Raw genomic sequence first — 54,885 nt, 5'->3', positions numbered from 1 at the left:
TCGCAGCCTCGATGTTGTCGGCACGATCACCCCGGATGCGGTTCTTGTAAGCGGTTGCCAGATTCATCATCGATGTCGCCCACTCCACCGGCATCGCCTCGCGCGTCCTCACCTCCAACACCTGCTGATAGGCAGCAATGCCCAACTCCAGATTCAGCCAGCGGCGACCCAACGGAAACTGCTGAATCAGATTACCAAACTCACCCACTACGGCCGCCATCATCCGCTGTTGCCCAACACTGCTAGCCAGCAATCGAGAGGCAACTTGCGGTAGGGTGGTCAACAGGGATTCATTCAATTGATCCTGATGCTGCTTTAAGAAGGCGTAAACTTGCTGAGCATTTCCCTGACTCTCCACGATGAGTTGAAACACTTGCAGCAAAAATTGTTCAGAGTTTCCTGCTAAATTAACACTTGTTAATTCCCTTGGTGGCTCTGCCACAACCCTATTTTGATGTTGAGCGATCCAATCGGTTGCTATCTGCCGAGTCTTTTGTAATCGCTGTGCTGCCGTTGCTTTTCCTCGACGCTCTAATTGCGCTATTTCTGATGCCATGACCTCTAGCAATCCAGCATCAACCCACTGAGACTGCTGTTGTAAAAGGGTTGCTTCCTCTCCGGGTTCACACCACATTAGTTGCTCAATCAACGTCTCATACGCCTGAATTCGCTGCTCATCCATGCGGGTTTTCCCAAAGACTTTCGTTTACTTCTACATCCTCTATTCATCCCTTTTCGGTGCTTATTATTGGCAGTCAGGCAACTTTATACATTGCCGTTCCAGAGGAAGGGTCTAACGTCGATTAACATCAACCCAACTATTCCACCACTGGTTTATAGTTTGGGAGGGTGAGGGCGATCAACCCGCAAAGTTAGCGCATCAAATAATTTCTGCTGAGTATCCGCCGTCATCCAACGGTGATAGGTTTTCTCATGGACTGCTACAGAATGACCCATCTGTTTTGCTGCCAACTCACTGGGCAAACCAAATTCCAGGGTTCTGACTGCCCAACGGTGCCGGATATCTAACGCTGTAAAAGGAAGCTTCAGACGGTCTTTGAAATAATGCGTTACTCGTTGTCCATAGTCTTTGTGTTCTTTTCCAGTCACGTTAGGAAGCTGTTTGTCTCTCAGGTTCCACTGATCGACCCATTCTGGATAGTAAGCCCACACCTGGCGAAATCCAGTCTTTCCTTCCAACACCAAAGCAAAATACTTATCTTGCTCTAACTCAGTAGTGTCTAAGAAAAATGCCTCATGGTTTCTTAGACCAAACGCAACAATCATGCCATACACCCATTTCCAACCCGGATTTTTAATCTGGTAAAAATGCTCGGTCAATTGCTCGTCGGTCGGCAACGTGCGTGGGTCTACCTGGGTCGCAGAATAACTGCCCTGAAGTGCTTTGAAATCTGTGGTTAAGCCTGCCAGGTCAGCCAGCTTAGATAATGCCAGGGTAAACCGTCTGCGGGTTCTGGTATTCGCTTCCGTGCTTTCTATCGCTGTTTTAAGCAAGTCGAGGGTTAACGGTTTGCTGCAATCTAAGAGTTTAAAAACATTGTGATAATCCGTTTTCCAGGTCACAGGAGCAACTGTCGAACGAAATTCTGACTCAAACTTAGAAACCCAATCTCCCACGGTTTGCGGAATTTGCCCACGCGCAATCAGGTAAGGTTCCCAAGAAAATTCACCACAATCTAGCAGTGCTCCTACCTTTCGGGCTTCTGCTTCTGCCAACGATACCCCACGCGGATGAGCCCCAATGCCCAACGCGATCCGCTGCTGAAATGGCTTTACCTTGTCTGAACCGGGTTTAGGGGGCAAGGTTGCCGATAGGTAAAGTTTTTCACCGATTTGTTGAATGGCAACGCCAACCCGATGAGCTTTAAGCCTGCCATTGGCTTGAGCAATTTTCCCTGCTATTTCCACTTGCTTAAATCTTGCTTAGAAATATGGGGTAAATTATTCCGTATTGGTCTTCTTTATTCTAGATACACAAAGATTAACATAATTAAAAGCCTCGGAAAACCAGTATTTCCAAGGCTTTTAGATAGGTCTAAAGAAAGGCGCCACCCAGATTCGAACTGGGGAGTGGAGGTTTTGCAGACCTCATTACTATCTTTGAAACCCTTGCTGCAAAAGAATTCCAAAAGAGCACCTAACATCTGTAACCCAAACTGTAACCATTCAATCGATGCTTTTGCAGAGCTACTCAAACCGATCGCTGTAAGACCTGAACCACGGGAGCAGCAATAGCATCATTTGGATCTATGCCGTTCGCGTCAGTCAGAATAATACATTGCCCTTCCCCTAAATACAGATCCGATGCCAATGTCATATAAGCAACCTCAACTGCTCCAGAGGTAAAAACGGCAGACGCCAACGACGAGCCAAACATAAACTGGTAAGTACAATTATTCTGCTGATAGGCAGACATTGAAGCAAAAAAATTACCCGATAACAGTGTTTTACGAAGGTAGAGTGTTAACGTGCGAGAGCCTTCCGTGGAGCTTGTCGTAAACAAGCATGATGCGGATAACAGTTTCCATTGCACCCCAACAGGAACCGTCCAGTAAATAGCATTACTGGTATCAGGAAAATGAGTGAAGGAATCACTAAACTCATCAAGCGTTACCACTTGAGCAGTTGACCAACCTCCACCCCCAGCAGAAATACCAGAGACTAGAAGATTGCCATCGGCATCAATTGCCAGCGTCCGAGCATTGCCAACCTGATCCTTCCCTGCTACCAATACTGGATTAACCGATGCTACTGCATTCTCCTCTACTGCACCCTGGATTGAAAAAAGCCGGACCAACTGACCATAGATCAACCGGAGATATTCGTTATCAGTAGACGCCATACTCAAGCATCCTTCTTAGTCGTTGTAGTCGTTGCTTTTGCCACAGGTTTCTTCTCTTCAACCGGCTTTGGTTGCTCCTGCAAAACTACTTTGCCATTCACTACCTCAGCCGCGCAACGCTGCCCATCCATCCAGCAAAACAAACCCTCATCATCCGATCGCAACTTATCGCCATTTGGACAGACCAACGTCCCAGCCTTTTGATAAAACTCAGTCGAAAACTTATCAGCCATATATCCTCCCGGTTAGCTAATAGCTAATAGCTAATAGCTGTTAGCTATTGCACTACATCAGTTGTGTGAACTTCGATCAGCCGCAGTTGTTGTTCAGCGTTAATCGCTGGATCAACATCTAAATCACCTGTCGTTTCATGGGAAAGCCAGGTAAAATCATCCAACCGTTGAAAGTCATCATCGTTACTGTGTCTTACTTCGGCTTCCATCCCGATCGCACGCGCGATCGCCGCCTGACCCACAATGAAGGACGAGCGCGTTAATGTTGACCCCGTGCCCAATGTTTCATTCTGTACTCCCTCAGTCCCAGCAGTGCCCATACTATGAGCATTCGTTGCAAAGAAATGAAAGCCACCGATCGAACCTGCATAACCTGATACTCTGCCCATTTCACGATTTGAGGCGACCGATAACATACTCGTCAATTCCTCAACTTGAGCCTGAGTCAAGTATTGATTCTTAGCGCTGAGTGAGTTCTTTAGTTGAGCCAATCCAATATCGTGAATGACCCAAATATAATGCCCATCATCTAGCGGCGGAATTTGCAAGCCAGACGTGTAAGCATAAGCGTTATTGACGAAGTTCTCTGTAATTGTTCCATCATCATTTGCACCCACATTTCCAGGCATTGTTGTTACGCTTTGCCTATCGTTATAAATAACGCGAGTTGTAGCAAATGCTCTACTTCTAATTGACACATCCTCATACACCTCATAATCGTGCCCTAAAACTTTCGTGACCGCAGCTTCTAGCGAAAACATTGAATAGGCGGAAACAAACTCAGGAATCGAAACCGGGACACTTGTAGCTGGAGCGCCAGAACCTAAGCCTCGCTCACCTAGCATGATCGATACTGCGTTCGCACTCAGATTCTGTCGATTACTTGATAGCCTTGTCCCTGGCGTCAGGGTGCGATCAGCAACAGATGTAGGCTCAGTCAACCAGCGCAGCCGCGAAACCTGGACCGTATCACCAGGACCTTTACCCAACTCCAACTCATAGAATGGAAACTGCCACCAAACATAACGCCCTTTATGGGTTTCCCTCACTACTATGGATAAATAATCCAGTAGGTACGGGGTAATATCTGCTTTTAGCGTTGGTGCATCCGACGCCAACCGCCGCCCCCCACCCATCAACAGACCATGCTGCTTAGCATGGATTTCCATATCCCGCCGCAACTGGTCACGCTGAGTCGAAAACAAATGCCTCGCCTCACTCAGATCCCGCTGAATGATTTGTTTCCCCGTGCGTTTATTCACCCAGATCGCAGAGGGTGCAGAATCAATCACACTGATAAAATCAGCTGCCAATCCCTCGGAGCGATCGCGCCCTGCTGACAAATTAGTATTAACATTCAACACCCGAAACACCTGATTCAAGCTATCTCGCTGTTGAGTCACTGCCTGTAATTGTTCCTGGGTTTGTTGCAACTGCGATCGCACATCAGCCGTAGCATCCTGCACCGCCGCAGAAACCGCTGCCGTTATCGCTTGCTGCAACTGCTCAGACGTCAGCCGTAGTTCATGCGGGTGCTCTCCCCCATCTCCTCTATCTTCCCCATCTCCCCCATCTCCCTCACCCTGGTTTACTGAATCCTGCGATTCTCCTGCACCGTGCGATCGCACCTGTAACAGCACGTCAGATTCAGAAATCGCATCCTTGACCACAATCGGTTTACCCATATCAAGTACCTCACTTGTTAACAGACAACACTCTAGCCGCCTTCACTGCTGGCACCGTCACCAACGAAATTTCATAAGCATCCCTTACTCCATGCCGTTCTAAATAAGGTTGAGCAGAAACTGACCGAGGACAACCCCAGCTAGGGTAAATATCTTTGCCACAGTCACAACCCGGACATTTAATTTGAGAATAAACAAAAGTAATTGAAACTTCCCGTTGTCGATCGGCACTAAGTTCAACCAATACCGGATGGTCAGGCGCTACAGCGATCGCCACCTTTACGATCTGATATCCTTCTTCAGCAATTGACGCCTTCTCATCCTTGCTCAACCCTTTAGGTGGTTTGGCAGACTCAACTAAAGCCTCAACAATTCGCCCCCAGTTCCCATCAACCGACCAGAAGCTATGATCCTTCATTGCCACCCGATCATTGATGTGCTGAGCAATCAATGGCAACTCCTTAGCCGGAATCCGCATTCCTGAACGGTTCGGTAAATTGTCAGTCGCGATCGCCTCAATAATGATCGTGTCCATTCCCAACCCTCCAAAGACTGTCAGTATCCTCGACCCCCGGTTCATTCACCTCTTCATCAATCATTTGCTGCCAGGGATTAACGCTAATTTTTGGGAACTTCAGCCGATACTTCCAGGGTAAAGGAACCTGTTTCAAGGCAAGCTCTGTATCAATCAATTGCCGTAAACCAGTGCTAAGCAATTGCCGCACTACCCCAACAAACACCACAAACGACAACGCCGGTTGATAGGCAATCTCTCTGGCATACCGCACATCAACCCCCAGTAAATAGAGCGGTACTCGCGATCGCATAGCAATACGCAATCGCCGCAGATTGTGATTTGCAATCAGTTGATTAATTGGGTAGCCCCCCGGTGGACCTTGCGGCTTCTTTACATCCCCACCTTGTAACAAATAGATATCAGGGATGATGCCAGCCCGACGACGCATCTCATGATCTTCCTTATAGTGACGCTTATACGCCTCATCTGCACCCGGAGGCATCAGGTGTATATTGGGCTGGATGGCACTTGAGCGGCTCCCTTCACCCAAGTCGGTATCCCCATCTTTTAACTTCGTCCAATCATTCATCGACTCGTAAAACAGCGATCGCCCATGTAAATAGCGTCTGTTATAGCTCCACTGAATCAGGCTAACTGGGTTGATAATTGCCTTCTCTCGATGACTGCCTATAAACACTTGCTCATAACGCCATAGCCCCCCAGTCTCATCTGGCACCGCATGAACCTGCCAACTCGGAAGCAACCGAAAGCCAGTAATCATCATTGCTTTAGTATCAATATCCAATAGCCCAAAGGCATCCCCCCAAGCCATCATCCGCCAGATGATCTGCCAATAGTCCAACAACCCCATACACCGATCAAGAACAGCCCTAGCGATCGCCACCGTTTCAGCTTGTGGATTATGCTCATCTTCCACCACTGCAAACCCCAACTCATCCCCCGTACCACTAGACAGCACATAGGCGCAAATCACCTCAAGCGCCGTTGCCACTTCAGGGCAATGATTCACCAGGTCGATTAACACTTTTGCCGTCTTAGGCGATCGCGTTGGATATTCTTGTTCCTCATCATCACAATAGCCGCCGCCTGAACTCCACATCTGACTTGAGAAAAACGTAGGACGCGGAAGCGTTCGCGGAGCATTACTCTTAGCTTCTACCGCTCGTTTCAATCCCTGACGATGACGTTTCTTTTTAGCCATAGCTACCGCGAGGAGCATATTTACGCAGCGGTCGAAGTACCGTCTCTAACCATTGATCCGGACGAACATAGTTCCAGCTTTCCACCGGATCAGTAGCATTCGACGGATTTAACAAGTAGCTGTCTAGTTGCCCATAATAACGCCGCGCCGCCCAATCTACAACCATTCCAGCGATCGCCTTAATAGCGTTAACCGGCTGTGTATCCTGTGTAAAATCAAACCCTGCCAGATAAGTCACCTTCGCTTCAGTCGCCAAGCCAAACAGATTCAATTGCCCTATGTCATAGTCAATCGAAAAACTGTTAGCCCCCACCTCAAACCAATCCGAGAGAGCCACCCGTCCCCATTCATCCCGATGCCGTCGAATCGCCACAGTCGGAACCGGCGAACTGGCAACGGGAACACTACTCAAATACCCCACCCGAAACAACGGATTGATTGTGATGATCTCGGTATGCTCCTGCAAATCTAGGGGTCGATTCGCGCCCCAAGAGCTTTCACAAATTGCTTGCGCCACATGCAGATAGCCCAGCAAATCGTCACCACTAAAAGCCACGCCAGGAAAGAATTTAAGCTTATCTTCTGGAAAAAGAATGCTCATAATTTACCCACAAAATCCCACATTTATAGCAATGAAATAGCAATGGAATTGTTAATTAAAACAGGGTGCAGAGGTGGAACCCCTGTCCGGTGGCACAGCCCCCGCGCCCCTGTCCTAACCAGCCCTTCGGCTGCTATATATTTTGCAAAGACATTAAAATGCTGAACCATATACCAGTCCACCTAAATAGCAAGCCATGACAATCGCATCCCCATGATTAGTCGAGCGTCCCAAACGCTTCTTAATTTCATCCTTGCTCTCTAACAAAATGCCCTGCAATGTCAACGACCAGCGTGGAGCTGATAGATCCCCTAACACCTTAGAACCAGGAGGCAAAGCCAAGGTAGGAGTGTAAGCCGGGTCGAGCATCTCGCGCAGCTTCCACCATGCTTCAGCTCGTTTGTTGGCAAAACTAAATTGCCCCGTCCGATCCCGCACCATTGACGAAGCAGACGAAATAAACGCGATCGGCTCATGCCCCTGTAGCTTCAGCATGTCAAACGTAGAAGCACCAACCCCAATCACATCTACAAAAATTCGGCTATTACCCCGGCGGTGTTGCAAAACCTTTTCAGCCCCCACATTGCCATCGGGTATATCCCGACCAGGGTAAGCCCAAACAAACACGTAGGAACTGTGGCGAGTTGCAATCGCCATCTCATCAGCCCCACCCCGAGCAGGATCAGCTGCGATCGCATCTTGTAAATGCGGACAACTGACCCCCTCATCAAAGCAATGAAACTCATTCCCATTCGCTAGCTTCCAGCGTTCCTGTGCTAGCTCTACCCACTTGGTAGGAATCACCTGATAAGGATCATCCTGCATCGACGAACTAAAATCAGTTAATGCCTGTAACTCCGGTGGCAGATTTGCCAGCAAACGATCATAGCCCGTCGCCATCAGCAGTGGGTTATCTGATGTGCTGCTAAGGATAAAGCAACGGCTCACAGGCTCAATCAGCTTATCCCCCACATGCACTGGTTCAGGTCTACTCACCTCATCGTTGCCAATGTAATACCGCACCTCTCCCGACCGAGCAGGGTTAGGGTGTTTCGAATCAAGCCAAGGTGCAAGGTAATTAATGATCCATCTTTGTTCTGAGGATGTTGGCGGGTTAAAGCTACATACAGTACGGCAACGCAGCCCTATTTCTGCTGTCCGATTCCACGTCTTGATGTATTCATACTGTGATTGTAAAAATTGGTTAACCTCATCAAATGCTTTCAAATCATGGGCTTGCCCTTGATACTGATACTTGCTACCCTCATCCTTGCAGCCACCCATCTGGATATACCGCCCATTCACCCGTGTCTCATTCCCCGGCACCCGACCTACAATCTCAGCAAAGCGTACCTTAATGGCGGCCAGGTCAGTCTTACGACGACGAAGAATCAGCGATCGCCTATGAGCCGTCAGACTTAACCCTAAGATCAGGTCAGTTTTCCCGCCGCCAGGACTACCCCCATAAAACAACTCATCAGCCAGACAGTAATAAGCTAACGATTGCGCCCCAGGCTGAGGAGTCCAATTGATAATAGCTGTCTCCGTATCAAACAGTTCATCAATCTGCTGTAGCTTACGGTCAATCCGTGATTGCAACCCCATATTGTTTAGCCCGATGTCTCAAGATATAGGCTACCCCCCTGCAATCGTTGCTTCCAAATATAGCAATTCTCAATGGCGTGAAGTACAAGGTGTTGTGTGAGAGCCTCGCTCCGCGAGGCTCTCACACAACACCCGCAATCTATCCAGGCGTAAAGCGCTATAAATATGCAACAGTAGGTATCGCCCCTAGCAATGGTTCAACATCAAATATATCTATTCCTTAAGTTTCAACTTTCTAGCCAACGACTCTTGCACAATCAAAATCTCATGCAGCTTTTCCACCGCTTCCACCACTGCCAAAATTGCATCTGGATCAGCAGGATTTGCTTCATTTGCAGCCCGACCCAAAAAGCCCAACGCCTGAGCCAACACCACCGGAATTTCTTCTTGCCATTGCTGCAACTTAATCGCAACCATCCGCTTATACTCCTGCTGCAAAACCTCATCCCACTCTAGCCGCGATCGCCAAACTTCAATTGCTCTAACCGATACACCAAACTGACGAGCAACCAGTTTATCCCTACGCATTAACGCCTCTGTCAGTGCAGTAGAAGCTCGAATAACATTAAACCTACGAGGCATCCTTATTAGACCGCTGCAACAATAAAATTTCCAATCGAGACAACCGATCGCCTAATCCATCTACCTCAGATTGCAATCGCCCCATCAAGTTTAGCCCCTGCTCCAGATTCCCCCGGATATGGGCAAACTCACGCTCCTTAGCATATTGTGACCGAGCATAGGATCGATACCAACCCAAGAGAGAAGCGAAAGCCGTAGCGATCGCAATCGACAAACCAACATCAAAACCAAACATAGTTACATTCCTCCTCATCTCAATATGACTTAGCCATCAGTCACACGAAACCAGGAATTTAGCGATATATAGGAGTGATGCTCTATCAAAAAACGATGAATTAGTTAGTGGTGACCCATTAAGCCAGGGAGAAATAAGCAATATTTCGAAAAAATACTTACAGCAAATCTCTTGCCCAACGTTCAAAAAATTCTGAGCGAGATAGTTCAATGCCCTTCATCACACAATATTCAGATACCTTACGATCCAGCAGCGCCGCGCCCGTCTTCGTTAGCAACAACAACACCTGTTCAGACTTAATCTCCTCATACATTTCCCCTTTGCCACGCCGCGATCGCCTACCCTTCCTGCCCATGTAGCTTGTTCAAAAACTTTGCCTTCATTGTAGGACTGTAACGACAAAGCCCCCCATGCCCACGGTGGATGATTCGGACAAATCCCTTACTCGCTAACCAACGACAGTAAATCAACACAGTAGAATGACTCTTAAACCCAATCTCCTCTTGCAATGTAAACGAATCAATTTCCTCACTGTCGCGGATAATTGCAAGTAATCGATTCATCGTAGCAACCTGAGGATGATCATGATAACGTTGTCGTCCATTCAACTCATTAGATAAAAGAGCAAACTCTAAAACCTGCTCATTAATCGTTGCCATCGTAATACATCCAAAAGTACCATTCCCTCGTTGGTCAAACTGTCACAATTAGTCCAAAATTAGTCCAAAAGAGTTTGTAACACAGACGCTTCCTTAACACCCAAACAACCCCGGATAGCTTCTATTCGGGGTATTTTTCATCAATAGAGCAGTTGCCAAAACCACCTTCAAACCCCTGTAGATGCGTTGCATCATCCCGCAACTCATCCAACAAATCTGGAGTGTTTTGTAGTACGAAAAGCTAGATACACTATCCAGAGAGGTGTCACCAGATTGTGTTCCCTATTGTCACCATTGCCATGATCAACTTGTCACCACCTCACCGATAAAATTGTCACCGACTTGGCACCAGATAGTTATCACCTGTCGCCAGACTGTCACCACTTTAGCGCTTTATAGCTGTTGGCTGTTGGCTATTTTCTATTCCCTGCATTGCTGATTCGAGGGATGAATTTGAATGAGAAACCTTTGGTTTCGTTCAAATTCATCCCCCTATTAAGCAATGCCTGTTTCCCTAATTGCCCCTACTCCTATTTCCTAATCCCATGCCCAATCCAAGAATTACCGTTAGAGTCCCAGAAGACCTCTACGCTCAGTTGCCCACCAACGAACGAGAGCGATCGCAGCTCTTGTTAAACCTACTGCGATCGCACTACAACCCCACTCGACCCGAAGACGAAATCGCCCAGATCAAAGCAAGGCTAAACTTTGTAGAAAAAATCTTGCATCAGCAGATGAGCAACGAACTTAGACAATAACCGCTTCGCCTCACGACGCTTCGATAGCGGCAACGACAACAGCACCACATTCACTTGGCGCTGCAATTCCACCTGCAAATCTACATTTAGCCCACTGTCCAACTGATGAGCATATTCCACAATGCAATGCTCATACTGTGCTGGCAATCGCATCATTTTTGTGGGCGATCGCCAACTACTCTTTCTTCCACCATTCCGACCACGGGGCTGATTGATCGGCATCATAGATTGTGATTCAGAAACAACCGTCTCTATTTTAATTCTGATTCAAAATCTAGAGCCAACACCCACAAACCTATCCATAGCCCAGGGCGTGTTTTAAGACTCGCTAAGAGGGTTATTTTTTCGTGTGCTTCGCGCACGAAAAAATAACTTTCAAAACAGACCCTAGTCTATTCATCGTCCTTTGCCTTAGCCGAGTCTAAATCAACCTTGCCATCTAACCACGCCTGCACCAACGCACAAACCACCTCACTCATGTTCGAATCGTAATCGACACAAGCTTTCTTAAACTGCCGCTTCAGGGCTTCAGGGATAACGATCTTCATAGTTTCCATGCCTCCTATTCTGTCAGGGGAATATTAACTTATTTACGTTTTCCCATTTTCACTTATTCCCATATGGGAACGAATCGGATATGCTTGCAGGAAATGGGGAAATTCCCAGAAGACTTCTCAGAAACGTCTTACTTCCGCATCATTTCCCAATCCAACAGGAGGTCTATGAAACGCTCAACCCAAGAATTAGCGAAACTTCTAGGCGTTACCCCCCGAATGGTCAACCTCTACCGCGCCAAAGCCGAACACGTCGAAGGGCGATCGCTCGGCTCTAAGTACGGACGCACTACCTATTTCGATGAAGAAGATCAAGAAGCCATTCGCAAAGTTCAACTGATCGGGGTTACAGCATCAGACGTGCGATCGCAAGAAAAGCAGGCTCAGTCACAAACCCACTTCAGCCAAGTCAACAACCAGGCAGAAGACGGCATCCTTACCGGAATGGATGCCATTGTTGCCAGTGGCGACCAAAATGCCATCGCCATCGGTCAAGCGCTCGGTCAGCGTTGGAATCAATTGCTATGGACATCTGCCATTCAAACCATGCAGAGCGGCATGATGCAAATGCAACAGCAATTTGAAGAACTGCACACCAGCGTCTCTCTGGAATTGTCCCAGCCTCAGCTACCCGGCAATTCACTAGATACGCCAGCATTACCCAATTCTGACAAGTGACGTTCTCGACCTATTGCTAATTGTTTGGAAAAGCACGCTATACGGTCTTTTTCAAACAATTAACAACAAATTTGAAGCACCACCATTCTGACACCCAAAAACCAGAGGGGATGACTCGCAATCCTCCCCCTCTGGTAGCCCTATCAAACTATCAGGACTAACTATGAACATACGCTATAAACCCAAACTCTTACTCAATCTATTGGGCTGGATCACAATCAATGCCATCGTTGCAAATTTAGCGATCGCCCCCCTCAATGCCACCACCCTACAAGACCTATTCGGCATCGACACCCGCAACAGCGGATTCACAAATCGCACCCCATCCCACCGCCCACCCATCCACCCATCCAGCCGTTCCACGGCATCATTCAGACCCAATAGTGATGGCTCACGCCCAGGCATTCGACAACTCACCCCCATCACTCGTCGAGGATTGCGATATGCGATCGCCCTCAGTGGAGGGGTTGATGCCAACGGCTACTACACAAATCCCTTTACCCCAGAAGAGTTTTGGGGTGTGAGCTTACCCGATGGCACCTACAGCGCCAAGATGCTTTGGGAAGGGCAACAGGTCAGCCCCATTACTCGACGGCTGGCAGATGGCACCGTCTACTTTGACTTACCACCCAATACAGTCAAAGCCTATACAGCCAATGGTTTTATGTTTTGGAATCTTTCTGACGCAAACTCGATGATCTTCGAGGTTCAGGGTGGCTTGGTTCGTCGTCAACGTTATAGCTTCGAGAGAGATGCATCATGAATCCAGTAACGCAAATGGTGACGTATCTACTCGAATTCTTAGACCATCAAGGCAAACGCCGATCCGTCATCCTATGTCCATCCGCAGAAGATGTCGCAAACGGCATCATCATGTCAGGCATCGAAGACAGCCGCATGATGAAAGGTCAATTGCTCAACGGTAAACCTATCGTTGTTCTAATCGATCGGATTCTCAAAATTGAGCGCTACAAAGTTACCGGAAACTGGGGCGGCAACGGCAATCGCACCGTCGAAATGACAGGCGAAAAACTTGCAGAATATACAACAAACTGTGGCGGAGATGCCGATCGCATCTCCAAAGTAAAAGACAGTGACGGCAATGTTGTGTTTGACAAATACGACAAAAGCGATCGCTCAGACAACAAGAGCAGTTAAGCCAATAATCTCCCCAGTGGTAGGGCATGTTAGATGCTAGCCATAACGCACTACGGGTATTTTATTTTCATGCCAGTCCCCAACACCCTTTACCCCGGTTAAACACTGGGGTTTTCTGCTTTCAATACAGTGATTCCCGTGATTCCCGTCGATGATTCGGTGGGATGCGCGAACTACCGCAGCCTTGATGTAGGCAGGAAAGCGATCGCCGCGCCCCACACCCAAGCTAATGTCTCCCTCCCCACCCCCCTAACCCCCCGAGTGGGGGAAGCTGCTAGCGCCTAGCCCACCCTCCCATCTAGCGGTAAGAAACATAGCTTACTGCCCGTGTTCACGTCCACCACCGCGCCGCAGGTACGCCCCGCTTCAGAGGCGGAAGCCACGCGGCGCTGAGGTGGGCAGCTCACACGGGCAAGCCTAAAGGCTCAATGACACTCTGCGGCTGTTCCAGCGCAATCCGAACCAAACAAGAGCATACGCGCACCCGCCACATGCCGCACCCACACAGGGTATCACAGCGCGCCCCATGTCAAGCGCCAAGCCTATCACCAACCACAAACCCTCTAATTAGAGCGCTTGACACGGTGCCCCCACGCGCTGTGAGTCAAGCGGCAGGCGGCGGCGTGGCGGTTGCGCGTGGGCAGCAAAGCGCCCCGCTGCCTGTGAGACAAAACCAATTGCTTACCAGATCACATCGTTGCACTCATGGCGGCTCCCCATACCTCTCGGCTTCGGCAACTCCATCAACCGCGCTACAGTCTTAGACGTTGCCCTCAGCTTCAGCGCCACATTCCCACTTTTCAAAGACTTCACCCCTTCCACCGTATAAGTCTGCAAGAGCCAACCCATCAGCGCCGGTGGCACTGGAGTCTTTAACGCCACCGTCCAAACCCCAGCCCCAATTGGCTGCACCCATACCGTCTGTTGCTTCAGTCCATACATTGGTCAAGCTTCTGTAAACTAATCTAATTATAGCTTAGCAATCATCTAAATAAGCTATAATTAGATTAGTTGAATTCAAGCTTTTCTATGACACATAGCCGCATTATTCCCGCTCAAGATGGCTACTCTTTGTTATCAATTAATCCCAGACTAGCTATTGTTTACCGTGCCTTTAAGCGTCCTGGTAAGAATGGACGCAAAGACAAAATTCAATGTGCCTACTTTGGCTTCGATTCGGAAACTGACGCTAAAGCTTTTATGGATTGGCTAAAGCAAAAACATCCCAAATGTTTTGCTCAACTGCGCCCGTCCAAGCGCCTTGCTATGGCGTTTGAAATCAAGGTTCGAGACTTCGACGGATTGCTCACCCTGGTTCTCAAATGTGCCGAGGTGAACCATGCAGCCTGAAAAGCGAGAAGAAGAAAACAGCATCATTTTGCTAATGCTCCAGCCACCCCAAAACGATCCTCTGCTAGAGATATCCAAAATCGTTTGTCGCAAACTTAGACGCAAGTACTACAAGGCTTAAATCAAACCCCTGCTGGAGTTTAGCCGCAACAGCAGGGGATACCACCAAACACGATGGAGATGATGGAGATTTAATCATGACACCTTTTGAAGCCACACAGCTACAACAAGACCTTGCCAACCACAAGGACGCGATCGCCCAAGACTTGCATATAGACGGCATCACCGACGCCGCCACAGGCGATCGCCCCCAGAACACAGACAACGTTTATCTAGATGGCTACTTTGCAGAACTACGCCGCCGTGTTGAACAGGGTGAACATCTAGAAATCCGCTGGTTATCTCGTGCTTATCTAGCTGGAGCCTACGACGCACCAAACGATTGTCACTGCGAATTCTAATCCAACGAACGGTTAGCTGTTAGCTAATAGCTAACAGCTAACAGCTATTAGCTAATTTCTAACCCCTTCACCCCTATGCAACCCATCAGCACCCTCAAACTCAACCCACCCACCCACCCAGGAGAATGGAGCATCGATCAAATCATCGCCGCTCTATCTCGCCCTTTACCTAAATCTGTACTCGATACTAAGCGGCGCGGTAATAGCTACATCCCATACATTCCCTGGTATGAAGCAAACCGTATCCTCGACAAATATGCCCCTGGCTGGACATGGGAAATCCACAACATCATCACCACCAGCGATCGCCTCTTTCTGGTAGGACGACTCACCATCCCCACCAGCAACGGCAACCTCTACCGCGAAGCCACCGGCACCGAACTACTCAAAGAACCCAAAGAAATTTGGATCGGTGAAAAACCCAACCGCCAGCCACTCAGAGACGAATTCGATCGCCCCATCGTTGAACCCAAAGAACTTGCTTACGGCGACCCATCCAGCAACGCTGAATCAATGGCATTCCGTCGCGCCGCCGCCAAGTTTGGCTTAGGACTCCATCTCTACAACAAAGATTAGCTATCATGCTATGTGTAGCTTTACGCTCAGGCATGAATAGCGCAGAAAAAGCCAAAGCAATCGTTAGCGGTATCGTCTCAGAAGCTCAGATTATGTGGGGAGAAGATTGGGTCAAAAACCTAGTCCGAAGATACTGTGAGATTGAATCTCAAGAATCCGGCGAGGAAGTAAAGCCAGTCCAGCGCCGTAGCCAACTCGTCAGAGTGTTTGAAACTGGCTCAGTCACACTGGAGACTTTAATTAGATTAGCCGAGTGTGTCGGAATGAACCTTGTAGGCGAAATCCAACGCAAAGAAGTAAGAAGATTTTCATGACCTAAGCAAACGAAACCAACAGCCCCATCGCCCGAACCGAGGCAATTTATACCAGCACTCAGCACCGTTGCCCCACCCAATGGGGCTTTTTTATTGTCCAGACAAGCGCGCCGCAATGATCATCATCAGCCCCGCAATCTCTCTATGCGTCATTCCCTGCACCCTCACCTCCAACGGCAGCGATGATCCTACCGATCGCCCATACAGATAAGCTACAAACTCTTCCGGCAACTGACCCCGCATCTTCGCGATCTTCTCCAAGTTTTCCAAGTCAGGCATATTCCGCCCATTTTCCCAACTTTGAATCGTAGACTGAGCCACCCCCAACAACTTTGCTAATTCTCGCTGAGGGCGATCGCCCCGCAACTCAACCACTGCTACAGCTAACCGCTGCAAAACCTGTTCATCCACACATTGACCGATTTATCGTTCACCTCTTCACCAAGATTTACAAAAAACTAGGAATCACACAATCAAATAATCGATTAATCACGTATACTCAAATGAACGAACGGTCATTTTAATTGAATGATGAACAAATCAATTATCGAAGCAAGAGAAAACTTGACCATCCGCATTAAACCCAGCGTCAAGCGCAGGGTCAAAGAGTTTCTGTTAGATGACCCCAGAACCATTAGCGATCTGTTTGAAGATGCCATCAATGCCTATCTAGACGCTCAAACACAGACCGCTGCTTAAGCCAGTAACATCAATACCCCGGTCTGCTCCAAGCAAACCAGAGAAATCGTTGCACCTATATCAACAGCATGACAAACCCACCATCAGGCTCATCGTCGCCAGGGACTCAAACGCCAGGGACTCAAACGCCAGGGACTCAAACGGAAGCTATCATCGTTATCCCTCTGTCTGCAATCCAGAAAGCTAGAGGCTTATCCGGCAGCCAATACGACCTCTGGCTCTATCTATACGAACTCGATCGCTATGGCAACGGCATCGACATCCCACCTCCTATAGAAATTGGTAAAGAGCTTAGATGTCACCCATTGACCGTACAGCGCAATGCACAACGCCTCATAGACCGGGAGCTATTTGAATTTGAGATCAAACACTGGAGAGCTTACAACTCAAAAGCTAGGGAATATTTTACAGCCAAAAATTCTCCCGATAAAGAGATCAAAATGTTAGCCGCAAGATCAAAATGTTATACAAATTCGTCAGAGAATAGATCGTTTAATCACACCTCTTTTTCACAACCCGCTCAGGGAGAGGCTTACACAAATGGGCAATGTACCAATAACAGATCTGTTAGATCTATAGAAACAACAAAACAGCCTATTGTTTCTCCGAACCTTAACCGGGAAAAACTTGGTAAACATCCCTCCAATTCAGAGATAGTAAGCACTTCCGACCCTAGAGATTTTGTGGCGCAAGACGCTTCAAAAAAACTGCACGCTCTAGCCACACAAGTCCAGAGTGCAGGCATTAAACTCAACACAACAATTCAACAAACAATTGCCACACTTCTGCGAGAGCAGGGTGCCGCCGCTGCCACGCGTGCTGTGGAAAACGCAATTTCTGCCCTACAAGAACAGCAAACTCAAGGCAAAATACGAAACCCCGGCGGGTTCTTTACAGCTGCCCTGCGGCGAGGTTTCACCGCCAACGAAGCCAAACGCGAAGCCCGACAACATTGCCAATCTCACCCCCCCGATCTCACCCAAATCGCCCTCACGATCAACCAAGCCCTACTCAACGGCGATCGCCCTTTTGCCCTGGCACGACTCCAAGAAATGTGGCTAGCAGGCTGGCACGACCAGATCGAAGAACTTCTGCAATTGCAAAAAGATTGGGGCTTCACCCTCACCAGTCAAGGCATCAGCGATGGCTGAAATCACCTTGACTATTACCTTTGAAACTAGCCAAATAGCCCTGGTTATGAGCAAGTGCCAACAGCTCAGCGAATTTCTCAACGTATCCGGAGTGCAGGTAAGCGCCAGCACCAGCTTCGAAACTCTAGACCTGATCGACCAACACCTCAAACCTCATACGTTCAATCCAGAACCTTTCGAGCCTGATCTGACCCAGCATCCAGAGCTAGACCAAAATGCTTAAATCTACCTTCAGCAACGTCGAACTCATCAGCATCGCCCAAACAACCGAACGACTCGGTAAAGGTTACAGCCGTCGCTCTATCCTCCGACGCATCGACAGCGGCGAGTGGAAAGAAGGCGTTCACTGGGTCGATTGCCGCCGCAGTGGTGCCATCAACCGCATCATCAAAATCAACATCACTGCTGTATTAAATGAACTCGCTACTCCCGCCGCATTTCGTTAAGCTCACAAATTACTCAACCTATGAGTTTTGTGATAGCGCTTTGCGTCTGGATAAATGGTGGGTGTTGTGTGAGAGCCACGCTCTGCATAACTCTCACGCAACACTGTGTATTTCACGCAATTGCAAATAGCAAAGTGAGTTGGCGATCGCATAGTAAGCAGCTCACCCCAACGCGGTGTAAACCTATGGGCAAATCAATAGACGATCGTGGCACATCCTGCTACTTTTTGGCATAATCTGACACAGACCCTCTACCGTACAGTTTGGCGTTGCTAATTTAGGCTATGAAACTAAGTTTCCTGGCTAGATTAAGCAATGTCCAAAGTTCCCATCTACTCATGACCTGTCGCTAGTAGATCCCATTAAAAGTCTGACAACGAGGTGCAGGGGTTCCACCCCTCCGTGGGGGCTGCGCCCCCACGCCCCATGTTGCAAAATTTAGTGTTCGTAACATTAGAGATTTAAAAGCCACGTTCAAACCATATAGCCCAGGTAGACCATCATGGGACTCAATGAAGCTGATACCAGGGCAAAGCTAATAGATCCGACCCTGCATACACGAGGTTGGATTGAAGACTATATTAAGCGAGAAGAAACGGCTGGCACTATTGAGATTGTGGGCGGAAAACCCCGCAAGCAACGGCGAGGCAGGCTCGATTACACCCTACGAATTCAGGTGGGTCAGGATACCCAACCTGTAGCCGTTGCTCTGGTCGAGGCAAAAGCAGAACACTTACCACCTGCTCACGGATTAGAACAAGCCAAGGGCTATACCCTCTGCGATCGCTTTAATGTCCCCTTCGTTTTCAGCACCAATGGTCATCTGTTTGTAGAATTCGATCGCACCACTGGAGTCACTAGCAAACCCCAACCGCTCAGCCAATTCCCCACACCTGCAACACTCCGCATTCGATATGAGCAATACGTCGGTTTCAATCTTGAAGATGAGGCTGCAAAACCCCTCCTGACTCCTTACACAGGTGGTGAATCAGGACGACGCTATTACCAGGACGCAGCCATCCGGGCGGCTCTCGAAAAAATTGCTCAGTGTAAGACCCAAGGGGAGCCAGAGCGAGTGTTGCTGGCGTTGGCAACCGGAGCCGGAAAGACGTTCATTGCTGTCAACCTGATGAAGCGAATTGCGGATGCAGGGCAAATGACACGAGCATTGTTTGTCTGCGATCGCGACGAGTTACGGATTCAGGCAGCCGCAGCCTTTCAGAATGTGTTTGGTTCAAATGCGGCAACGGTTTCAGCCAACAATCCTCAAAAAAACGCCCGCATTCTGATTGCTACCTATCAAACATTAGATGTAGACACCGACGATGGTACAGGCAATTTCCTGACTCAGCACTATCCAGAAAATTACTTTAGCCACATTATCATCGATGAGTGCCATCGCTCTGCATGGGGCAAGTGGTCCCAGGTTCTAACCCGCAATGCTAATGCGGTGCAAATCGGTTTAACGGCAACCCCCCGAGAATTAGAGTTCACCGTAGACAGCCAGGAAGCGCAGGCAGATCAGCAGATTTCAGCCGACAATGTGCGCTACTTTGGGGAGCCAGTTTATGAATATGACATCGCTCAGGGCATTGAAGATGGCTACTTAGCTGCCTGTGATATACAGCACAATCGGGTCAATATAGACGACACAGGCATCACGATCGAAGACATTCTCGCTCGCAACCCCACTGATGCCAGAACAGGCTTACCTGTTACTGAGGCAGATCTACGGCAACTATACGAAAGCACATCGTTTGAAAATCAAGTTTTGCTACCCGATCGCGTAGTGGCAATGTGCCAGGATTTGTTCAACTACCTCCTAGAAACGGGGGGACCTGAGCAAAAAACGGTAATTTTCTGTGTGCGAGATACCCACGCCGATGCCGTAGCCATCGAGCTAAACAATTTGTATGCCCAGTGGTGTCAAGACAACCAACAGCGGCGGGTCAATACCTATGCCTTTAAATGCACTGCTGCCAGTGGCGGCAAAGACTATCTGGCAGACCTCAAGGGCAGCAACCGCGATTTTTTTATTGCCACAACGGTAGACCTTCTCTCGACTGGGGTAGATGTGCCGAGTCTGCGAAATGTAGTGTTTTTCAAATACATGAAATCGCCCATCACGTTCTATCAGATGGTAGGACGGGGAACCCGCTTGGATGCTCCCACCGAAAAGTTGATGTTCTGCTTGTATGACTACACCAATGCCATCCAGTTATTTGGGCAATCGTTTCTAACCAAGCTATCGCCCAAAGGAGTTACAGACCCCGATGGAGACGGAACCGATCCGATTGCCCCACCTCCTGATACTCCTGATCCACCCAAAATTATTACGGTTGAAGGCTTTAACATTCAAATCACCTCCCAAGGACGGTTTGTATTGGCAACCGTAGATGGGCGGGCGATGCCCGTTCCCGTTGAGGAATATGAGGCAAAGTTAACAGAGCAGTTAGTAGCGATCGCCATCAACCCCGTTGAGTTTCGGATGCGTTGGGTCGTGCGCGATGAGCGTCGAGGGATGCTGGCACAGTTAGTCGAGGGGGGCATTTCACCAACTGTCATTCAGTTAATTCGAGACATGCAAGACTATGACCTGTATGATGTGTTGGGTCAGTTGGGCTATAAACTCAATCCCCAAACCCGCACCATCCGGTTTGCTGAGTTTGCTCGTCAGCAAGCAGCTTGGCTGCAATCCATGCCACCGCAAACGGCAAAAACCGTGCAGGCGATCGCCCAACAGTTTGTCTATTCAGGCACAGACGCGCTGGAAGACGAACGATTGCTCTATGTGCCAGAAATAGCACGGGCAGGAGGTTTAAACGCACTAAAGCTGCTGGGTAAACCTGTGGATGTGCTGCAAGAAACGAAGATAAAATTATTTTCGGCTTAATGCCGATAAGTGAGTTGTGATGTGGGGTTACTTGTGACGCAGGCGATCGAGAAAAAGCAAAGTAGGGATTTAACAAATTCTGAAGACCAGGTACAGATTAGTCTCCAGGATGTATGTATAGCAATTGTAGATTGTGAACATAAAACAGCACCTACACAGCCAACTGGTATTCCCTCAATCAGAACAACCAATATCAAAAATGGCAAATTAGATATAGAGAATGCTAACCGGGTGTCTGAGGAAACCTATCGGCAATGGACAGCACGGATTGAACCACAACCTGAAGATTTAATTTTGGCAAGGGAGGCTCCAGTTGGTGAAATTGGCATTATTCCGCAAGGACATCGTGTTTGTTTAGGACAACGTACTGTTCTTCTTCGAGCCAATCAATCCAAAATCCTTCCAAAGTATTTGTTATATCTGCTTCTTACACCGCAGCTCCGCGATGAAATGGAGCGCAAATCAGAAGGAGCATTAGTTCCACATCTGAATGTAGCTGATGTACGGAATCTGCCTATTCCTGGGCTACCTCCCCTCGCAGAACAGAAGCGAATTGTTGCCATTCTCAACGAGCAGATGGCAGCCATCGAGAAAGCCCACGCCGCCACCCTCACCCAACTCAAAGCCGCCAAAGCCCTCCCCGCCGCCTACCTCCGTCAAGTCTTCGACAGCCCCGAAGCCCAAACCTGGCAATGCAAAAAATTAAGTGAGATTACGCAACAACAAAGGGGTATTACTTATGGCGTTGTTTTAACAGGTAATCATATTCCTGGTGGCATTCCCACAGTTCGAGGGGGAGATATTAAAAATTTCCAGGTTCAGTATTCAGAATTGAAATGTATTGATCCTGCTTTGTCAGAAACCTTTTCTAGAACTTTATTGAGAGGTGACGAAATACTTTTAGCAATTCGGGGTTCTGTTGGTGCAGTAAGTATTACGGATGATGAGCTTGTCGGTTCAAATGTATCTCGTGAAGTTGCAGTTTTACCAATGCTTGGAGATATTTGGCGAAAATATGTCATGTATGCCTTAGCAAGCCCCGAAATTCAATCCGCAATTAACGCAAAAGTTATAGGTTCTGCACAACGGGGAATTAACTTAAGTGATGTTTCACAACTAGAAGTTCCACTGCCATCAGTAGAAAAACAGAAAGAAATTGAAAAATTGATAACTGAGAAATTGGCAGAAGCTAAAAAACTACAACAACTTCTTCAAGAACAACTCGACGCGATCGCCCAACTTCCCTCCACCATTCTTCGACAAGCATTCAATGGCGAACTATAACAATCGAAGCAACACGATAAAAAACCTCTCAAGGAGATCATAATGAGTCTTGAAAAACTCAAGTTTGTTAAAAACATTGATGATTCTGGTTGGGCTTACAAAGACTGGCAAAAGGGTAGTCAGCAGCAGCTCAACTGGTCAAAGGGCAGTGAGACAAATGCCAATAAAGCCGAGCTTGGAGATCTCATCCTATTGGTGCAAAAGCCAGATCATATTCAAGAGGCAAGAGTGACCCATTTAGTTGAAGTCACCAGCGATGCGGCTGAAGCGATCGCCGATGAAAACTGGGGAATTGTCAGACAAGTATCGGTCGTTTGGGTAGCTGACTTTACCCACGAGGCATCTATTCCCAGAGACAAAGACCTATTTGGCTGGAAACGCCAGCGCCCTCAAGGCACAAACCTGGTTGAGTTAGGAAACATCAAAGATGGCAAGGTGCTTCACCTCTGGCATTCCCTCGAAATCTTTCAGCGACACGTTGCAGGGATGCTGAAACTGATTGAGGAGTAAGCAGCCAACTATAATCAAAACACCTGTTCAGCAAACTGCATTATTTTAGGTAACGATGGGCGATCGCTATGCAAATCACAATCGACATCCCCGATGATATCGCCTCGCGCTTAGAACCCCTCAAAGATCAACTGCCTCAGATCTTGCTCCTGGGGTTGCAAGAACTTACTGCCAATCCGTCCACTGGCTTTTCGGGGTTGACGGAAATCCTAGAATTTTTTGCCAACCTGCCCACAGCCCAAGAAATTATTGATTTGCGCCTCTCCCCAACACTTCATGCGATCGCCCAACCCCCAGCAGCGCTGCTCCGTCAGGCATGGCATGGCAAACTATAATCAAAACACCCACCGTCTCTAGCCCATCATGAACCGCATCCAAATCAACATTCCCGAAGAAGTCTTGATCAGCCTTAAGCAAACCCCTGACACCCTCTCTCGTGAGTTGTGTTTGCTGGCGGCGGTCAAATTGTTTGAGCTGGGTCGGCTCTCGTCGGGTCGTGCGGCTCAACTGGCAGGCATCTCACGGGTCGAATTCCTCAACATCTTGGGGCGTTATCAGGTTTCCCCCTTTACCCAGAGTGCCGAAGAACTGGCTCAAGATGTTCAAAATGCCTGATCGTCACGTTATCATCAATACCTCGCCTCTGTTTTATCTCCACCAGATCGATCATCTACATTTACTGCCCACCCTCTACAACCGAGTTACAGTGCCTACTGCCGTTCAACGAGAACTCCAGACGGGGCAAGCTCAGGGGCTTAGCATTCCTATCATCCAGCAACTTGATTGGGTTACAGTTACGTCCGCCAACGCAGCATTTTTACCCAACATCACCGACCTTGGGGAAGGCGAAGCCGAAGTAATCGCGTTAGGCATCGAAAATCCTGGTAGCCTATTAATTCTGGATGATGCCCTCGGCAGAAGCATCGCCCGTTTGTATCAACTGACCTATACAGGCACTCTGGGTGTACTGGTTCGCGCCAAGCAACTTGGGCATCTTGCGAGTGTTTTTGAAGTGATTAAATTGCTTCAAGAACGGGGCATGTGGATCACCCCATCTGTCATTGAAACCATTCTCCAACTGGCTGGAGAACAGCCTTAAACCCGCTTGAACTACAGCTCACAAGAACAAATGGCACGCGCAGCAAAAAACGACAACGGTAACGGACGCAAATTCAATACTCAACAAAGCCTGGATGGCTATATCAAATCCGCCTGCGACATCATGCGTCGTTCTAACTGCGCCGGAGCGTTGCAGTACGTCCCCGAACTCACCTGGATTCTTTTTCTTCGCATCCTCGACGAACAAGAACAGCAAGAAGCCGAATACGCCGAAGCCGTCGGCGCAAGCTTTACCTATTCCCTGGCGTCACCCTACCGCTGGCACGATTGGGCAGCGCCCTACAGCGAAGACCTCCTCACCCTGCGTGATGGGCTAGCACAAGGTTGGAAACGCAAAGAGTTGCAAGATGGAGCCATCAACGGGTTTATCCAATTCATCAATAGCGACCTCCTGCCCCACCTCAAAAAACTACGCGATCGCCCCAACGCCACACCCCGCCAAAAAGTCATTAGCCAAATCCTTTCAGGCACCGAACGCACCCGCATCGACACGGAGCGCAACCTGCTCGATATCCTCGACAAAGTTCACGACATCAGCAACCAGATCATCGACGACACCCACATCTATACCCTCTCCCAACTCTACGAAGGCTTACTCCTAAAAATGGGTGAAAAGGGCAACGATGGCGGGCAGTTTTTTACCCCCCGCGTTGTAGTCCGGGCAATGGTGCAAGCCATCAATCCCCAAATCGGTGAAACCGTCTACGATGCAGGCTGCGGCACAGGCGGCTTTCTGGCACAGGCATACGAGCACATGGCAGGCAAAAACAACGCCAATATCACCACTGCCGACGACCTCGCCATCCTCAAACACAAAACCTTCTACGGACGCGAAAAAGATAACGCCATCTACCCGATCGCTCTTGCTAACCTCGTTCTGCATGGCATCGATGAACCACATATCTGGCACGGCAACACCCTCACCGGAGCCGAAACCTACAGCGGTCTATTTGCTGGCTCACCTGCTCTCTACGATGTCGCCCTCATGAATCCCCCCTTCGGTGGCAAAGAAGGCAAAGAAGCCCAAACCCACTTCGCCTACAAAACGGGTTCCACCCAGGTTCTATTCCTGCAACATGTCATCAATAGCCTCAAACCCAACGGACGTTGTGGCATCGTTCTAGATGAAGGCATCCTCTTCCGCACCAACGAAACCGCCTTCGTCCAAACCAAAAAGAAACTCCTCGATGATGCCGATGTCTGGTGCATTCTTAGCCTTCCTGGAGGCGTCTTCACCACCGCCGGTGCAGGCGTAAAAACCAACCTTATCTTTTTCACTAAAGGTAAATCCACCGAACAAATCTGGTACTACGACCTCTCCGACCTCAAAGTTGCCAAGAAAACCCCCCTCACCCTCGACCACTTCGAACACTTCTTTAGCGTCCTCCCCACCCGAGAACTCAGCGATCGCAGTTGGATTGTTACCCGCGACCAGATCGAAGCCAAAAACTACGACCTCAAAGCTGTCAACCCCAACGCCAAAACCACCGAAGACCTTCGCACCCCCAACGAACTGCTCGACATCATCGAAACCAAAGGCAAAGAAGTCACCCAAGCCCTTGCTACTCTTCGCCAACCCAATACCCCCTAAAACCCCCGCCACAGATACTCCGTCAACTCCCGTCCTACCCGCTTTTCCTCATCCGGCTCCGGCGGCAATTTCCACCGCAACGAGTCATACAGCAAATGGCGATACAAATCAAACGCCGCCTCAATCAAACTGCCATAGGTGCGAGCCGCACCGATCGCCCAATAGTAGTACGCAAAGAAGGCAGACGCCAACCCAATCGGAGCCGCCCACCAGGCCCCGGCAAACGTCCACAAAACAAACAGTAGACTCCATAGGCATACACGAGCCGCGCTATTAAGGTCAGCACGAGCATCTTGCAATTCTTTCTTCACCCCATCGGGCAGCAATAACCACAGACGCGGCCAGCAAATAATCGCATCCAACCCATACTTATCCAGCGCTTTACGTTCAGCCGCACGTAGCACATTACCCAAACGAGTCGGCAAGAGTTCAGGGTTAGCAGGCAACTCTCTCAACTCCTGCCGCCACCGAATCAACGTACTCTGTTGTGCAGGCGTCAACAGTTGTTCAGAAAGTCTAAGATATTCATCCTGCTCGGCTGGAGCAAGCGCATCGGCACCATAGGTTTCAATCGTGGTCTTGAGAGTTTGTCGCCTTGCCTTTTGTTGCGCTTCGATTTTTCGCAGGTTATTGCTCTCCCGAATTAACCAATCCTTGCGATCGCGGTAATGCCGAATGCCATCCTGCTGAAAAAACTGCAACCACGGGTGCCAGTACCCCTCCAAAAACCGTAATGTCGGTAAGTCAAACCGCTGCACCACAAAGGCAGACGCCGTAATTATGCAGAACCCAATCACCAACAACGTAATTTGTAACGGTTCAGGATAATCGGTAACTTGCGTAACAATCGCCTCCCAGCCAAATGCTTGCACAGCGGTCACAAACCCACCGAGCCAAAACACAAAAGCAGGGGTGAGCAAGGTGGCAACCCACTGTTCCGCAAACTTTCCGCCAAAACTGTCGAGTACTTTTGCAGTCATGCCAATATCTTACGACTGAGCACGAACAAGGCGAACCAGATGCGTCCGACAGAACGGCACCTCTTCCGTACCCTCCTGAGTCCAGGTGTAATCGTTCCCTTCGGGGCAAACATAAAAGATAGCATTGCCCAGCGTAGGATCTCCCACCAGACTATTCGATCGCTTCTGTGTAACCGTTTTGGCAAAGTTAATCAGCCAGGTTCGGGTAGCAGAATGGCTTTGCAACAAAGTCCGAATCTGTTGAGCGGTAGCCTTGCTGTTAGTAGGTTGTTGCTCCAGTTGATTCAACCAATCTGCAAGATGCTGATCCACCTGTCGAGCAGTTTCATCATCCAGCAAGGTTGATAATTTTGGACGAATGATACGAGCAGCATCAAGCAAATCAGCAATCGATATCATGACGTTGTTCCTCCTCTTAAGCAATTAATCATTGATGGATAGCAGAACAAGTACATCCCAGAACACTAAACTCCCGTATACGTAAAAGCAGCCCAATAGAAGGGGTGAGCATAAGAGCGATCGCCCCCATCCAGCGCCATAAAGTCAGAGAAATACTCTTCCTTCTCCCCATCCGTCGAATCCCTCACCCACTGTTGTGCCTTACGCAAGGCGATCGCTGGTTCCAGTTTCTCCCCTCGCCAAACGTCATAGAAGCGTACCAGCAACATCATAGTGCTGAGGTCAGACACCGACCATAGAGACGCAACCACGCCAGCCACCCCAGCTTGAAGTAACCCTGTGGGCAAACTGATGGCTTCATCCGCGTTTTTCAATCCACTAAGTCCCGTTTCACAAGCCGACAAAATCGCCAACCGAATGCCACTTCGCTCATGATCCGCCAGTTTCAGATCGAGTAAGTCTCGCAGGGTTAGCAAGCTATCACTCATGCTCAGTCCACTGGTCAGCGGTTCATCCCAATTAGCCGTGCCGTGACAAGAGAGATGGAGGATAGAGCAGTGGAGTAAAGCATCCAGCACCTTTTCTACCGTAGCTTCCTGATGTTTTAAGACAATGGGCTGTGAGAATGTACTGATCGCCGCCTGTACTTCACGACTGGAGTTGGGTAGATCGTTGAGAGGGTTATCAATCGCCAACATCGCATCTGCTCCAGTGCGTTGAGCAGTCTCTACGGCAGCATTGATCGATCGCGCATTCGGTGCATAGGTAAACACCATCTCATCCAGGGCATACCGTTTGCCAGTCGGGGTAGTTGGATCATCAACCCAAGCAGCATGAAGTGGCAACAAGCTGAGGTAGCCAGTAGGAATCAAGATTGCTTGCTGGAAATTCTGCTCTTTCAAATAGCCGATCAGGGGTACCATCAACGGTTCCCAAAGTTGACGAGTGCCAGATTCGATCGCATCATGCCATCCCTGACGATCGCTTTGGGATTGCTCATACGCACTAAACCAGGTTTGAGCCAACAGATCAAACAGTTGCGTTTCATTGAGATCATCCATCCACAGAGGGGTGATCTCAACGGCTCCGGTCTTCCCTTTTTCAAGGGGGGCTAGGGGGGATCTCTGAACAATGAGTGCGAGGCTACCAGTAGGAGTAGGCACCAGGTATATCAATGGTCGATCCGCTTGAACTACCTCACGAACATCGTTAAATGTCGGCAACGTCAGAAATGCTTCATAACCAGAAACCTGACGGATTTGCTCAATCGTTTGCTCTAGTGCTTGGCGGAGTCGCTGAGACTCATTGCGAAACACTTCAGGGGTGAGGTCATGCCGATCGCTTGAGGTCATCCGTAACCGCTGTTGAGTTTCCAGGGTACGCAGTTGAGCCGTAATGTCCTGATAAGCAATTACCAGAGCAGGATGGGTTTGCTGAAGCTGCGTCAGATCCGATCGATCACGCTCCAGGCTCTCACTCAGTCCCCGCGCCCGACCTTGCTCCAAAGTTTCAACAGCTTTGGAAAGATCGCCCACACGCACCAGAGCATAAGCAGTGCGTCGAGGCAAATTAGCAGTTTCCGCCAGTTCAGCAGACTTGCTATCTAACAGGTTTGCACTCTGATAGAGGACTTCAGCCGCTTGTAAAGCCATTTGATAAACAGAGACAGCCTCTTTCCAGCGTCCTTGTTGACTGTAGAGATTGCCCAAACTACGGGCAGTTTTACGGCAATCATTGGGCAATAATTCTGGTGTAAAGACTTCTAGACTGCGCTGATAGGCTTTGATCGCCTGCTCGATGTTGTCCGCCCGGTCACCTCGGATGCGAGAATAGTAAGCGGTTGCCAGATTCATCATCGATGTTGCCCAATCGACGGGCATCGCCTCGCATGTCCTCACCTCCAGCGACTGCTGATATGCTTTGATCGCCTGCTCGATGTTGTCCGCCCGGTCACCTCGGGTGCGGGAATAGTAAGCGTTTGCCAAATTCATCATCGATGTTGCCCAATCGACGGGCATCGCCTCGCATGTCCTCACCTCCAGCGACTGCTGATAGGCTTTGATCGCCTGCTCGATGTTGTCCGCCCGGTCGCCTCGGATGCGGGAATAGTAAGCGGTTGCCAGATTATTCATCGATGCTGCCCACTCGACGGGCATCGCCTCGCGCGTCGTTACCTGCAACGACTGCTGATAGGACGCGATCGCAGCCTCAATGTTGTCCGCCCGGTCGCCTCGGATGCGGTCATTGTAAGCGGTTGCCAGATTCATCATCGATGCTGCCCACTCGACGGGCATCGCCTCGCGCGTCCTCACCTCCAGCGACTGCTGATAGGCTTTGATCGCCTGCTCGATGTTGTCCGCCCGGTCGCCTCGGATGCGGTCCTTGTAAGCGATTGCCAGATTATTCATCGATGCTGCCCACTCGACGGGCATCGCCTCGCGCGTCCTCACCTCCAGCGACTGCTGATAGGCTTTGATCGCCTGCTCAATGTTGTCCGCCCGGTCGCCTCGGATGCGGTCCTTGTAAGCGGTTGCCAGATTCATCATCAATACTGCCCACTCGACGGGCATCGCCTCGCGCGTCCTCACCTCCAGCGACTGCTGATAGGCTTTGATCGCCTGCTCGATGTTGTCCGCCCGGTCGCCTCGGATGCGGTCCTTGTAAGCGGTTGCCAGATTCATCATCAATGCTGCCCACTCCACCGGCATCGCCTCGCACGTCCTCACCTCCAGCGACTGCTGATAGGCTTTGATCGCAGCCTCGATGTTGTCCGCTCGGTTACCTCGGATGCGGGAATAGTAAGCGGCTGCCAGATTCATCATCGATGCTGCCCACTCCACCGGCATCGCCTCGCGCGTCCTTACCTGCAACGACTGCTGATAGGCTTTGATTGCCTGCTCAATGTTCTCCGCCCGGTCGCCTCGGATGCGGTTCCTGTAAGCGATTGCCAGATTATTCATCGATGCTGCCCAATCGACGGGCATCGCCTCGCGCGTCCTCACCTCCAGCGACTGCTGATAGGCTTTGATCGCCTGCTCGATGTTGTCCGCCCGATCGCCTCGGATGCGGGAATAGTAAGCGGCTGCCAGATTATTCATCGATGTTGCCCACTCCACCGGCATCGCCTCGCATGTCCTCACCTCCAGCGACTGCTGATAGGCTTTGATCGCCTGCTCGATGTTGTCCGCCCGGTCGCCTCGGATGCGGGAATAGTAAGCGGTTGCCAGATTATTCATCGATGCTGCCCACTCGACGGGCATCGCCTCGCGCGTCGTTACCTGCAACGACTGCTGATAGGACGCGATCGCAGCCTCAATGTTGTCCGCCCGGTCGCCTCGGATGCGGTCCTTGTAAGCGGTTGCCAGATTCATCATCGATGCTGCCCACTCGACGGGCATCGCCTCGCGCGTCCTCACCTCCAGCGACTGCTGATAGGCTTTGATCGCCTGCTCGATGTTGTCCGCCCGGTTGCCTCGGATGCGGGAATAGTAAGCGGTTGCCAGATTATTCATCGATGCTGCCCAATCGACGGGCATCGCCTCGCGCGTCCTCACCGTCAAAGATTGTTCATAGGCAGCGATCGCCTGCTCGATATTCTCCGCTCGGTCACCCCGGATGCGTTCAGTGTAGGCGTTCGCCAGGCTGTGCATGGTATCTGCCCAATCCATCGGCATCGCCTCGCGCGTCCTCACCATCAAAGATTGTTCATAGGATGCGATCGCCTGCTCGATGTTCTCCGCTCGGTCACCCCGAATGCGGTCAGTGTAGACGTTCGCCAGGTTGTACATGGTATCTGCCCAATCTATCGGCATTGCCGTCTGCGTCCTCACCGTCAAAGATTGTTCATAGGTAGCGATCGCTTGCTCGATGTTCTCTGCTCGGTCACCCCGGATGCGGTCAGCGTAGGTGTTCGCCAGGTTGTACATGGTATCTGCCCAATCAATCGGCATTGCCGTCTGCGTCCTCACCGTCAAAGATTGTTCATAGGCAGCGATCGCCTGCTCGATGTTCTCTGCTCGGTCACCCCAGATGCGGTCAGCGTAGGTGTTCGCCAGGTTGTACATGGTATCTGCCCAATCCATCGGCATTGCCGTCTGCGTCCTCACCGTCAAAGATTGTTCATAAGCAGCGATCGCCTGCTCGATGTTCTCTGCTCGGTCACCCCAGATGCGTTCAGTGTAGGCGGTTGCCAGATTATTCATGGTTCTTGCCCACTCCACCGGCATTGCCGTCTGCGTCCTCACCATCAAGGCTTGTTCATAGGATGCGATCGCCTGCTCAATGTTTTCAGCACGGTCGCCTTGGATGCGGTTATAGTAAGCGTTCGCCAAATTATTCATGGTATTTGCCCATGCCACCGGCATTGCCGTCTGCGTCATCACCGTCAAAGATTGTTCATAAGCAGCAATGCCTAACTCCAGATTTAGCCAGCGGCTACCCAAAGAAAATTGCTGTATCAGATTGCCAAATACACTGAAGACCACCCCCATGAAGGCGCGCCGTTCTGCATCTCCTTCCAACAATTGCGCTGCAACAGTCGGCATAACGGTTAGCAATTTAGAATTGAACTGAGCTTGCTGTTGTGCCCACAGAGGATAGATCTGGTGGGGATTGCCGTCCTTATCTACGATCAACTGCAACGTCGCCGACAAGAACAACCGGGCGGCTTCTGCCCCTGCCGGTGTAATCGTTTCCGGTTCCAATGCCTCTGCCAACTGCACCGCTAATCCTCGCAGCCGTTGGGCATTACCACTTCCCTGGCTGTCCCAATAGGCAGCAACTTGTTCTATCACGTCCAGCAGTCCCCCATCCAACAGGTCTGTATGGCTCTGCAAAAGCTCTGACTCTTGACCCTGGGGGCAACCCAGCAATTGCTCAATCAGTGTTATATATGCCTGTAACCGTTGCTCATCCATGCGAGTTCCCCAAAAGACTGCCGTTTACTTCTACATCCTCTATTCATTCCTTTTCAGTACTTATTGTTGGCAGTCAGGCAACCTTTAAATTTTCGTAGGCTGGGTTAGTGCAGCAGCATCCAGGCAGTCAAACCCCAAAAGGGTTGACCACCTCAATGCCTATCGCCCATCGGCGCTCTAGGCGCATCTCCCCGATTAATCAACGCCTCATACGCCCGTCGATATGTCTCCCGATCAATCCACGCCCGATACGTCTGCATATGCACCTGAATGCTATGCCCCATCAACCCCGCCGCCAAGTCAGGCGGCAGCGAGAATTCAAAACAACGACGCGCATAACAATGACGCAAATCATACGGCTTAAACGGCAACTTCCGATCATAAAACTCACCCGACACCTTCGTGCCGATCTTCGCATTCGACAACCCCTCAACATTTTGTAAATTGGGCAACACCCGATCGCCCAACGCCCACACATCAGCCCACTCCGGATACAACGGATACACAAACCGCTCCGTCCTCGTCTTATTCCCATCCGGCACAATCACCACCGGAAACTCAGACAAATCCGCCAAAAACACCTCATGCGGGCGCAATCCATAAGTTGCCATCATCCCCAACACCCACTGCCAACCCTCATGCCTCAACCCATCCCGCACCTGCACAATCAACCCATCCGCAGGCAGCGATCGCGGATTCACCCGCTTCGCAGAATAAGCACCCACCAGATGACCCAACTCAACCGACAACCCCGCAAACTTCGCCAACCGCCCCAACACCTGCACCGTCCGCTTGCGATTACGCGAATCAGCAGGCGTCGCCTCAATCACCCGCAACACCAACTCAGACGACAACAGCTCATCCAACGGCAACTTATTAAACGTAGTCCGATAATCCTTATCCCACGTCGTTTGACTCTGATCATTGCGATCGCGCCGCTTCCAATAATCCTGCTCAAACCGCTCAACCCAATCCCGCACCAACCCCAAATCACTCCCCCTATCCTTCCCCCAGCTCCCCCAATCAAACCTCCCCAAATTCAACTCAGCCCCCATCAGCCGCGCCTGCTTCTCCGCATACTGCACACCCGCTGCCGTAGCCCTCACCCCCAAAGCCAACTTCTGACGATACGGCTTCAAATGAACACTCCCCGGCTTCGGCGGAAACGTCCCCCTCAACCACAAGCGATCGCCCCTACGCTCAATCGAAACCCCAACCTTAGCCACCCTCAGCCGCCCATTCGCCTGAGCAACCCGCCCATCAATATCCATACTGTGACCAAAAATGTAACCACTTTAAGCGTCACATTGTGACATTTTCCGTCACCACCTGGCACAAACTGACATCATTAAAAAAGCCCTGGAACCCAGTTCCAGAGCCTCAAATCCTTGAAGGCGCCACCCAGATTCGAACTGGGGAGTGGAGGTTTTGCAGACCTCTGCCTTACCACTTGGCTATGGCGCCACACTCAAGGAATATTATCATACCAAATTTCAGTTCCTGCTTGGAACGTGCGATCGCAAAATTTATAGATATTCTCCAAAGATAGCGGATTCACAGTTGCTTATTGGCAGAGGATAATCTTGAGTCAGGATATTTCTTCTCCTTACATCAGTGTTATGACTTCAGCCGATTCTGTTTTAGTAGTTCAGTTGACGGATACGCATTTATTTGCAGATGCGGATCAGAGGATGCGGGGGGTAAATACGGCGCGATCGCTCCAAGCGGTTTTAGAGGCAGTGCGATCGTTACCCCGACAACCGGATTTATTGTTACTGACGGGTGACCTATCTCAAGATGAGACGGAGGCATCTTACCAACGCTTATGGCAGGGTATGGCTCCGTTTCAGATTCCTACGTATTGGATACCGGGTAATCATGATAGTCCGGCGACTATGCAGCCCGTGCTTGAGCAGGCTCCTTTTTCGGGGACAAAGTGTTTTCAGCAGGGGGGCTGGAATTTTGTTTTGCTCAATTCTGCGATCGCCAATTGTGTGGATGGCGAGTTGTCGGCAGAGAGTTTGGATTGGCTAGAAGCGGCGCTCCAGCGATATCCTGAGTATCCTACTGTGGTTGCATTGCATCACCCGCCTGCGGAGATTGGGTCAGAATGGATGGATGAGATCAGTCTGCGCAATCCTGCTGATTTGTATGCGGTAATCGATCGCCATCCTCAGGTCAAGCTGGTGGTGTTTGGTCATATTCATCAAGCGTTTGCAGGGCAGCGGCAGGGGGTGGACTATTTGGGTACGCCTTCTACTTGTATCCAATTTAAGCCCTTTAGCCGAGAACTCGCTGTAGATGAGGTGCAACCGGGGTTTCGCTTGCTTCAGCTAAATCGCGATGGCAGTTATACGACGACGGTTCAACGAGCTACCCATTTTGTAGCGGACTCAGAACCGATCTGAAGCGTTTGATTTTCCTGGTTTGTAGGGCACTCAGAACCCAGCGCTTTTGCTACGGTTTGGATAGGTACAAAAAAGCGGCACAAGATATTTGAGTTCCTACACCGCTAAAAATTTCTTAGGATCGTGAAGTAAATAAGATCGAATATTGGATCGTTTGGAGGGGCGAACGGCCGTTCGCCCGTACAACAAATCATCGGAGTTATTTAATTCCCATTCCTTAGCTAACAGCTAATAGCTAATGGCTAACAGCTAATAGCTAACTCACTGACAAGCAATTTTTTGAGACAGATTTTGCTAAGCTTCTCAGCATGGCTGCGGTTACGGGGAAGTCAACGCAGGGATCGGTGATGCTTTGCCCGTAGACCAGGTTGGATAGATCTTTGGGGATCGATTGTTTTCCGGCAACCAGGTGGCTTTCGACCATGACTCCCATGATGTGCTTGGAACCTGCGGCGAGTTGTTCGGCAATATCTTGCAGAATGATGGGTTGGCGGTTGTGGTCTTTGGCAGCGTTGTCGTGGCTACAATCGATCATGATGCGCGAATTTAGACCGAGGCTGATCAGTTGTTGGGCAGCCTGTTGCACATGCGTTGTTTCGTAGTTGGGTCCTTCTTTGCCGCCGCGCAAGACGAGATGACCGTCGGGGTTGCCCGTGGTGGTCACAATACTGGCTAACCCTTCATGGTTAATGCCCAAGAAGTGGTGAGGGCGGCTAGCGGCGAGCATGGCATTGGCAGCGGCATAGAGGCTACCGTCTGTGCCATTTTTAAACCCAATCGGCATGGATAGACCTGATGCCATTTCGCGGTGGGTTTGGCTTTCGGTAGTGCGTGCGCCGATCGCCGTCCAGGAAATAACATCGGCAATGTATTGAGGAATGATGGGATCAAGCAGCTCTGTGGCTGAGGGCAGACCCATGTGGGCTAAGTCGAGCAATAGTTTGCGGGCAGTTCGTAAGCCGGTGTTGATGTCGTAACTGCCATCTAGATGAGGATCGTTGATGAGTCCTTTCCAGCCAATGCTGGTGCGAGGTTTTTCGAAATACACTCGCATCACGATTTCTAAGCTATCTTGTAGCTCGTTGCGCAACGCCATGAGCTTTTGCCCATATTCGTAAGCAGCGTTGACATCGTGGATCGAGCAAGGGCCGACGATGACTAATAAGCGCTTATCTTCGTTTTGTAGAATATTGCGGATGCGATCGCGCGTTTCAGAAACAAGAGCGGCAGCGGTGGGGTTGATGGGTAGTTCGTTGTGAATGGTCGCTGGACTCAATAAAGGACGAGTCTCTACGACATGCAAATCATACGTCTTGTACATGGTAAATCTTTACTCTGTGGAAATGGGGAGAGGATGGAGCGCTCAACAGTTTTCCTCTCTATTTTGGTATTTTTTGTATCTAAATCCAAGTCACTGTCTTCCTGGAGGTCTCGGATTTTTTTAGAATTTACAATAAATTTATCGGTTTTTACGTAAAATCAACGAACTCAAATGGGTTTAAATCCGTCCGAATTTAAGGATCACGCCTTAAATAACAGGGCTTAATCCATAGGCACTTTACTTATTACTTCACAGTGTGTCTCACGGATAACTTTCCCATACCTAGACATAGAACGCCAGCAGGCAAGCTTGGTGTGCTGCCTCCACGGACAAATGAAGCAGCCCAACGACCCCATTCAACTGCCGCTAAGAGCTTTTAGAAATCCCCAACTATCTCTCTATACGGTCGGCGTACAACGGGATTGTTATATAGCGATCCTATTTGATTCGTGAAAATGATCAGTTGTGAAAGCGCCCGCCCTGAGGGCGGGCGCTTTCACAACTGATTTAGGATCGCTATATGGGTACATTTTAGAAGTTAAAAACTGGTAGAAGAAATGCCATAACAATGCCTCCAATCACAATACTTTCAAGAACCTTCAAGACCAAACTAGAGTGCTTAATTTTGATCCCTTGATTCCAGGAACGTAGCGTATCCTCGCTGCGTATTTTCCAATTAAACATGGATATTAGCAAGGGAACGCCGCCAACTTTGGCTCCCATCAGGAGATGTAATGCAAGACTAATGAACACGCATACCCACGCTGCCAAATGTGCCAGGTACCATGGGCGATGTATTTCTCCAGCAGGAAGCCATTCTTCTTTCATCATTCGACCCGTTACCACAGCAAACGTTGCTGCAAGCAACATCAATGTATTTGCAAAGCGTTGTACTGATATCCACCAAATTGGCTTGCCAAACTGTTTTAGTTGACTGAAAGATTGCTCTTCTATTAGACGACGATAGCCAATATGAAAGCTGTATAGAGCAAAAACTGGTAGAAATAATAGGAACGTTAGAGCAATCGTGCCATGAATCCCTTGAATATCTCCTATGGTAGGTAAAGTAAGACTACCCCAACGCTTGTCATAAGTGTTGTAGACCCAAAAACCTGAAATTAAAGCTAAAACGAGGAGTACTGCAGCGACACCATGCAATATTCGTAGCGAAACAGGCTGGTATGGATGGACACGAGACATATCTATATTCACTCTAATCAGGAGTTTCTCAAATCATGGCAAGATCGGAATTTTCCCCAGAGGGTATGCAGTATAACGGTCCTGTTGAGCGGCTGACGATAACCTTTCCGTAATCACCAAATCTCTTGGCAGTCCGCTCCATCAGGATTATTAGCCTGTTTTCGGAGAGTATGTTAAACAATATGAATATAAGGATAAGAGTAATGCCTTTACGTGTAGCAACGTTTAAGTGATTTTTCTTAATCGGAAGCTCTTATTTCTACGTGGATCAGTGGAGAGATTAATTGTTTCTGTCCGCACCTCGTACCCTTGCTTTCTTAATACAATATCAACGTCATCTCTAGAAGGTATTTCAAGTCGAGCATACCCGCTACTATTTGTATATATTGTTGTTGGAGCACCTTGACTGATTACTTGAATCTCTACATTTCCTATTGGTTGACCATCTTCTGTTTGTATAAGTATTTGAACCTCGACCATTTCAATTTGATCATTTTCTGTCTTTGCTTGGTTAGCTAGATTGAAGGGAAGATTATCGACTTGTATCACTCCAATTGATGCAAGTCCAAGCAAACCAAAGGCGAGGAAAACTTTGACAGGGTTAGGTATCCTATTCCAGAGATCTTGCATATGAGCTAGTGGTGAAAGAAATTGATTGCTTAATTTACTATGAACTCTTGGGTTTCTTCTAAAGATTAAATCCTCCTCTTCAGAAATCGTAATTTGATGACCTGCATGTCGAGCAAATTCAGTCCAACGAAGATTACGTAAATAAAAGGCTAGCTGCGGATCTTCAAAAACTAAAATTCCAGATCTACTGTCATAGAAGAACAACTTAGTCAAAGACTCATTCTCATCAAAACAAGCTTTTAGCTCACTATCAACCAGTTTATTAAAATTTTGCTCCAGATCTGGATATTGTTGCTTTGCTTCATCTATCAGTACGTATCCATCATCCTCGCGACGCAAAAGCCATAAAAGTACAAGACCAGCGCCTTTCAGTGAACTATTAGCATCAACACTCGCCAATCGATTCAGTACTTGTCTATATTTGAATTCAAACTGCTCAAGTACTTCATTCATTACATCAGTGGGTCCAAAATCAATTACTTTACGCTGACTTTGCGTGTGAGTTACATGTGCTTTTCGCGCTATGAATAGACAAAGATATTGTGCTGTAAAGAAACTTCCATATGAATCTTCCACGATTTGTGCACGGGAACGAAATACAATATTTGCTGCTTTCTCACCCTTCTCAATCATTGCCTGAATTTTCTCATCAGGTTGCTTACTCATAGAAATTATTCCAACTCTCCCAGTCAGTTCTGGGAAACCATCCATAAGCATGTGTCTAACCCGATTAACCCCAATCACTATAATTTTTGACTTGGGGTTATCTTGTTCTGATTGAAGCTTAATTGCTCTTGCAATACGATCTTTATATTCATTTGAAAGATGGTGAAAGTCATCTATTATTAGATAACCATTAAATTCTTGATTAAGGCTTTTATCTATTCGTTCATAGGCATCATCCGAAATGGCTGAAATCCACTCTGTATGTAATGCTGGCTGAACACTACTAAATACTCTACGCATTGTTGAAGTTTTACCAATTCCGGACGGTCCTTCAACAGCTAATCCTTTACCTAAAGTTTGCAATTCAATTTTGAAACTCTCAAATTCATTAGGTTCTTCGTAATTCAGTTCGGGTATACCTGCAGTTTTGAAGATCCTGCTAATCTCATAAGTTTCAGAACGCTCCTTTGTAGATGAAATAGAGTTAGATAACGGCTCATACGAAGGTTCAGTTTCTTCTGAAGGTTCTTGGAACTGTTCATTCAACAATGTCTTCTCACCTGGAAGGTTCCGAATTATATTTCGGAGACCACGTATCACATCTAGCCAAGCTTCATTCCTATCTATCCAAGTAGTTATTGGTTTGCCGTCACGTGGTAGGAATTGCAAGCGGGATATAGGGCTTGAAGATAAATTTATTGGGCTTATAAGTATAGGAATCACCTTAGCTTCTCCACGGTCAGATCTCTCTAAAGCTCTTGGCATTTCAATACTCTGCAACCATTCTGAAGCCAAATATGCAGGACTAAGAAGAATTAAAATGATGTCACAAGTTTCCAATCTTTGCTGAATTTCATTTGCCCATTCAGTACCTGGTAATATTTTTTGATCTACCCAAAATTCAATTTCACCTTGTCGCTGAAGAGGCTTTAAGTGTTTAGTTAACTCATTCAGTGCATCTGAATCTTGATGTGAATAGGAAATAAAAACTTTAGAACTTGCAGTACCTGTCCACTGACTTGAGGTGTGAGTCAAACCTGAGGAAATATAATGCAACTCAACAATCTTGCGAATTTCTTCTACAATTTCTCGGAATACTTCATCACGATCAGCCCAACTTGTTAAAGGTTTTGCATTTTTAGGTAATGCCTGAAGTTTGTTGAATGGAGTACCGCTCCAATCAACTGGGCGTAGGATTAAGGGAATTACACTCGCCATTCCAGCGGCATGAAGCTGTAATGCCCTGAACATCTCGACATCGTAGCAATAATCTGAAGCTAAATAGTTTGGACTGATGAGCAATAAAATAATCTGTGATCGTTCTAAATGTTCAATAATTTTCTCGTTCCATAGTTCTCCCTGAGTTATATCTCTGTTATACCAAGTTGAGATAAGTCCCTGTCGCACCAAAGGTTTTAGATGTCTTACCAATTCTTCTACAAGGCTCTCATCCTGATGCGCGTAAGAAAGAAAAATTTCAACTGGTTGATTTGACATTGTGAGTCTTGGAGTGACAAAACATCAGACTACTTAATTTTAGTACATCATACTTATTGACAAGATGTATTTGAGATGAATGATTAGGTTTAATTTCTGGGCTTCAGAGCAATCGCTACTTCTCGACAACCTCTATCTAACTTCTAAGATCTACAGAGTTTTAGGGAAATACCATCTTTAGTTAATCTGGCAGGCTAACTATTAATAGACTGAATTTTTCTGCCTAAGATCCCAAAACGGGTGATTAGGCGGAAAATTTCTGCCTAAGATCCCAAAACGGGCGATTAGGCAGAAAATTTTTGTCTAAGATCCCTTATGAGATGATTAGGCGGAATAGTTCAGTATAATCACCTGCCAAGTAGGTGCTGGGGAAAGCTTAGTTTTTATTTAGACTTCGGCGATACAGGGCCTGTATGCCATCCCTTCAACCTCAGCCAAAAAGTTGCTTGATCATGTCCGAGGATGTGAAGACGATGATGATTGATACCCATGTGTTGAATCGGAGTGGGCATGGGGTGCGCAGTCCATTGGGCGGATGCAAAGGAGAGCGATCGCAGATTGAAGCAAAGCCATCCAATCCTGTGAGGGCGTACCATTTGGGCAAGAATTTTCGAGGTCAGTCGAGGATTTTTTACCCAATGCTACGCCCCTGCGCTGGGTTAACACAACTTGCATGAGAACCAGTTTTTTTGTCAAATGTGTCAGGGTGATTCATCAAAGTCGCTACATCAAAGCTGTTACAGTACGGTTCCTCGGCATTCGCCAAAACCAATGCGGGTAAATCCTGGCTTCTCGCAATAGCCGCGCAATATTACTTCATCGCCTGCTTCTAAAAACGAGCGCATTTCTCCACTGGGGAGTGCGATCGGGTGGGCACCTCGTTGTGTCATTTCCAGCAAGCATCCCTGTGAGCCGGGAGCATCACCGGACACAGTGCCACTGGCTAACAAATCACCCGATCGCAGATTGCAACCATTGCTGGTGTGATGCGTTAGCATTTGTGCCAGCGTCCAATACATCTGCTGGAAGGCTGAACGGCTGAGGCGAATCGGTTCCATGCTTGCCTGCCGCATTTGCTGAGACGACAGCCATACTTCTATATTCAGGTCTATCCCTCCCCAGGCATCATGGTTGGGTGCTGTCAGATAGGGTAAGGGTGGTGGGTCAGTGCGATCGCGTTCAAACACAGGACAGCGGAAGGGTGCCAGCGCTTCTAATGTGACCACCCAGGGAGAAAGGGTCGTGGCAAAGCTTTTGGATAAAAACGGGCCAAGGGGTTGGTATTCCCAGGCTTGAATATCTCGGGCTGACCAGTCGTTGACCAGACACAAGCCAAAGATATGATCTTCTGCTTGTTCAATGGCGATCGCATCTCCCAGGTCATTCCCGGCACCGACAAAACAGCCGACTTCTAACTCGTAGTCTAAAAGCTGGGCAAAACCAAACTGCGGGACTGCATCGGTTGCGCTCTTGCGCTGTCCCTGCGGTCGTCGGATGTTTGTGCCACTGGGTACGATGGAGGATGCGCGCCCATGATAGGCGATCGGCACATACTTATAGTTGGGCAATAGCGGATTGTCTGGACGAAACAACCGACCCACGTTCGTTGCATGAAAGATGGAGGCGTAAAAGTCGGTATAGTCGCCAATGGTGGCAGGCAAGAGCAGCTCAGCTTCAGCCATGGGAATCAGTAAGGTGTGATCGGGTCGCTCGTCTCTGTCTTGGCGCAGCAGGTCACTGATGTGATGCCGCAGCTGTGAAGCTGCCTCGCATCCCAATGCCATCAAAGCATTTAAATGTTCTCTGGTACACGCTGCTTGGATCGGTTGGGATAGATCAGCAAGGTATCCTGCTGTCTCACAACGTGCTAGATCTAAAATCTGATTGCCGATCGCTATACCAATATGAGCGGGTGCCGGACTACCGCGTTGGCGAAACACACCAAAGGGCAGATTTTGTATGGGGAAATCTGTATGGGGCTGATTGGCAGAGTCTACCCAGCTTTGGAGCTGTGGGTTATGGGTGGAATTAAGGGGTGGTGACATCATGGGTTTCTCAAAAAGATTTTGTTTGCCCTTCGGCTACGCTCAGGGCACATTTCGATAATGATCAGAATACATTTCGACTTTGCTAAAAGAACGTTTTAATTACGGTTGAGATACGTTTTGATTATGATCACGGTGTGGATTGATTGAGTGGATTTTAACTGTTGGGTTGCCCTTCGACTCCGCTCAGGGTACGGATTGAATTGGCTCAGGGTGCGGTCTTAATTTGGTTAGAGTGCGGATTGAATTGGTTCAGGGTACGGATTGAATTGGTTCCGAGTTCGTTGTAATTGCGATCAAGATACGTTTTGACTACGCTCACGATAGAGCTGGTTGAGCGGCGTCGAAACCAGCGGTTAGCAATCTCCTTAAGTCTGCGATGGGTTCTGTAAACGAACAGGAGCCGAATGAGCGAAAGTAATGCTTCCGGGTGGCTTCTAGTTCGATCAAAGAGAGGGTGCGATCGCCCCATACTATAGTGTCTGACAAAAACTGAAAGCTTGTTTTCAAGTTGTGAGCACCTCCGGTTTGGCAGTGATTGTGGTTTACTTCAAGTACTGCCACGGCATCCTGAAGTGATAGAGGTTGCTGCATGGCGATCGCGGCGAGTAGTGCCACATTCAAAAACCCGTGCATTCTGGTGGTCGCACTGTCGGGTTCATAAGTCAGGGGGTGGGTGGCAGGGAACGGGTGATGCAACCCGGCGGTTGCCTTAAACGGCACGTGTGCCGCAACGCACTTGAGGATAGCTTGCGCCAATTGGGTGTTGCTGGGAAAGGCATCGGCTGTAATGCCTCCTGTGCGTAGCTTGATAGCGGATGCAGGGGACTGTAACACCGAGAGATAGGTATCCAGGTGGCTGTTCCAGGGGACTTCAAAAAATGATTCCATTCCCATAGGCAACAGTGGCACGATCTGAGCGATCGCCGCTGGATCAAGGGGCGAAAACTCCAGGGATTTAATAGTAATTTGGGGATGATTGATGCAGGACTGTACCTGGGCGATCGCCATGGGTACGTCTTGCCCAATAATGACGCTCAGCGACCACTGTTCTAAGGCAAACTCAGGTAGCAGTGCTTGAAATTCAGGCAACTGCGAAGCCGGTAAGACAAAGCGTCCCAACAGCCAGCGTTCGGGTGTGCCGGAATAGTGCGCATAGTTTGCCATTGCCTGTCGTAGATCCAGTTTCGCGGGAGGAAACAATCCGGCGTAGTCAATGATTGCGGTTAGTAGAGGAGTGATCGATGGCAGCATGGGTAACTCTCCTTGACCAAAATTCAAAGTCCCTCTCCCCTCGGAATTTAGGGTGAGAGCAAGAATGGCAGCACGCGCGACAAACGCCCCACTGGTACCTAATCAAGCGGCAGGGAGGTGGATGCCTTAATTTCATTTAAGACAATACTGGTACGAATGCGTTCGACACCGGGAAGGCAGGTAATTTTTTCAGACAGTAGCCGTTCTAAATGCAAATGATTGGTGACGACTAGTTTTAACAGGTAATCAAACTCGCCGCTTAGGTGGTGGCACTCCAGTACTTCGGAAAGGGCTTTAACGCGATCGCAAAATTGTCCCACGCATTCTGGATGATGATGAGACAACGTGACTTGAGCAAAACAGAGCAAATCTAGCCCCAATGCTTCTCGATTGACCAGCGTGACGTAGCGATCGATTACGCCATTCTCCTCCAGTTTTCTCAGCCGTTTTTGCAACCCTGGGGGTGAAAGGTTAACCTGACGCGCCAGTTCCGCGCTGGTGATACGCCCATTTTCCTGAAGCACAGCCAGGAGATAGCGATCCAACTCATCCAATGATTGCAATGACTCTGTATGACTTGGTGTGGATTTCGGATTGACGTTGTGTTTGGGCACGTGACGCTCAACTCATAGGGATTCGACACAGTAGCTGTTTCAGCAGAGAAGGGAGAATCAAACTCATTTCTCTGGCAACCTGCTAGAGATAGGTTTGGTGAATAATTTTTGGGAGTTGAGTTAATTATAAAATCTTATTTGCATAATTAAGTTAATGATTAAGACGTAGGGATTCTTAAAAGTTGGGAATTATAATCTTAAGTAAGGGCTTTTGGTTTATAAACGAAACTCGAAGCCTGTAGGTTCCTACCCAATAACACCACGCATCACGGGGTTTGGCAGGGTTTAACCACTGGCTTTACACCAGCATCGCTCCTGGTTTAGAACCTGTGCAACTGGTGTTGCAAACACCAAATTTTGCAACATGGGGGTTGGGGGCTTCGCCCCCAAGAAGGGGTTCCACCCCTCTACCCCTTACAAAACTTTCGTTTTGCTGTACTAGTGTTGCAAACACCAAATTTTGCAACATGGGGGGTTGGGGGCTTCGCCCCCAAGAAGGGGTTCCACCCCTTCACCCCTTACAAAACTTTCGTTTTGCTGTACTAGTTTGATGATAGTGCGCCCTGCGATCGCACTAAAAATCTAACCTTATCCAAGCGCGAAGCGCTGTAATTCCCATTCCTGCGAGATTTGCCAGCAAATCATACTCTATTTGTCCGGTGTGTCAGGCACTAGCCATAACGCACCACAAGTACTTTATTTTCACGCAAGTCTCTCAATCAATCATCTTTTTACATCAACTACCTATCAGCACTCAGATCATTCTCAGGTAAGCAGTACGCATTAAGGTCAGAACGGGGTGCAGGGGTTTCACCCCTGCGGGGGAGCACCGTCCCACCCTCCTGATGCCCTAACTAGATTGTGTAGAACCATCAAGTTCTCAGGTACAGTCATGTTGCCCTTCATGCCTGTTGGATGATGAGGTGCATTTGCTCGACGGACTTTGTTATGGATAATTTTCCGATTCAACGATTTGATCATCTTGAGCTGTATGTGGGCAATGCCCGACAGGCAGCGATGTTTTATGCCAACTGTTTTGGCTTTACCAACACTGCTTACCAGGGTTTAGAAACGGGGAGCCGTGCGATCGCCTCTTACTTGATGGAACAGGGTGACATTCGTCTGGTTCTCACTACCGGGCTGCACCCAGACCATAGCAGCGCCAAAAGCGTGATGAAACACGGTGACACCGTTGCTGTGATGGCGTTTGAAGTACCTGATGCCGTCAGTGCTTACAAAGAAGCCCTGCACCGGGGGGCAGAAGGTGCGATCGCACCTACCAGTATCGAAGATGGCTATGGATTGCTGCACTTTGCTGCCATTCATGCCTATGGCGATGTGCTGATTAAATTTGTCGATCGCACTGACTATCACGGCATCTTTGCTCCGGGTTACGAGCGCCATTGTCCTCCCGCCTCTAGCCCTCGCCGTATGGGGCTGACGCATATTGATCATGTCGTTGCCAATGTAGAACTGGGAGCAATGGAACGGTGGGTCAATTTCTTCGCCGACGTTCTCGACTTCAGTGTGCTGGTGCATTTCGACGATCGCGCCATTTCCACCGACTATTCTGCGCTGATGTCTAAAGTCATGCAGAACCGCAATGGAACTATCAAACTTCCCATCAACGAACCGGCACCAGGTCAATATAAATCGCAGATTGATGAATACCTGGACTTTCATCACGGGCCCGGCATTCAACATGTCGCTCTTGCGACCGACAACATTATTCAAACGGTTACCCAGCTGAAGCAAGCCGGAGTGGAGTTTCTGCCGATTCCAGCGAACTATTATCAAAACTTAGCCACCTGGATTGGGGCGATCGCCGAACCGATTGAACAATTGGCAAACCTGGGGATTTTGGTAGATCGAGACAATGAAGGCTACTTGCTGCAAATCTTTACCCAACCTATGCAAGATCGACCCACCTTATTTTTTGAAGTGATTCAACGCCAGGGATCACATGGGTTTGGGGAAGGTAACTTTAAAGCACTATTTGAAGCGATCGAACGAGAACAAGCCCTGCGGGGCAATCTATAAACGAGAAACTACAATCCTGCTCGATCCCCCTAAATCCCCTTTTTAAGGGGGACTTTCCGAACCTTTGCGAGGTACGCGATGACGTTCTATTACAAGCTAGGTACCATTCCTCACAAACGGCACACCCAGTTTCGTCAGCCGGATGGTTCGTTGTATCACGAAGAGTTGATGGGGATTCATGGATTTTCTGGGGTGCAATCGTTGCTCTATCATTGCCACCCACCAACGGAGATTCAAACGCTTGTGCTGGAACGAATGATAGAGGTGGGGTACGAAGAACCGGGACCCCTCTGCCCGCGCCATTTTCGCACAGCCGCTGTGCCCGATGGAGGTGATGCGATCGCCTCGCGCCTTCTCCTGCTGGCAAATGCTGATATAGACATTTCTGTGGCTCGACCGACCACGGAGATGACCTACTGGTACCGGGTTGCCCATAGCGATGAGCTGATGTTTATCCACCACGGCAGCGGCGTATTAGAAAGCCAGTATGGCAACCTGCGCTATCGATCGGGCGATTATCTCGTTGTGCCCAGTGGGGTGCTGTGGCGACTGTTGCCGGATGTCGGCGTCGCGCAACGGATGCTGGTGATTGAAGCAAAGACAGGACATATCGCCCCCCCTGCCCGCTACCTCAACCGCTATGGGCAACTGTTAGAACACGCCCCCTATAGTGAACGGGATATTCGTCCACCCGATGAATTAGTGACCCACGACGAGGTGGGTGAGTTTGAAGTCCGGGTTAAAGCCCGCGATCGCATCACCCGTTATTTTTATGCGCATCACCCATTGGATGTGGTGGGCTGGGATGGGCATCTATATCCCTTTGCGCTCAACATTGAAGATTTTGAACCGATTACCGGACGCATTCATCAGCCACCCCCGGTTCACCAAACCTTTGAGGCACCAGGGTTTGTCATTTGCTCCTTTGTGCCCCGACTGTTTGACTATCATCCGGCATCAATTCCGGCTCCTTACAATCACTCCAACGTCGATTCCGATGAAGTTCTGTATTACGTTGAGGGCAATTTTATGTCGCGCAAAGGGATTGAATCAGCATCCATCACCCTGCATCCCGGTGGCATTCCCCACGGACCCCATCCGGGGTTGTATGAAGGGTCGATCGGCAAACAGCAGACGGAAGAACTTGCCGTCATGATTGACACGTTTCAACCCCTCCGGGTGACCCAGCCAGCGATCGCCCTGGAAGACAAAGATTATCCCTATAGTTGGCGACCCCGTTAATGCAGCAGCGCCCTGACTTCAAGTGATTGTTTAGGAGGTGTTTTATGACTCATGTTCTGACCGCAACCCCTCTCACGCTTTCGTCCCGGATACAGGAGCGCTGCCAGCGGGGTGAACTGACCCAATCGCAGCTTGAGGATTTCCAGAATTTTCTGGCAGAGGTCGATCAGGCATTTCTCCAGCATCCAATTATTCTGCACAACGCTTACACCCATTGGTTTAGCCAGGGAGCAGCCAGCGATCGCGAACTGCGCTATTTCATCCAACAATTCTCGGTGTTCTCCAATCAGTTTTTGGTGGCAGCGCTGTTAAAAGTGATCAATGCCTCTACATTGCAGCAATCCCGCGCCAGTCGAGAGATTTTGCTGAACGAACTGGGTGTGATTTATCGGCAGCAGGGTCACAACCGCTCGGTAGCTGCCGCTGGCGATCCGCAAACCATCCAGACTCAAACCGATGACGATAAAGACCGGGAAGGCGATCCGGAACTGGTCAGTACGGAGGGCACGGTGGATGGTGGCATTTGTCGCTTTCGTGCCGCTCACTTTGAATGGCTGACCGGGGTAGCCGCAGGGCTGGGGCTGGATTTTGCTGACATTGGCAAGCGTCAGCATGGCAGTCCGACAACCTTACATTTTTGCGATGAGCTGATTCGTCTCTATGGCAGCGATGACCCTTCTACAGCGGAAGGTACCAGCTTTGCCGTAGAAAATTGGGCAGCGGCGGGCTTCTGGCAAGAATTAGAAGATGGGTTAACCCAGATCAAGCAAACCCGGCATCCCCACCTGAAGCTGGCGTTCTTTACCTGGCACAACCGCGTGGAAGCACAGCACGCCGGACACACACTAGAAGAACTGGAAGATGTCTACTTCCGTCCGGACTTCGATCGCGATCGCTTCATGCAGGGCGGACGAGAAATTCTCACGGCGATCGCCGTATTTTGGGATGGCTTAGAGCGCGATCGCCTCCATCCGGTTCACATTGCAGCGGGATAGGAGGACGGTGATGAACGCAGTATCCTTGCAGCAGTTGATGGACTGTGGCGTGGAACGTGAGACGGCGATCGCGCTACAGTCACCGATCAATCACGCCCTGGCTATCCTGCCTGCCCCGAAGTGCTGGCAATGGTTGACTCATCATATTCTCCAACCCCAGCAGCCGTTTGCGCTGCACCAGCAACTTTATGCCATCACCTTTGCTGATTGGGATATTCACCAGGCACCGCCCCCTGCCTGGATGCCATCCACAGAGCAGATGCAAGCTACCCATATTGCCGCCCTGATGCGGGATCTGCACCTGGAGACCTATGCGCAGCTCCATGCCTGGTCGGTGCAACACCGAGCTGAGTTTTGGCAACGAATGATGCAACGCTTGGGGATTCGCTGGCAACAACCCTATCGCCAGGTGCTTGATCTGACGGCGGGTGTTGAATCACCGCAGTGGTTGGTAGGTGCGCAGCTCAACATTGTCGAGAGTTGTTTTCAGTCCAACCCCGACGCACCCGCGATCGTCGCTCAGGCAGAAGGTGAACCGCTGGTGTATTGGACCTCTGCCGACCTTCTAGGCTTGACCAATCGGGTTGCCAATGGGCTAGTCGCCGCTGGTGTGCAACCGGGAGATGCGATCGCCATTGCCATGCCGATGACGGCAGCATCGGTCGCGATTTATCTGGGCATCATTAAAGCCGGATGCACCGTGGTTTCGATTGCTGACAGTTTTGCGGCTACTGAAATCGCTATCCGTTTGCGCCTCATCAAAGCGATCGCCATCTTCACGCAGGATGTGATCGTGCGAAATGGCAAAGAACTACCGCTGTATAGCAAAGTCGTCGCGGCTGATGCCCCTGCTGCCATCGTGATCAGGCGATCGCCCACTGTTGTGAATCTGCGTCCGGGCGATCGCACCTGGACGGATTTTCTTAGCGACGACGACCAGTTCACGGCGGTTCCAACCCAACCCTCAGCCCCGATCAACGTTCTCTTTTCCTCCGGCACCACGGGGGAACCGAAAGCAATTCCCTGGACGCACACCACCCCGATCAAAGCAGCGGCAGATGGACACCTGCACCAGGACATTCATCCGGGTGATGTCGTAGCATGGCACACCAACCTGGGCTGGATGATGGGACCCTGGTTGATCTACGCTAGCCTGATCAACCGCGCCACGATCGCGTTGTATGACGGTAGTCCTGGCGATCGCGGCTTTGGTAGGTTCATTCAAGAGGCACGGGTGACGATGTTGGGGGTGGTGCCCAGTCTGGTCAACACCTGGAGACGCACAGGTTGCATGAACGGACTGGATTGGAGCCAGATCAAAGCATTTAGCTCGACGGGTGAGTGCTCAAATCCTCAAGACATGCTGTTTCTCATGGCGTTAGCAGGATACAAACCCATCATTGAATATTGTGGGGGAACTGAAATTGGCGGTGGCTATCTCACCGGCACCCTGGTTCAGCCCTGTAGCCCCTCGACGTTTACCACACCGGCATTAGGGCTAGATATTGTGATTCTGGATGCGGCTGGACAGGTTACCAATCCAGGCGAAGCCTTTATTATTCCGCCTTCGATCGGGCTGTCTACTGAGTTGCTCAACCGCGATCATCATCAGGTCTATTTTGCCGATACGCCCCCCTTTCCCCTGCCCATCCGACGACATGGCGATCGGCTAGAGCGCTTGCCCAATGGCTATTACCGGGCACAGGGTCGAGTCGATGACACAATGAATTTGAGTGGCATCAAAGTCAGTGCCGTTGCCATTGAGCAAACCTTGAATACCCTACCCGAAATTAGTGAAACAGCCGCTATTGCGATCGCCCCAGCCGATGGCGGCCCCAGTCAGCTCGTGATTTATGCCGTTCTCACGCCCCAGATGCCACCCCTCTCCACAGCCACCCTCCACATTCTGCTGCAAACTACGCTGAAACACCAGCTCAATCCCCTATTCAAGATTCACACCGTCGTCGTTGTAGAGTCACTGCCACGCACGGCCTCCAACAAAACCATGCGCCGTATCCTGCGCGATCGCTATGACCAGGAGACAGCCTCACAGCAATCCAGTGATCTCGTTCTACAACGGCAGATAGATGTCCATTAAAATCTAATGCAGTTGAATGAGGAGAGGTGATCGGTTGAAAAGCTTGCTTTTCAACCGATCACCTCTCACAGTGTTGAAGACATAGCGCTGTACTTCCCAGTCATTTCTCAACGCGATCGCTCTTTCCCACGACATCCTGAAGATGCACTGGGGTCTGTTTTAAGAATTGTTTTTTCGGGCGCGAAGCGCCCGAAAAAACAACCCTCTTAGCGGGCTTTAAAACACGTTCTAAGTATGGGAGAGAGCGACGGCTCTGCTGTTGCTTCCTCAGAAAACAGGACAGATTAACTGATTCATCACCTTAAAACTGCCTTGATATGGTTCTACGCCGTCTAGTCAGGACATCGGGGGGTGGGGGCGGTGCCCCTACGCCGGGGTTCCATCCCTGCACCCCGTCCTAACCCTAATGCGTACCGCTATATAAGTTATTCAACGCCAGTTTAAGAACAATGTCGAATCAAACTGCTGAATGCTTAAAACAAAATGCTCAGAAAATTATGCAACTGTGGGAGAAACGGGCGCGTAGTGAAATCAGTGCATCCATCCATCAGGACTCGCTAGTTTTACAAAACTCGCTGCCTCAATACCTGAGTCAATTAGAAGATGAACTGTCCACGAAAATTCAACGAACTCCCGCCAGAATTAGAGCGGATAAGTTGGAAAGCACTCGCATTGGTAAAATGCACGGTCATGAGCGGGCAGGATTTGCCGACTACTCCATCAGTCAACTTATTTTTGAATATCACATTCTTCGGCAAGTTATTTTTCAGGTTTTAGAAGAAGAAATGCCATTAGAAATGAGAGAACGAGACATTATTATTGACTCCATTGAGCAAGCAGTTAATGATGCGGCAACCCAATTTTCTCAGACCCTGAAGGACATTCAGGAAACCTTTATGGTGACCCTGACGCACGACCTGAAAAACCCACTCAATATCATCAAAATGGGAACGCATCTAACCCTGCGTCGATTTGAAACCGGCGACAGCCATACGAATATCGTAGTGAGAATGCTTGGCGCGATCGAGCGGATGGAGCTAATGATTCAAAATTTGCTCGATGCCAGTCGGCTGCGAGCCGGACAAAGCCTAACGTTTACGGTTGAAGACTGTAGTTTAGATAGCATCGTTCGCGATGTAGTGCAAGATTTGAGCTTTGCGTATGGAGAGACCAATCGGTTTGTGGTTGTCTCTAAGGCGGATATCAAAATTAGTTGTAGCCGTAAAGACATCCGACGAGTGATTGAAAATCTAGCGATCAATGCCATTAAGTATGGGGCAGCGGGTACACCCATCACCTTTACGCTTCAGCCCGTTGATGCAGAGGTTCGCCTGACGGTTCATAACGAAGGTAAGTCCATCGCTCCAAATGCTCAATCTATCTTATTTCAACAATTCCGTCGCACCGTCTCGGCTGGAGATAAAGCGGGATGGGGATTAGGATTATTTTTGGCAAAGAGCATTATTGAGGCACATCACGGGACGATTGAAGTTGAAAGTGTCGAAGGTAAAGGAACAAGTTTTATTGTGACGTTGCCAAAGCTTCCCTAAAAAAGGTCATTTGTCCCCCTATTTCTCAGATAATCAAACACAGCTGAGTATCATGAGATGCCCCATGGTTGAATTAAACGAACGGTTGCGATCGCACCTTGAGCAACTGGTTCGAGAGCGTGATCCTTACCTGGCAAGCGAAGGTCATTTTTATGTGCAGCAGTATATCCGAGAGCAATTAGGACAATGGGGAACGGTCACAGCACATGAGTTTCAGGTCAGAGGACGAATTCACCAAAACTGGATTTTAGATTTACCGGCTCAAGTGGGTCGAACCCCCAAACCCCCTATTTTGATTGGGGCTCACTATGATGCCGTGGTCGGGACTCCGGGTGCAGATGATAATGCCAGTGGGGTAGCAGCGCTGTTAGAAATAGGACGGGCGATCGCAGCAGCTCCGGTACGGCATCCCGTGCGCCTGGTTGCCTTTGATCTAGAAGAGTATGGCTTATTCGGCAGTACTCAATATGCCAGCGATTTACGTCAGCAACAGCAACCCTTGCGGCTCATGATCTCGCTAGAAATGCTGGGCTATTGCAGTCAAGCCCCCCATTCTCAACGCTATCCGGCTGGATTGCAATATATTTACCCCAACCGGGGCAACTTCATTGGCTTGATTGGCAATCTTCCCACCCTGCTGGATCTGCTGCATATCTCTCGCTGCATCCGGGCGGCAGGAGTTCCGAGCCAATGGTTACCCGCTGGCATGAAAGGGCAATTAGTGCCATCAACTCGGCTCAGCGACCATGCCCCCTTTTGGGATCAGGGCTATCGGGCAATGATGGTTACCGATACAGCATTTATGCGCAATCCCCACTATCACCAAGCCAGCGATCGCCTGGAAACCCTTGATCTCCAATTTATCAGCGGCATTTGTCAGGGCTTAATCAAAGCACTGCAAACCTTGTAAAGTAGCTCACTCGAATACCATCGTTTATGAAGTAATCAAATTGGCATCACATTAAGTCGGTATAAAAACATAGATATAGCGCTGTGCAGATTGATTCAGTCCGGTGTTGTGGGGCGCAGAGCGCCCCACAACACCGGACTCTGGACTTAACTCAACTGCACGACAGGGTAATTGTTTATCAGAATGCGATTGGTCAGCAAATCTTCGACCGTAATTCGTAAAAAGCGATCGCCATCGACCTGAAACAATACTTTAATTCGATCGCTCCCCGGATAGCCGGGAGGGCTAAGTTTAGCAATATTGCGGGCATCCGCCGTTTCATTTAAGGGTTTCACCTGACTTTTGCCCCCCGTTCTGCGAGTGACCATGCGATCGCCTTCAAAATAAACTTCTGTGTCGCCCGATTCAGCCCCCAATTCACCCAACACTAATTCAATGCTGGGCTGATTTTCGATTGACGCCCCCAGAAACAGTTCAACCGGAGTGGGCATGGGGTATGGTTGCCCTTCTTTGACAATCGGATGCCAGCCGTGGCAATTATTTTTTCGATCCCAGTAGCGAATGCCATAGCTGTGGTAGAGGAAGTCTTTGATTTCAATCCCCTGCGTAATTTGCAAAGCACCCTGGGCGATCGCTTCAAACGGTGTTTCAGAACGAATTTTTTCAGCCGGAAAGTATTGTTCGATCCAGGTTTTGACCGCAGGAATTTGAGCCGTACCCCCGACCAATAACACGGCTCCAATGTCAGCCGGTTCCAAGCCCTGCCGTCGCGCCTGACGCAACACCTGCGTCATCGATTCATCCAGACGTTCAAAAAATTGATTGGCTTGAAGTAGAGTCGTGAAGCGATCGCGATCGAGGTGTAATTCATAGCTTTCCAGCGTCTCATCATTGAAGTAGACCTCGGTTACCTGCACCTGTTCAGATAACTGAATTTTCAAGCGTTCCGCCAACCGTAGCGTCAAGGGATTGGAAGTTAATCCTTGCGTCTGGTGGAAATAATCAACGATCCAGGAATCGATATCCGAACCGCCCAAGTTTTGCCCAGCCTTGGCTATTACTTTGGCTAATTTAGGTTTTTGAGTGGAGTCGTCTAACACTTTTTCACCCCATTTCAACAAAAACCCAAGCGGTTTTACCGCAGGTTGTTGCCCCTGGCTCAATTGCACCAGCGATAAATCCAGTGTTCCCCCACCAAAATCAACCACCAATAGATTTTTTTCATCCGTTAAGCCATAGCCCAACGCAGCAGCCGTGGGTTCATCTAACATCCGCACCTGGTCAATATTCAAGCTTCGGCAGACCTGGGTCAGCCAGTTGCGGTAGACTTCAAAACTATCCACCGGCACGGTAATCACCAGCGAGTCGAAGCCTGGATCGATCGCTTGCAGCCGTTGAATCACCTCCGTTAAGAACCATTGCCCCGCATGTTCAAATGCAACCGTTTGCCCATCTAAATCGGGCAAAAATCCTTTGACCTCTGCCCCGATGCCGCGCTTAAAGTTACGAAAAAATCGGGGGCTATTGTTGATATCTAAACCGCGATCGCGCACGGCTTGCCCCGCCACTACCTTTGCCTGTGCGGCATCTTCGACATACAACAAGCTTGGAATCAACGGTGGGTTATGCCCCAGCCGCATCGATAACTCAGGCAATTCGACCGTTTCTGCTTGCTGAGTCACATCATTCCAACGAGCAATGACAGTGTTACTAGTGCCAAAATCAATCGCGTAAGACATAGGTAGAGCCGAGTGATAGGGAACAGGGAATGGGGGATGAGGGAATGGGGGACAGGGAACGGGAGATGGGGAACAGGGAACAGGAGATGGAGAAATTTGCAGGTTTGAGACTTGAGTTGAAAGGTACGGGTTAGGTGAGATCTGGCTTTAACAGAGATGATTTCTCACAAAGAGTTTACTGGTTTAGCTACCCTTCGCGCCCACTTCGCTCAGGGCACGCCCTTCGACTTTGATTAGAACAGATCCTTAACTTCGCTTGGGAATGAGAATTGAATAAGATCGGTTTTTGTAAGATGTGTCAGGCGATCGCCGTAACGCATCCCAAGCCCCAGAGTCAATGCGTTACGCTGCGCTAACACATCCTACGCAAGAATCCGGTTTTATTAAATCCACGATCCTTAGGAATAGCAATTAAATAACATCGATGATTTGTGGTACGAGCGAACAGCCTTCGCCCCTGCAAACGATTCAATATTTGATCGTGGCAAGGCATTCGTTAGATAGCCTTTGGTAAAGGACAAAAATCATAGTTCGAATGCTTCGCCCCCACAATTTGCGGGGATGATCGTTTCCAGACATCGCCTTAAACCCCTTCACTCTTCAGTCTTCATTTTTCACCCTCCACCCTCCACTCTTC

At 49.3% G+C, this 54,885-nt stretch carries 53 protein-coding genes, 1 tRNA gene and 1 pseudogene; 26 read left to right on the top strand and 29 right to left on the bottom strand.

Features of this window, described 5'->3' with window-relative positions; genetic code table 11:
• The 13 genes and pseudogenes from ACR6Z4_RS25790 to ACR6Z4_RS25730 all read right to left on the bottom strand — a co-directional run.
• Nucleotides 1-682, bottom strand: a pseudogene (locus ACR6Z4_RS25790) (hypothetical protein); the annotation flags it as partial.
• A gap of 152 nt (nt 683-834) precedes the next feature.
• Nucleotides 835-1,929, bottom strand: coding sequence for a site-specific integrase (locus tag ACR6Z4_RS25785; RefSeq protein WP_479720211.1), 1,095 nt, complete (start codon nt 1,927-1,929; stop codon nt 835-837).
• A 283-nt stretch (nt 1,930-2,212) separates the two neighbouring features.
• Nucleotides 2,213-2,863: a hypothetical protein gene (locus ACR6Z4_RS25780; RefSeq protein ID WP_479720210.1), complete on the bottom strand. Its 651-nt coding sequence runs from the start codon at nt 2,861-2,863 to the stop codon at nt 2,213-2,215.
• A 2-nt stretch (nt 2,864-2,865) separates the two neighbouring features.
• On the bottom strand, nt 2,866-3,096 hold the full coding sequence (locus tag ACR6Z4_RS25775) for a hypothetical protein (RefSeq protein WP_479720209.1): 231 nt from the start codon (nt 3,094-3,096) through the stop codon (nt 2,866-2,868).
• A 44-nt stretch (nt 3,097-3,140) separates the two neighbouring features.
• A complete protein-coding gene (locus tag ACR6Z4_RS25770; RefSeq protein WP_479720208.1) occupies nt 3,141-4,781 on the bottom strand; it encodes a hypothetical protein in 1,641 nt (546 codons plus the stop codon).
• A 10-nt stretch (nt 4,782-4,791) separates the two neighbouring features.
• Entirely contained in the window at nt 4,792-5,316 is a 525-nt protein-coding gene (locus ACR6Z4_RS25765; RefSeq protein WP_479720207.1) for a hypothetical protein, read from the bottom strand.
• On the bottom strand, nt 5,297-6,520 hold the full coding sequence (locus ACR6Z4_RS25760; RefSeq protein ID WP_479720206.1) for a hypothetical protein: 1,224 nt from the start codon (nt 6,518-6,520) through the stop codon (nt 5,297-5,299). The genes ACR6Z4_RS25765 and ACR6Z4_RS25760 overlap by 20 nt, the downstream gene beginning before the upstream one ends.
• Complete coding sequence (locus tag ACR6Z4_RS25755; protein ID WP_479720205.1) at nt 6,513-7,121, bottom strand: hypothetical protein; 609 nt, start codon at nt 7,119-7,121, stop codon at nt 6,513-6,515. Before ACR6Z4_RS25755 ends, ACR6Z4_RS25760 begins: the two co-directional genes overlap by 8 nt.
• 153 nt (nt 7,122-7,274) lie before the next feature.
• A complete protein-coding gene (locus ACR6Z4_RS25750; RefSeq protein ID WP_479720204.1) occupies nt 7,275-8,726 on the bottom strand; it encodes a terminase in 1,452 nt (483 codons plus the stop codon).
• 213 nt (nt 8,727-8,939) lie between these two features.
• A complete protein-coding gene (locus ACR6Z4_RS25745; protein ID WP_479720203.1) occupies nt 8,940-9,308 on the bottom strand; it encodes a hypothetical protein in 369 nt (122 codons plus the stop codon).
• On the bottom strand, nt 9,298-9,543 hold the full coding sequence (locus tag ACR6Z4_RS25740) for a hypothetical protein (protein WP_479720202.1): 246 nt from the start codon (nt 9,541-9,543) through the stop codon (nt 9,298-9,300). The genes ACR6Z4_RS25745 and ACR6Z4_RS25740 overlap by 11 nt, the downstream gene beginning before the upstream one ends.
• A 157-nt stretch (nt 9,544-9,700) precedes the next feature.
• Complete coding sequence (locus ACR6Z4_RS25735) at nt 9,701-9,898, bottom strand: hypothetical protein (protein WP_479720201.1); 198 nt, start codon at nt 9,896-9,898, stop codon at nt 9,701-9,703.
• Nucleotides 9,882-10,202, bottom strand: coding sequence for a hypothetical protein (locus ACR6Z4_RS25730; protein ID WP_479720200.1), 321 nt, complete (start codon nt 10,200-10,202; stop codon nt 9,882-9,884). Before ACR6Z4_RS25730 ends, ACR6Z4_RS25735 begins: the two co-directional genes overlap by 17 nt.
• A gap of 545 nt (nt 10,203-10,747) precedes the next feature.
• On the opposite strand from ACR6Z4_RS25730, the gene ACR6Z4_RS25725 reads away from it, so the two are divergent.
• The gene (locus ACR6Z4_RS25725) at nt 10,748-10,960 is read left to right on the top strand and encodes a hypothetical protein (protein WP_479720199.1); all 213 of its coding nucleotides are present in this window, start codon (nt 10,748-10,750) and stop codon (nt 10,958-10,960) included.
• Here ACR6Z4_RS25725 and ACR6Z4_RS25720 read toward each other — a convergent pair.
• Together ACR6Z4_RS25720 and ACR6Z4_RS25715 are read right to left on the bottom strand one after the other, a co-directional pair.
• The gene (locus tag ACR6Z4_RS25720; protein ID WP_479720198.1) at nt 10,904-11,185 is read right to left on the bottom strand and encodes a hypothetical protein; all 282 of its coding nucleotides are present in this window, start codon (nt 11,183-11,185) and stop codon (nt 10,904-10,906) included. The two genes, ACR6Z4_RS25725 and ACR6Z4_RS25720, sit on opposite strands and share 57 nt — an antisense overlap.
• A gap of 167 nt (nt 11,186-11,352) precedes the next feature.
• Nucleotides 11,353-11,508 (bottom strand): hypothetical protein, encoded by a 156-nt coding sequence (locus ACR6Z4_RS25715; RefSeq protein ID WP_479720197.1) that lies wholly within the window; start codon nt 11,506-11,508, stop codon nt 11,353-11,355.
• A 174-nt stretch (nt 11,509-11,682) separates the two neighbouring features.
• Here ACR6Z4_RS25715 and ACR6Z4_RS25710 point away from each other — a divergent pair, with 174 nt between their 5' ends.
• The 3 genes from ACR6Z4_RS25710 (at nt 11,683) to ACR6Z4_RS25700 (ending at nt 13,350) form a co-directional block, all read left to right on the top strand.
• Entirely contained in the window at nt 11,683-12,192 is a 510-nt protein-coding gene (locus tag ACR6Z4_RS25710) for a hypothetical protein (RefSeq protein ID WP_479720196.1), read from the top strand.
• Between the two features lie 163 nt (nt 12,193-12,355).
• Entirely contained in the window at nt 12,356-12,955 is a 600-nt protein-coding gene (locus ACR6Z4_RS25705; RefSeq protein ID WP_479720195.1) for a hypothetical protein, read from the top strand.
• The gene (locus ACR6Z4_RS25700) at nt 12,952-13,350 is read left to right on the top strand and encodes a hypothetical protein (protein WP_479720194.1); all 399 of its coding nucleotides are present in this window, start codon (nt 12,952-12,954) and stop codon (nt 13,348-13,350) included. Before ACR6Z4_RS25705 ends, ACR6Z4_RS25700 begins: the two co-directional genes overlap by 4 nt.
• Before the next feature lie 681 nt (nt 13,351-14,031).
• Here ACR6Z4_RS25700 and ACR6Z4_RS25695 read toward each other — a convergent pair.
• Nucleotides 14,032-14,292 (bottom strand): hypothetical protein, encoded by a 261-nt coding sequence (locus ACR6Z4_RS25695; RefSeq protein WP_479720193.1) that lies wholly within the window; start codon nt 14,290-14,292, stop codon nt 14,032-14,034.
• An 87-nt stretch (nt 14,293-14,379) separates the two neighbouring features.
• On the opposite strand from ACR6Z4_RS25695, the gene ACR6Z4_RS25690 reads away from it, so the two are divergent.
• The 3 genes from ACR6Z4_RS25690 (at nt 14,380) to ACR6Z4_RS25680 (ending at nt 15,737) form a co-directional block, all read left to right on the top strand.
• Nucleotides 14,380-14,700 (top strand): hypothetical protein, encoded by a 321-nt coding sequence (locus ACR6Z4_RS25690; RefSeq protein ID WP_479720192.1) that lies wholly within the window; start codon nt 14,380-14,382, stop codon nt 14,698-14,700.
• A gap of 197 nt (nt 14,701-14,897) precedes the next feature.
• Nucleotides 14,898-15,161, top strand: a complete 264-nt coding sequence (locus ACR6Z4_RS25685) for a hypothetical protein (protein ID WP_479720191.1) — start codon at nt 14,898-14,900, stop codon at nt 15,159-15,161.
• Nucleotides 15,162-15,236: 75 nt separating this feature from the next.
• Nucleotides 15,237-15,737, top strand: coding sequence for a DUF1071 domain-containing protein (locus ACR6Z4_RS25680; protein WP_479720190.1), 501 nt, complete (start codon nt 15,237-15,239; stop codon nt 15,735-15,737).
• Between the two features lie 404 nt (nt 15,738-16,141).
• Here the strand turns inward: ACR6Z4_RS25680 and ACR6Z4_RS25675 are convergent, their stop codons facing one another.
• Nucleotides 16,142-16,462, bottom strand: a complete 321-nt coding sequence (locus ACR6Z4_RS25675) for a helix-turn-helix domain-containing protein (protein WP_479720189.1) — start codon at nt 16,460-16,462, stop codon at nt 16,142-16,144.
• A 117-nt stretch (nt 16,463-16,579) separates the two neighbouring features.
• On the opposite strand from ACR6Z4_RS25675, the gene ACR6Z4_RS25670 reads away from it, so the two are divergent.
• From ACR6Z4_RS25670 to ACR6Z4_RS25620, 11 genes are all read left to right on the top strand, one after another.
• Nucleotides 16,580-16,750 carry a hypothetical protein gene (locus ACR6Z4_RS25670; protein WP_479720188.1) on the top strand — a complete coding sequence of 57 codons (171 nt, stop codon included), beginning with the start codon at nt 16,580-16,582 and terminating at the stop codon, nt 16,748-16,750.
• Nucleotides 16,751-16,818: 68 nt separating this feature from the next.
• Nucleotides 16,819-17,901 (top strand): hypothetical protein, encoded by a 1,083-nt coding sequence (locus tag ACR6Z4_RS25665; protein ID WP_479720187.1) that lies wholly within the window; start codon nt 16,819-16,821, stop codon nt 17,899-17,901.
• Nucleotides 17,894-18,124 carry a hypothetical protein gene (locus tag ACR6Z4_RS25660; protein ID WP_479720186.1) on the top strand — a complete coding sequence of 77 codons (231 nt, stop codon included), beginning with the start codon at nt 17,894-17,896 and terminating at the stop codon, nt 18,122-18,124. Before ACR6Z4_RS25665 ends, ACR6Z4_RS25660 begins: the two co-directional genes overlap by 8 nt.
• Nucleotides 18,117-18,347, top strand: coding sequence for a hypothetical protein (locus ACR6Z4_RS25655; protein WP_479720185.1), 231 nt, complete (start codon nt 18,117-18,119; stop codon nt 18,345-18,347). Before ACR6Z4_RS25660 ends, ACR6Z4_RS25655 begins: the two co-directional genes overlap by 8 nt.
• 502 nt (nt 18,348-18,849) lie before the next feature.
• Complete coding sequence (locus ACR6Z4_RS25650; RefSeq protein WP_479720184.1) at nt 18,850-21,240, top strand: DEAD/DEAH box helicase family protein; 2,391 nt, start codon at nt 18,850-18,852, stop codon at nt 21,238-21,240.
• A gap of 33 nt (nt 21,241-21,273) precedes the next feature.
• A complete protein-coding gene (locus tag ACR6Z4_RS25645; RefSeq protein ID WP_479720183.1) occupies nt 21,274-22,524 on the top strand; it encodes a restriction endonuclease subunit S in 1,251 nt (416 codons plus the stop codon).
• 42 nt (nt 22,525-22,566) lie between these two features.
• Nucleotides 22,567-23,034 (top strand): hypothetical protein, encoded by a 468-nt coding sequence (locus ACR6Z4_RS25640; RefSeq protein ID WP_479720182.1) that lies wholly within the window; start codon nt 22,567-22,569, stop codon nt 23,032-23,034.
• A gap of 68 nt (nt 23,035-23,102) precedes the next feature.
• The gene (locus ACR6Z4_RS25635) at nt 23,103-23,369 is read left to right on the top strand and encodes a hypothetical protein (RefSeq protein ID WP_479720181.1); all 267 of its coding nucleotides are present in this window, start codon (nt 23,103-23,105) and stop codon (nt 23,367-23,369) included.
• A gap of 28 nt (nt 23,370-23,397) precedes the next feature.
• Complete coding sequence (locus tag ACR6Z4_RS25630) at nt 23,398-23,649, top strand: UPF0175 family protein (protein ID WP_479720180.1); 252 nt, start codon at nt 23,398-23,400, stop codon at nt 23,647-23,649.
• Complete coding sequence (locus ACR6Z4_RS25625; RefSeq protein WP_479720179.1) at nt 23,642-24,133, top strand: PIN domain-containing protein; 492 nt, start codon at nt 23,642-23,644, stop codon at nt 24,131-24,133. Before ACR6Z4_RS25630 ends, ACR6Z4_RS25625 begins: the two co-directional genes overlap by 8 nt.
• A 30-nt stretch (nt 24,134-24,163) precedes the next feature.
• On the top strand, nt 24,164-25,744 hold the full coding sequence (locus ACR6Z4_RS25620; RefSeq protein WP_479720178.1) for a class I SAM-dependent DNA methyltransferase: 1,581 nt from the start codon (nt 24,164-24,166) through the stop codon (nt 25,742-25,744).
• Here ACR6Z4_RS25620 and ACR6Z4_RS25615 read toward each other — a convergent pair.
• The 5 genes from ACR6Z4_RS25615 to ACR6Z4_RS25595 form a co-directional block, all read right to left on the bottom strand.
• A complete protein-coding gene (locus ACR6Z4_RS25615; protein WP_479720177.1) occupies nt 25,741-26,724 on the bottom strand; it encodes a hypothetical protein in 984 nt (327 codons plus the stop codon). The genes ACR6Z4_RS25620 and ACR6Z4_RS25615 overlap by 4 nt on opposite strands.
• 9 nt (nt 26,725-26,733) lie before the next feature.
• On the bottom strand, nt 26,734-27,123 hold the full coding sequence (locus tag ACR6Z4_RS25610; protein WP_479720176.1) for a hypothetical protein: 390 nt from the start codon (nt 27,121-27,123) through the stop codon (nt 26,734-26,736).
• A 65-nt stretch (nt 27,124-27,188) separates the two neighbouring features.
• Nucleotides 27,189-32,039 carry a tetratricopeptide repeat protein gene (locus ACR6Z4_RS25605; protein ID WP_479720175.1) on the bottom strand — a complete coding sequence of 1,617 codons (4,851 nt, stop codon included), beginning with the start codon at nt 32,037-32,039 and terminating at the stop codon, nt 27,189-27,191.
• A 152-nt stretch (nt 32,040-32,191) separates the two neighbouring features.
• On the bottom strand, nt 32,192-33,310 hold the full coding sequence (locus ACR6Z4_RS25600) for a site-specific integrase (protein WP_479720174.1): 1,119 nt from the start codon (nt 33,308-33,310) through the stop codon (nt 32,192-32,194).
• A 121-nt stretch (nt 33,311-33,431) separates the two neighbouring features.
• Nucleotides 33,432-33,503 (bottom strand) — tRNA-Cys (locus ACR6Z4_RS25595).
• Nucleotides 33,504-33,658: 155 nt separating this feature from the next.
• Here ACR6Z4_RS25595 and cpdA point away from each other — a divergent pair.
• Nucleotides 33,659-34,447: a 3',5'-cyclic-AMP phosphodiesterase gene (gene cpdA / locus ACR6Z4_RS25590; protein ID WP_479720173.1), complete on the top strand. Its 789-nt coding sequence runs from the start codon at nt 33,659-33,661 to the stop codon at nt 34,445-34,447.
• 256 nt (nt 34,448-34,703) lie between these two features.
• On the opposite strand, the gene ACR6Z4_RS25585 is transcribed toward cpdA, so the two are convergent.
• The 3 genes from ACR6Z4_RS25585 to ACR6Z4_RS25575 all read right to left on the bottom strand — a co-directional run bounded on the left by ACR6Z4_RS25585 (nt 34,704) and on the right by ACR6Z4_RS25575 (nt 39,761).
• Nucleotides 34,704-35,768, bottom strand: coding sequence for a 3-deoxy-7-phosphoheptulonate synthase (locus ACR6Z4_RS25585; RefSeq protein ID WP_479720172.1), 1,065 nt, complete (start codon nt 35,766-35,768; stop codon nt 34,704-34,706).
• Nucleotides 35,769-36,299: 531 nt separating this feature from the next.
• On the bottom strand, nt 36,300-36,968 hold the full coding sequence (locus ACR6Z4_RS25580; protein WP_479720171.1) for a cytochrome b/b6 domain-containing protein: 669 nt from the start codon (nt 36,966-36,968) through the stop codon (nt 36,300-36,302).
• A gap of 225 nt (nt 36,969-37,193) precedes the next feature.
• Nucleotides 37,194-39,761 (bottom strand): TIR domain-containing protein, encoded by a 2,568-nt coding sequence (locus ACR6Z4_RS25575; protein WP_479720170.1) that lies wholly within the window; start codon nt 39,759-39,761, stop codon nt 37,194-37,196.
• A gap of 452 nt (nt 39,762-40,213) precedes the next feature.
• On the opposite strand from ACR6Z4_RS25575, the gene ACR6Z4_RS25570 reads away from it, so the two are divergent.
• Complete coding sequence (locus ACR6Z4_RS25570) at nt 40,214-40,438, top strand: hypothetical protein (protein WP_479720169.1); 225 nt, start codon at nt 40,214-40,216, stop codon at nt 40,436-40,438.
• A gap of 60 nt (nt 40,439-40,498) precedes the next feature.
• On the opposite strand, the gene fahA is transcribed toward ACR6Z4_RS25570, so the two are convergent.
• From fahA to ACR6Z4_RS25555, 3 genes are all read right to left on the bottom strand, one after another.
• Entirely contained in the window at nt 40,499-41,806 is a 1,308-nt protein-coding gene (gene fahA / locus ACR6Z4_RS25565) for a fumarylacetoacetase (RefSeq protein WP_479720212.1), read from the bottom strand.
• A gap of 318 nt (nt 41,807-42,124) precedes the next feature.
• Nucleotides 42,125-43,060 carry a hypothetical protein gene (locus tag ACR6Z4_RS25560; protein ID WP_479720168.1) on the bottom strand — a complete coding sequence of 312 codons (936 nt, stop codon included), beginning with the start codon at nt 43,058-43,060 and terminating at the stop codon, nt 42,125-42,127.
• A 98-nt stretch (nt 43,061-43,158) separates the two neighbouring features.
• Entirely contained in the window at nt 43,159-43,674 is a 516-nt protein-coding gene (locus ACR6Z4_RS25555) for an Lrp/AsnC family transcriptional regulator (protein ID WP_479720167.1), read from the bottom strand.
• 948 nt (nt 43,675-44,622) lie between these two features.
• Here ACR6Z4_RS25555 and hppD point away from each other — a divergent pair.
• The 6 genes from hppD to ACR6Z4_RS25525 all read left to right on the top strand — a co-directional run bounded on the left by hppD (nt 44,623) and on the right by ACR6Z4_RS25525 (nt 52,509).
• Nucleotides 44,623-45,714 (top strand): 4-hydroxyphenylpyruvate dioxygenase, encoded by a 1,092-nt coding sequence (gene hppD, locus ACR6Z4_RS25550; RefSeq protein ID WP_479720166.1) that lies wholly within the window; start codon nt 44,623-44,625, stop codon nt 45,712-45,714.
• Between the two features lie 78 nt (nt 45,715-45,792).
• Nucleotides 45,793-46,956 carry a homogentisate 1,2-dioxygenase gene (locus ACR6Z4_RS25545; RefSeq protein WP_479720165.1) on the top strand — a complete coding sequence of 388 codons (1,164 nt, stop codon included), beginning with the start codon at nt 45,793-45,795 and terminating at the stop codon, nt 46,954-46,956.
• Between the two features lie 44 nt (nt 46,957-47,000).
• Entirely contained in the window at nt 47,001-47,951 is a 951-nt protein-coding gene (locus ACR6Z4_RS25540) for a hypothetical protein (RefSeq protein ID WP_479720164.1), read from the top strand.
• Between the two features lie 10 nt (nt 47,952-47,961).
• Nucleotides 47,962-50,049: an AMP-binding protein gene (locus ACR6Z4_RS25535; RefSeq protein WP_479720163.1), complete on the top strand. Its 2,088-nt coding sequence runs from the start codon at nt 47,962-47,964 to the stop codon at nt 50,047-50,049.
• Nucleotides 50,050-50,498: 449 nt separating this feature from the next.
• The gene (locus ACR6Z4_RS25530) at nt 50,499-51,599 is read left to right on the top strand and encodes a sensor histidine kinase (protein ID WP_479720162.1); all 1,101 of its coding nucleotides are present in this window, start codon (nt 50,499-50,501) and stop codon (nt 51,597-51,599) included.
• A gap of 64 nt (nt 51,600-51,663) precedes the next feature.
• Nucleotides 51,664-52,509 carry a M28 family peptidase gene (locus ACR6Z4_RS25525; RefSeq protein WP_479720161.1) on the top strand — a complete coding sequence of 282 codons (846 nt, stop codon included), beginning with the start codon at nt 51,664-51,666 and terminating at the stop codon, nt 52,507-52,509.
• Between the two features lie 146 nt (nt 52,510-52,655).
• Here the strand turns inward: ACR6Z4_RS25525 and ACR6Z4_RS25520 are convergent, their stop codons facing one another.
• Complete coding sequence (locus tag ACR6Z4_RS25520; RefSeq protein WP_479720160.1) at nt 52,656-54,248, bottom strand: Hsp70 family protein; 1,593 nt, start codon at nt 54,246-54,248, stop codon at nt 52,656-52,658.
• Between the last annotated feature and the right edge of the window lie 637 nt (nt 54,249-54,885).

The organism is Calyptranema fuscum S582 (assembly GCF_055793305.1).
The sequence above is the reverse complement of the archived record's forward strand: the minus strand, read 5'-3'. Positions and strand labels throughout refer to the sequence as shown.

Coding starts and splice junctions, on each gene's coding strand:
- ACR6Z4_RS25730 (WP_479720200.1), bottom strand. CDS start 10,202: ATGGCAACGATTAATGAGCAGGTTTTAGAGTTTGCTCTTTTATCTAAT.
- ACR6Z4_RS25690 (WP_479720192.1), top strand. CDS start 14,380: ATGACACATAGCCGCATTATTCCCGCTCAAGATGGCTACTCTTTGTTA.
- ACR6Z4_RS25685 (WP_479720191.1), top strand. CDS start 14,898: ATGACACCTTTTGAAGCCACACAGCTACAACAAGACCTTGCCAACCAC.
- ACR6Z4_RS25745 (WP_479720203.1), bottom strand. CDS start 9,308: ATGCCTCGTAGGTTTAATGTTATTCGAGCTTCTACTGCACTGACAGAG.
- ACR6Z4_RS25650 (WP_479720184.1), top strand. CDS start 18,850: ATGGGACTCAATGAAGCTGATACCAGGGCAAAGCTAATAGATCCGACC.
- ACR6Z4_RS25665 (WP_479720187.1), top strand. CDS start 16,819: ATGACAAACCCACCATCAGGCTCATCGTCGCCAGGGACTCAAACGCCA.
- ACR6Z4_RS25715 (WP_479720197.1), bottom strand. CDS start 11,508: ATGAAGATCGTTATCCCTGAAGCCCTGAAGCGGCAGTTTAAGAAAGCT.
- ACR6Z4_RS25585 (WP_479720172.1), bottom strand. CDS start 35,768: ATGTACAAGACGTATGATTTGCATGTCGTAGAGACTCGTCCTTTATTG.
- ACR6Z4_RS25780 (WP_479720210.1), bottom strand. CDS start 2,863: ATGGCGTCTACTGATAACGAATATCTCCGGTTGATCTATGGTCAGTTG.
- ACR6Z4_RS25770 (WP_479720208.1), bottom strand. CDS start 4,781: ATGGGTAAACCGATTGTGGTCAAGGATGCGATTTCTGAATCTGACGTG.
- ACR6Z4_RS25540 (WP_479720164.1), top strand. CDS start 47,001: ATGACTCATGTTCTGACCGCAACCCCTCTCACGCTTTCGTCCCGGATA.
- ACR6Z4_RS25560 (WP_479720168.1), bottom strand. CDS start 43,060: ATGCTGCCATCGATCACTCCTCTACTAACCGCAATCATTGACTACGCC.
- ACR6Z4_RS25710 (WP_479720196.1), top strand. CDS start 11,683: ATGAAACGCTCAACCCAAGAATTAGCGAAACTTCTAGGCGTTACCCCC.
- ACR6Z4_RS25700 (WP_479720194.1), top strand. CDS start 12,952: ATGAATCCAGTAACGCAAATGGTGACGTATCTACTCGAATTCTTAGAC.
- ACR6Z4_RS25735 (WP_479720201.1), bottom strand. CDS start 9,898: ATGGGCAGGAAGGGTAGGCGATCGCGGCGTGGCAAAGGGGAAATGTAT.
- ACR6Z4_RS25750 (WP_479720204.1), bottom strand. CDS start 8,726: ATGGGGTTGCAATCACGGATTGACCGTAAGCTACAGCAGATTGATGAA.
- ACR6Z4_RS25620 (WP_479720178.1), top strand. CDS start 24,164: ATGGCACGCGCAGCAAAAAACGACAACGGTAACGGACGCAAATTCAAT.
- ACR6Z4_RS25655 (WP_479720185.1), top strand. CDS start 18,117: ATGCTTAAATCTACCTTCAGCAACGTCGAACTCATCAGCATCGCCCAA.
- ACR6Z4_RS25535 (WP_479720163.1), top strand. CDS start 47,962: ATGAACGCAGTATCCTTGCAGCAGTTGATGGACTGTGGCGTGGAACGT.
- fahA (WP_479720212.1), bottom strand. CDS start 41,806: ATGTCACCACCCCTTAATTCCACCCATAACCCACAGCTCCAAAGCTGG.
- ACR6Z4_RS25660 (WP_479720186.1), top strand. CDS start 17,894: ATGGCTGAAATCACCTTGACTATTACCTTTGAAACTAGCCAAATAGCC.
- ACR6Z4_RS25640 (WP_479720182.1), top strand. CDS start 22,567: ATGAGTCTTGAAAAACTCAAGTTTGTTAAAAACATTGATGATTCTGGT.
- ACR6Z4_RS25755 (WP_479720205.1), bottom strand. CDS start 7,121: ATGAGCATTCTTTTTCCAGAAGATAAGCTTAAATTCTTTCCTGGCGTG.
- ACR6Z4_RS25625 (WP_479720179.1), top strand. CDS start 23,642: ATGCCTGATCGTCACGTTATCATCAATACCTCGCCTCTGTTTTATCTC.
- cpdA (WP_479720173.1), top strand. CDS start 33,659: ATGACTTCAGCCGATTCTGTTTTAGTAGTTCAGTTGACGGATACGCAT.
- ACR6Z4_RS25605 (WP_479720175.1), bottom strand. CDS start 32,039: ATGGATGAGCAACGGTTACAGGCATATATAACACTGATTGAGCAATTG.
- ACR6Z4_RS25610 (WP_479720176.1), bottom strand. CDS start 27,123: ATGATATCGATTGCTGATTTGCTTGATGCTGCTCGTATCATTCGTCCA.
- ACR6Z4_RS25720 (WP_479720198.1), bottom strand. CDS start 11,185: ATGATGCCGATCAATCAGCCCCGTGGTCGGAATGGTGGAAGAAAGAGT.
- ACR6Z4_RS25695 (WP_479720193.1), bottom strand. CDS start 14,292: ATGTATGGACTGAAGCAACAGACGGTATGGGTGCAGCCAATTGGGGCT.
- ACR6Z4_RS25765 (WP_479720207.1), bottom strand. CDS start 5,316: ATGGACACGATCATTATTGAGGCGATCGCGACTGACAATTTACCGAAC.
- ACR6Z4_RS25630 (WP_479720180.1), top strand. CDS start 23,398: ATGAACCGCATCCAAATCAACATTCCCGAAGAAGTCTTGATCAGCCTT.
- hppD (WP_479720166.1), top strand. CDS start 44,623: ATGGATAATTTTCCGATTCAACGATTTGATCATCTTGAGCTGTATGTG.
- ACR6Z4_RS25615 (WP_479720177.1), bottom strand. CDS start 26,724: ATGACTGCAAAAGTACTCGACAGTTTTGGCGGAAAGTTTGCGGAACAG.
- ACR6Z4_RS25520 (WP_479720160.1), bottom strand. CDS start 54,248: ATGTCTTACGCGATTGATTTTGGCACTAGTAACACTGTCATTGCTCGT.
- ACR6Z4_RS25670 (WP_479720188.1), top strand. CDS start 16,580: ATGATGAACAAATCAATTATCGAAGCAAGAGAAAACTTGACCATCCGC.
- ACR6Z4_RS25680 (WP_479720190.1), top strand. CDS start 15,237: ATGCAACCCATCAGCACCCTCAAACTCAACCCACCCACCCACCCAGGA.
- ACR6Z4_RS25545 (WP_479720165.1), top strand. CDS start 45,793: ATGACGTTCTATTACAAGCTAGGTACCATTCCTCACAAACGGCACACC.
- ACR6Z4_RS25775 (WP_479720209.1), bottom strand. CDS start 3,096: ATGGCTGATAAGTTTTCGACTGAGTTTTATCAAAAGGCTGGGACGTTG.
- ACR6Z4_RS25580 (WP_479720171.1), bottom strand. CDS start 36,968: ATGTCTCGTGTCCATCCATACCAGCCTGTTTCGCTACGAATATTGCAT.
- ACR6Z4_RS25575 (WP_479720170.1), bottom strand. CDS start 39,761: ATGTCAAATCAACCAGTTGAAATTTTTCTTTCTTACGCGCATCAGGAT.
- ACR6Z4_RS25725 (WP_479720199.1), top strand. CDS start 10,748: ATGCCCAATCCAAGAATTACCGTTAGAGTCCCAGAAGACCTCTACGCT.
- ACR6Z4_RS25525 (WP_479720161.1), top strand. CDS start 51,664: ATGGTTGAATTAAACGAACGGTTGCGATCGCACCTTGAGCAACTGGTT.
- ACR6Z4_RS25740 (WP_479720202.1), bottom strand. CDS start 9,543: ATGTTTGGTTTTGATGTTGGTTTGTCGATTGCGATCGCTACGGCTTTC.
- ACR6Z4_RS25570 (WP_479720169.1), top strand. CDS start 40,214: ATGTCCGAGGATGTGAAGACGATGATGATTGATACCCATGTGTTGAAT.
- ACR6Z4_RS25530 (WP_479720162.1), top strand. CDS start 50,499: ATGTCGAATCAAACTGCTGAATGCTTAAAACAAAATGCTCAGAAAATT.
- ACR6Z4_RS25760 (WP_479720206.1), bottom strand. CDS start 6,520: ATGGCTAAAAAGAAACGTCATCGTCAGGGATTGAAACGAGCGGTAGAA.
- ACR6Z4_RS25600 (WP_479720174.1), bottom strand. CDS start 33,310: ATGGATATTGATGGGCGGGTTGCTCAGGCGAATGGGCGGCTGAGGGTG.
- ACR6Z4_RS25705 (WP_479720195.1), top strand. CDS start 12,356: ATGAACATACGCTATAAACCCAAACTCTTACTCAATCTATTGGGCTGG.
- ACR6Z4_RS25635 (WP_479720181.1), top strand. CDS start 23,103: ATGCAAATCACAATCGACATCCCCGATGATATCGCCTCGCGCTTAGAA.